Here is a 55040-nt window from a genome sequence, read left to right on the forward strand (position 1 = left end):
AGATCTCCACCGGCGCGACGGCGATCGATGCGGTGCGCGCGTTGCACGCCTTCTCGCCGCGCGCCCACTACGTGCTCGCGTCGCTGGTCGACCTGCGCACCGAGGCCGACCGTGCCGCATTCGACACCGCCGCCGCGGAACTCGGGGCGCGGATCGACACGGTCTGTCTCGCCGCGGGCCGGGCGTCGCTGCCCCCGGAACTGGTCGACGCCGTCGGGGCTCTCCCCGAGCCGCGGTTGAATCCGACCGCGGGACATCTCGGCTCGTTCCGCCGGATGGAACTACCGTGGCCCGCCTCCGTTCCGGAGGGCGGCAGGCACGGCGTACTCGCCTCCGACACCGGCGCGTTCGAGGCCGCGCTGCTGGAGGCGGGGCAGGTGCTGGCCGCCCGGCTCGCCACCGATTTCCCAGGCCGGGCCGTCATCGTGCTCGGGCACGAGGAGTTGATGTATCTGCCGCTGCGGCTGGCGGCGCTGCTCGCCGACACGGGGACGCCGACGCGCTTCCAGACCACCACGCGATCGCCCGCCTACGTGCTGGACGAGCCGGGGTATCCGTTGCGGCGCGGGTTCCGGTTCATCGCGCCCGAACCGGGCGACCCGGCGCCGCGCTACCTGTACAACGCGCACTGGCCGGTGACTCTCGACGTGTTCGAGGCGGACCTCGCCGGGTTGGGCTCGCTGCTCGCCGCTCCGCCGCGCCGCGACGAGGCCGCCGGCACGATCACCGATGACGGTGTCGGCAGTGGTGCCGATGGCGACGGCCCGGCCGCCGATCCGGTGCTCGTCGTCGTGGTCGACTCACCCGCCGACACGGCGGAGTTGATGGCCGAGCACGGGTTGGTGGACGTGCTGACCGCTTCCGGCGCGGACGTGCTGCTCGCGGTGCTGCCGGAGGCGGACCCGCGGCGGCTGCACGCCGAACGCGCGACAGCGACCGGGAGCCGGGCGTGACGAGTACCAGGGTGGGTGCGCTACCCACGCCGCTGCACGGGCCGGAGTTCGGCTCCTACGCCGCCGACGAGGTCTCCTGGCTACTCAAGGACCTATCGGGCGTCGATCTGGAGGCCGACGTCGCCGAGCGGGAACGGCGGATCCAGGCGGGGCAGGCGCACTACGCGGAGTCGCTGCCGATCGAGTACCAGCCGGACGCGACGTATCGGTCGCTGTTCGACGAGGTGCTGGCGGCCAGCGCCGAGCGGCTCGCGCTGGCCGTGGCGACCGTGTCCGAGCTGGTCGTCGCCGAACGCGGTGAGGACATCGTCCTGGCGTCGCTGGCGCGGGCGGGCACGCCGGTCGGGATTCTGATGCGCCGCTGGCTGCGTTCGCGGCGTCCGAGCCTCGAGATTCCGCACTACGCGGTGTCGATCGTGCGGGGTCGCGGCATCGACGCGGTGGCGCTGGACTACCTGGCCGAGCAGCACGATCCGGCCTCGGTCGTGTTCGTGGACGGATGGACCGGCAAAGGGGCGATCACCCGCGAGCTGACCGAGGCCCTGGACGCCTATCACGCGGCCGGTGGCGCGCGGTTCGACGACGAGTTGGCGGTGCTGGCCGATCCCGGCCACTGCGTGCGCACCTACGGCACCCGCGACGACTTCCTGATCGCCTCGGCCTGCTTGAATTCGACCGTTTCCGGCCTGGTCTCGCGCACGGTCCTCAACGACACGCTGATCGGCCCCGGTGATTTCCACGGCGCCAAGTTCTACCGCGAACTGGCCGGTGCGGACGTGTCCGGACGTCTGCTGGACGTCGTGAGCGGCGCCTTCGACGCGATCCGCGACCGGGTGCCCGCGGAGTCGGCTGCGGTCCGCGCGAGTGACCGGACGCCCACCTGGTCCGGCTGGGCGTCGGTGGAGCAGGTGCGCGAGCGGTACGGCATCGCCAGCGTGAACTTCGTGAAGCCCGGCGTCGGCGAGACCACGCGGGTGCTGCTGCGGCGGGTGCCGTGGCGGGTGCTGGTGCGCGAGGCGGACGCGCCGGAGCACGCGCACATCCGGATGCTCGCCGCGGCCCGGGGTGTCCCGGTCGAAGTCGTCGCCGACCTGGCATATTCGTGCATGGGATTGATCAAGGACGTGCAGCAGTGAACCTAGCTCCGAAAGCACACCGAAGACGCGCGCTGATCGCGACCGACCTGGACCGGACGATGATCTACTCGCGTAACGCCTTCAGCACCACCGCCGACGTGCCGACGGTCTGCGTGGAGCATCTGGAAGGGGCGCCGCTGTCGTTCATGACCACCACCGCGGCGCTGCGGATGCAGACCCTGACCGAACCCGCCGCCGTCGTTCCCACCACCACCCGCACCATCAAACAGTTCGACCGCATCCGGCTGCCCGGAGCGCCCTGGCGCTACGCGATCACCAGCAACGGCGGGAACATCCTGGTCGACGGCGTGCCCGATCTGAGCTGGCGCATCGACATCGACGCCAAGGTCCGTGCGGGAGGCGCCACCCTGTCCGAGGTGAGCAAGGAATTGCACGCCCGCATCGATGACTCCTGGGTCACCAAGTTCCGCGTGGCCGACCACCTCTTCTGCTATCTGGTGGTGAAGCCCAAGGAGGTGCCCGAGGGATTCCTGGCCGAGTGGGACGACTGGTGTCGTCCACGCGGCTGGTCGGCGTCCCAGCAGGGCCGCAAGATCTACACCATGCCGCAGGCCGTCTGCAAGAGCCGCGCGGTCGACGAGGTGCGCAAGCGCCTCTGGGAGGGCGGAGAACTAGCCGACGATGCCCGCACGCTCGCCGCGGGCGACGGCGCCCTCGACGCCGACATGCTGCGCGCCGCCGACTCCGCCATCCGCCCCCGCCACGGCGAACTCGAACAACTCAACTGGACCCACCCCAACCTCACCATCACCCGAGCCACCGGCATCCTGGCGGGCGAGGAAATCATCAACTGGTTCATCAAGGCAGCTCCGACGCCCTCCGAGTAGCCAGCACGGCATCCGTGTACTGCTCTGTGGTGAGATCGCTGTCGGCGATGCCGAGCTGATGCAGCGTGGAGCGGACCAACTGGAGCGCTTCCGCCAGCTCCGATTCGGGCACCATGGTCTCCACCTCGATGAACGCGCCGTCCAGCTCCGGCACCGTCACCAGCGTGGCGAGCAGCTCGCGTCCTTTTGACGTGAATCGATAATTGACGCAACGCTTTTCGAAGCACACCAGCTCTTTCAGGCCGAGACCGCGTAGCAGAGAGCCGATCACTGAAGGGTCGCCCACTTCGGTCTCGTACTCCGGCTTCGATCCACTGGCCGTGTCGATCGCGGGTTCCTTGTAGGTCAGCAGGGACCGCCGTCCATTGTCCGTGATGATCGTCCGCAACCGCAGCTCACGGCCTTCCGAAGGCAATCGCTCGTCCGCGAGGTCATAGTAAGTGTCCTGATATTTCGAGCGCTGACCCGTGCTCCGCGCCGCCAGTGCAGCCTGCATGGACTCGACGTCACGGACTCGAGCCTCGAGTTCCGCCTCGATCATGTGACCGATCCTCTCTCCACCGGTGTCGTTGTTATCGCAGTCCTGTTCGGGCTGTGGATTGTTTGGTTTGTGCTGCCGTGGCTTATCGACCGCGAGGGCGACTCCGATGAGTCGGTCGATGCGTACGACATCATCCAGCGCGTCGAGCAGGAGAACGATCGATGACCACCTCGCTCGCCGACACCGAGCAGTGGCGGAGGATTAGCCGTGGGCAGGCTCGGAAGGATGAGCAAGACGGCCCCGCCGCATGGATGGAGCACGCCGATGGGACATGGTCGGTCATCGATGAGTACGGATTCGCCAGCGAACCCTTCGTAGTCATCGACGGGAAGGCATTCCCGATCGACTCGACCAGCGAATGAGCGTGCCCGTCCAGTGGCCGATCGGGAGGGATTGCCGACTCACACCGCGGCGGCGGGTGGGTCGAAGGTGGACTTGAAGTCCGGGCATTCGACCAAGGGGTCGTGGGTGCAGGTGGAGGCGTGGCGGAGGCTGTCGCGCATGCGGATGAGGCGGGTGATGTCGTCGTCCAGTTGACTGGCTTTCTCCGCCATGCGGGTGCGTAGTTCGGCGTCGGTGGGGGAGGCGCGCAGGAAGCGGGCTATCTCGGCGAGGGTGAAACCGGCGCCGCGGGCGCAGGCGATGAGGGCGAGGCGGCCGAGGATGTCGGGGTGGTAGGTGCGGCGCAGGCCGTTGCGGCCGGTGGCGGTGATGAGCCCCCGTTTCTCGTAGAAGCGCAGTGCGGAAGGGGCGAGGCCGGTTCGCTCGCCGACTTCGGCGATATCGAGCAGGTCGTTCATCTCGTCTCCTTGACTTGAACCGCGCTTCAAGTCACAGACTAGCTCGCATGACAGTTCATCACCTCAATTGCGGATCGATACGGCAGATCGAAGCCACCTACGACGGACCCGCGCCCGCCCATGCCGTCAACCACTGCTTGCTGGTCGAGACGGCATCCGACGGCTTGGTCCTGGTCGAGACGGGCATCGGGCTGGACGACGTGCGCGACCCGGCGGGCACCCTCGGGACGGACTGGGTCGCGATGGCCCAGCCCGTTCTCGCCGAAGAAGAGACGGCGATCCGGCAGGTCGAGCGGCTCGGCTACGACCCCGCCGACGTCCGGCACATCATCCTCACCCATCTCGATGTGGACCACTGCGGCGGATTGCCCGATTTTCCGCACGCGCGCGTTCACGTGCTCGCCGCCGAACTGACAGCGGCGCAGGCCGAAGCTCCGAGCTTCCGCTACCGCCCCGCGCACTGGGCGCACGACCCGCACTGGGTGAGCTACCCCGCGGACCCGACCGGCAAGTGGTTCGGTTTCGACGCGATCCAACCGAAGGACCTGCCCGGCGACTTCCAGCTGATTCCGCTGGGCGGGCACACCGCGGGCCACACCGGTGTAGCGGTCCGCGATGGTGGACGTTGGCTGCTGCACTGCGGCGACGCTTACTACTACCATCGCGAACTCGATCCGGCGCCGCAGCCCCACCCGGTGCTCGATATCGTGCAGACCACCGCCGAGGTCCATCACGACCTGCGGCTGGGCACCCAGGCGCGGCTGCGCGAACTACATCGCGATCACGGTGACGAGGTCACCTTGATCAGCGCGCACGACCCGTGGGAGTTCCAGCGCGCGAGCTGAACTCACCGACGCTGCCAGCACTGTGCCCGGTCGCCGAGATTCCACCACGAGACGTAACCGGGGTCCTGGTCGAGCAGAGTCCACCCGGCCTCGAGCGCGTCGAAGAACGCGCTGTCGGCCGTGCGCCCGCCGCGCGGTTCGCCGATGTAGACCAGCAGCGAGCCACCCGCGTCCTGGTAGGCGGTGAGCGTCGTCGAAGCCATGGGGTTCTCCCAGCCGGGCGGCCAGCAGAGGAACAGCGCGTCGTCGGCGTGGGCGGCGGCGAGATCGGCGGTCGACGCGGGTGGCCTCGCGGTGGGGTGCCAGGTCGCGGGCAGTCCCGCGGCGGCGGGGAACGCCGTGTTGGCTGTCCGGTCCGGGGGGTGTGAGTCGAAAGCATTGGTGGGTACACCCATTCGGGTGAGTTGGTAGGCCCAATAGCCGCGCCCGGCGCCGACTTCCAGCACCGGTTGGCCCTGCGCGACGTCCGCTATCCAGCGCAGTGTCGCGGGCGAGGGGATCGCATAGGCGTAGGCGGCTTGCAGCAGGATCTGCGCGTACGCCAGTCGCGCACTGCCTTTCGGGTTCCCACCGTTCACCTCGGAGCGGTTCGCGCGCTCCCACGGCCCTGGTGATACCGCCGCGGCGACGATGTCCCAGTACGGGTTCGTGCTCGCGCCCCCGGTCATGTAGTGCAGCAGGTGTAGGTCGAACGTGGCGTCGGCGATGTCGTCCCCGGTGCCGGGCAACCGGCCCGCGGCGGCCCAGTAGTCGGCGACCCGCGGATACGCTGTCGCGAAGCAGAATTCGTCGTGGGCCGGCCGCGACAGCGCCGTGCGACGCTGCGCCGAAAGCGCCGAGTCAGCCATGACCCGATTCTGCGCCGAACGTGGACCGGCGCCGGTGCACATCGAGACGAGTTCACCGTTCCGTCGCGAATCCTTCGCTGTACGTACGTGATCCGCCTGTGCGCGCGATCTACTCTGACGTGGTTGCCCGCTGTGCCGGTTCACCGGCCGTCGCGCATCGACACCAGTCCGCCGAGCGTGCCGAGGTAGGCCGCTCCGTCGGGGCCGATCGCGATCCCGGCGTAATTGTTGTTGAAGCCCGGGCCCGTGCCGGACAGCTGTTTCCACACCGTCGCGCCGGTGCGGTAGTCGAGGGCGGTCCAGTACCACGGGTCGCTCGGCTCGGTGCCTTTCGTATAGGTGTAGATCAAGCCGGTGGCCAGAGACAGCTTCGGTACCACCGTCGGCGCGGCTTCGACCGAGTTGGTCCAGGTGAGATGGCAGCCGTTGCCGTCGGCGTCGATGTCGACACGGGCGAACCCCGGTGCGGTCGTCTTGCCGGACGCGACCGCGTCGGGATGCGAATACCCGTGGTTGTTCTCGACGACGAGTGAGCGTCCCGCACCGATCAAGGAGTTCTCGGTGGCGCTGCGGCCGGGTTCGAACACCGGTACCGCGCAGACCTGCCGTTCGGCGACCGAGGGCGCCGTGCGGTAGACGACGACGTTCATCGGATCGGCGTTGTCGGTGATGGCGACATAGCCGTCGGTCAGGACGGTGGGCGTGGTGCCGGTTCCGTCGTCCACCTGGCCCGGCTTGCGCTGGTTGCTGTTGGCGTAGGTGGTCTGCCAGGTGATCCGGGGCGCCCGGTCGGGTCCGGCGTCGAAGCGCAGGAGCTGCCGGTTGGTGGCGACGTAGACCTCGCCTGCCGCGCCGACCGCGAACGAGTTCTCGATCTGGTTCTCGGTGCCCGTTCCGAGCCGAACCACCTGTGCCGCGCCGGTGTCCGGATCGAGGGTGCCGACCACGCCGTTCGTCTTGGCCACGAACCAGATCAGGCCGTTCGAGTCCGGCAGCGCGGAGTTCAATGTCTCGCCCGGACGCAGCACGCCGGTCAGGTCGTAGTCGCGTGTCAGCGAAAAGCCGTCGGCGGACGAGGTTTCGGCGAACACTTGGACATGCCCGGTGCTGGTGCCCACTACGGCGCGGTCCTCGTCGTCGAGGTAGAAGTACCCGCCGCCGACGAAGTTGTCGAAAGCGCCGGGTCGCAACGTATCGATCGGGCTCTTGCCGGGCAGCGGATGCTTGCCGAGCACGGTCATCGAGACGGGATCGATGAGATAGAGACCCGGTTGCAACCCGAGGCACGTGGTGACGATGCGTCCGGCACGGTCGAACGCCAGCGAGCCGCACTCGCTGCCGAGCAGCAGGGAATCGGTGCGTGGCGCCCGGCCGAGCGGACCGGGGCGGGTATAGGTGTCGCTCATCCACCCGTCGTTGTGGACACCCGAGTTGCCGTTCGGTGCCAGATGCGGGTTCTGCGGGACCGGGGGAATGCCGGTGACCGGTTCACCGCTCGCGGCAGCACCGGCGAATCGCGGCGGTTCCGGCACGGCTGGAACCGCGGGAATCGGCATCGCGGCGGCGGGCACCGCCGCCGCGGCGAGGATCGCCGCGGGCAGCGCCGCGCGCAGGACCTGGGAGGAGAGGGTGTGAAACACGAATGAACGGTATCCAGGTCCGGCGGGCCGCGAATCCCCCACGCGAGTGATTCCGGGCAAGGTCGCGATTTCGCGCGGCCGCGACCGGGTTCCGCGGGTCAGTACTGCTGCTGCCCCGCCAGTTGCTGCGCGATGAGCCCTTGCAGTCTTTGCAGGCCGCCGACGGTGATGCCGCTCTGGATCTGTCCCTCGATGGTGCGTACCAGCATCGAGTCGCTGAGCACCTTCTCGCTGGATTGGATCAGCACGGTGCCCGCTCCGGTGAACTCGAACTGACGCTCCTCGCCGGAGTTCACGCCGAAGCGCGCCGCACCGGCGGCCAGGAAGTTCGAGATCCAGCGCTCGTCGTAGTGGTGGCTGGGGGAGGGGCAATCCGCCCAGCCGACCAGCGATTCCGGGTCGACGCGCAACGGAGGCTCGGCGAACATGACCGGTCCGTTGGAGGAGGCGAGGAACTTGCCGGTGCCGATGAGGGTGAGGAAGCCGGGCACGATGGATTGGTTGAGCGACAGACCCGGCTCGAAGGCCAGCAGGTTCGCCGCCCGGATGGTCAGGTTCCCGTTGTCCTCGAGGTCATAGGAATTGATGTCGTAGCCGCGGTCGCCGATGATCAGCTTGCCGTGCCCCTCAGCGACGACGTAATCGCCGGTGAACAGCGGCGCCGAGAACTGCTGCGACACCATGTGCAGCAGACCGCCCTGCAACCCGTGGGTGAGCATCTGGAACCGCATGTCGCCGTAATAGGCGATCATCGCGCCCTTGCGCATGAACCAGGGCTTGTTCAGGTCGATGCAGTACGCGTAGCTGTTTCCCGGGATGTTGTCGCTCTCACCGAGATTCATGGGGTTGAGGATCTGGGACATACCCTGCTCACAACTTCTCTTCGGAGGCCTGCACGTAGACGACGCCCTGCCCGGCGCAATGCAACTGCATCGCCTCGCCGGAACCGCGGCCGACGGCATCCCGCCAGCTCAGTGCCGCTTTGAGCTCGGTCTGCACGTTGCCGTAAGCGGCGACGAAGGCTTGCGGGTCGACCACGATCGGATTGGGCCCGCCCACTTGCAATTCCAGGAATCCGCCGTGCGCGAGCAGCACCGCGGCCCCCTGCCCGGACAGCTGGGTGGTGAACATGCCCTGCCCGGTCAACGCGCCCGAGGCGGCGCCGCGCAGCGCGCCCATCAGGCCGCCACCGCCTCCGCCGCCCGAACTCATCACCGACACCACCGAACTCTGCAATCCGGCGGTGTTGGCCAGCAGCCGCGAAGCCTCGACGCGCAGCGTCGCGCCCGGCTGCATGTGCACCACGTGGACTTCCAGGCCCGCGAATCCGTAATGGACCTGGCCGTTGCCCTGCGCGAGCATGGTGCGCTCGTGCTCACCCGCCATCGCGCGGCCCGCCAGCCCCATCAGCCCGCCCATGCCGCCCATACCCTGTGCCCCCGGAATCTGGTGGGGGGCAAACGAAACGTCGCCGGTATAGAACAGCATCGCGCCGTTGCGTGCGACCACGCCGCCCGCCATCCCGACATCGACCTTGACGACTTTGCCGTTGACCTTCTCGAACACCCGCTCGCCCCTACCGTTCCGCCGGTTGGATCAACACCACGCCCTGGCCGTCCCAGCGCAGCGAAAACGCCTCGCCCGCGTCCTGGCCGACGAAACTGCGCCAGGACACGTCGGTGACGAAGGACTGGTTGAGATTCCCGCGCGCCGCGACGAACGCGTCCGGATCCACGATCAGCGGATACTGCGGGGAAACCTCCAGGTGGATGAGCGGACCGCCGGCCGAGAGCAGCGCGACCTGACCCTGGCCGGAGACGGTCGTGGTGAACAGGCCCTGCCCGCTGGACGCACCGCGCAACCCGGCGAAACGCACATCGGTGCGCAGGTTCCCGGCGAACGCGAGCAGTTGCTGCGACTCCACCTGTAGCGTCTCGTTGTTCAGGTCGACCACGGTGACGTGCTGGCCGTTGACGGCGAAGAACACCCGGCCGTGCCCGGCGCACTCCATCAGCGACAGCTTCTCGCCGGTGGCCCGGCGCTTCAGCCCGGCGATCACACCGTCGCCTCCGCCGAAACCGGCCGCTTTGAACTGCACATTTCCCTCGTAGGCAATCATCGAGCCGGAGATCGCGCGGAGGCTGGTTCCGGCCAGATGAGCCTCGATCACCTTCTTCGATTGCTCGAACAGTTGCGCCATGCGGTGTCTGCCTGCTGTCTCGATCGGGAACACGATGTGATCGCCGCATTCCATCTGCGTGCCGTCACCCTAACCGATGTTTCGCGAGTGTCGGGGTAGCTCGGCAGTTGAGTACAAGCGCCGCGCAGCGCGTTTCTCGTAGAGTGTCAGGCGAACGCACCGACAAGCGAAGGGTCGAACTTGTCCGCAACTCTCGCCAAGGGCCAGAACGGTCCGCTGGCCACCAACGACGTGGTGATTTCCGTCCAGCTCACGGCGCCGGCGGATCTGTCGGCACTACTGGTCACCGAGCGGGGCAAGGTCCGTTCCGACGCCGACTTCGTCTTCTTCAACCAGCCCAGCGGCCCCGGCGTCAACTTGCAGCCCGCGCCCGCGGGCCAGCCCGCGTCGCTGGCGGTGTCGTTGAACGCCGTGCCCGCCGACATCGATCAGATTCGCGCGGTGATCACGCTGGACGACGCGAACAGCAATTTCGGCATGTTCCCCGCACCGACCGCGATCGTGTCGGACGCGGCCGGTAATCAGTTGTACGAGTACCGGATCGAAGGGCTGAACACCGAGTCGATCGTGATCGCGCTCGAGCTCTACCGTCGTCAGGGTGCGTGGAAGGTGCGTGCGGTCGGACAGGGCTACGCGGGCGGTTTCGCCGCGCTGGTCACCGATCACGGTGTGACGGTCGATGATGCGCCCGCGCAGGCGCCGCAGGCCCCGCCGCCTCCGCCGCAGCCGGTTCAGCAGCCGCCGACCGCCCCGGCGTACCCGACTCAGCAGCAGGCGCCGCAGTACGCGCCGCCCGCCCCCGGCCCCGGCTATCCGCCCCCGGGTCCCGGTCAGCCACCGCAGGGCGGGCCGGGTTATCCGCCGCCGCCCGGCCAGGGTTACCCCCCGCCCCCCGGCCAGGGTTACCCCCCGCCCCCCGCCCCCGGGCCGGGGTATCCGCCGCCCGGCCAGCCCGTTCCGCAACAACCGCAGCAGCCCGCCGAGGTCAGCCTGAGCAAGGACCGCCCGGTAAGCCTGGTCAAGGGCCAGCGGGTGACCCTGCGTAAGGAAGGCGCCGCGCTGACCTTCGTCAAGATGGGTCTCGGCTGGGATCCGGTGCGCAGCCGCGGCATGTTCGGCAACCGCACGGTCGATATCGACCTGGACGCGTCGGTCATCCTGTTCGCCGACATGAACCCGGTGGACGTCGCCTACTACGGCCAGCTGACCTCGAAGGACGGCTCGATCCGCCACCAGGGCGACAACCTCACCGGCGAGGGCGAGGGCGACGACGAGGTGATCCTGGTCGACCTGACCCGCATCCCCGCGCACATCACCACGCTGGTGTTCATCGTGACCTCCTACAAGGGGCACACCTTCGAGCAGGTGCAGAACGCGTTCTGCCGCTTGGTCGACGGGACCAACAACGGCGAGCTGGCCAGGTACACGCTCGCCGGTGGCATGCCGTTCACCGCCATGGCGATGTCCAAGCTGTACCGGGTGGGCAGCGACTGGAAACTGCAGGCGCTCGGCGAGGGCTTCCAGGCCAAGCATCCGGGTGAGGCGGTGCCGCAGCTCGGCCGGTTCCTCGTCAACAATTGACCGGCGGCGCGACAGCAGGGCAGACACGGTGATTCAACTGCAGGCCGGTCAGAACATCCCGTTGACCGGTGAGGTCGTTCGTTTCAGTGCGCGCGCCGAGGCTGCCCTCGACGTTTCCGCGCTGGTGGTCGCCGAGAACCTGAAGGTGTTCTCCAGCGACGATTTCGTCTTCTACAACCAGCCCGCCACGGCGGGGGTAGCGTTGACGGCCGACGAGATCACGATCACGCTCACCCAGGTGCGCGCCGACGCGAAGGCCGTGCTGCTCGTGGTCAGCGCCGACCCGGCCGCCCCCGCGCGGGCCGACGGGCTCGGGCCGGTCACCGCCACCTTGTCCGAGAACGACAGCGTGACCGCGGAATTCGCGATTACCCCGTCGTCCGGTGAGACGGCGCTGATCTGTCTGGAGGTGTACCGGCGCGGTCCTGCTTGGAAGCTGCGCGCGGTGGGCCAAGGTTACGCGGGCGGTCTCGCCGTGTTGCTCACGGCGCACGGCGTCGAGGTCGACGGCGCGGCCACGGAATCCGAACCCTCCGACGAACCCGGTACGCACACCATGTCCGGTCCGTTGGCGGGTGACGCGCAGATCGCCGCCGCCGGTGCGCCGTTGGAGGTCGGTCACGGCCTGGAACGGCTGTGGATGGTGTTCGAGGACGCCGCGCGATCGGCTGCCGCGCTGATCTCGGCGCGGGAGTACGCGGCCAAGCGGTTGGATCACGAACTGTCGCTCGCCGTCTCCGACCCGGCGACCAGGAATACTCCGGCAGCCGAGCAGGCGCGCCGGGTCGCGCAGCAGCGGCACGACGAGCTGGTCGCCACCGCCGAGCGCAACCATCAGCGCGACGCCGGACAGCTGATGGGCGAACTCGCCGAGGCCGACCGGGTGCTGCCGCCCGCCCTGGCCTCCTGGGACTCGCCCGTTTGGGACAAGCCGCCCACACCGAGCGACGGTATCCGGCTCGGCGAGTTGTACGCGCTCGACCGGGGATCGGTGCGCATTCCGTATTGCGTTCCGGTGCCGCTGAACCGGCCGCTGTGGATCGATGCCGAATCGACCCGTGCGGTCACGCCCGTGGTGGGCGCGCTGCTCGCGCGGTTGCTCGCCACGGCGCCGCAGCGGCGGACGCTGCTCGACATCATCGATCTGACCGATGCGTTCAGCGGGTTCACCGGTTTGCTGGCTCCGGTGCTGAACGGCCCGCCGATCACCGACCACGCCGACATCTCGGCGCGGTTGCAAGCGCTGGTGGACGCGGCCGAACTGGCCGAATTGGCTTATGCGAGTGGCGCCTTCACACCGCCCACCGAGCATCGAGTCCTGCTGGCCGCGGATTTCCCGCATGGCTATCAGAGCTCGGACGCGCAGCGGATCGGCGCGTTGATCACGCGTGGCGAGCTGATCGGACTGTCCATCGTGATCGTCGGCGCCGACGAATCCGACTCGGCCGACACCACCGTCGCGATGCTGTCGCAGTCGTGCCGCCATCTGCCGACCATCGGCGGCACGCCGCTGTTCGACCCGTGGACCGGCAGCGCGTGGGAACTCGATCTGGACATGTTGCCGCAGGAGCCGGAACGGCAGGCGCGCTTCCTGCGCACCCCGTGAGATCGCCTGGTCAGCCGCGTGCGACCGCCGGTCGCGGTCGCAGCGGCGCCGGCAGCCACGCCAGCAGTGGGTCCGGCATACGGTCGACGATCCCGCCGACGGGGTCGTCGACGAAGTCGCGCCGCACCAAGTCCTCCTCGGGGCGGTAGATCTGGCGCACGATCAGGGCGCACAGTCCGAGTACCGCCAGATCACGCAGGGCGACGGTGCCGGTGAACCACTGCTCGGGCAGGCCCTTGCGGTCCAAGCCGAGGTAGTAGAACATGCGCGGCACCCAGACCAGCGCGTCGATGGTCATCCAGGCCAGCAGGATGCGCCGGTGCGGCAACGCCAGGACGCCCAGCGGCACCAGCCACAGCGAATACTGCGGACTCCACACCTTGTTCGTCAGCAGGAACGCCGCGACCACGAGGAAACACAACTGCGCCAGCCGCGGCCGCTGCGGCGCCGTGAGGCCGATGTAGGCGATCACCGCGCAGGCCGCGACGAACGCCAGCAGCGAGACGGCGTTCAGGATGGCGGGTTGCTCCCCGTGGGTCAGCACGCCGTCGAAGCCGGGCCAGCCGGTGAACGAGGAGATCACGTTGTAGATCGAGTCCGGGTCGGCATGCCGGGTGGTGTTGAGCCGGAAGAATTCCCGCCAGCCGTTCGGGAACAGCGCGGCGATCGGCAGGTTCACCGCCAGCCAGGTGCCCAGCGCGGCGCATACGGTGACGGACGCGGCGCCGAGCGGACGGGCGCTGAGAAATTGGACGCGGTAGGGCGTCTCGCGCACCCACGCCAGGAAGGCGGGCCAGCTGTCGATATCGCGGATCCGCAGGCCGAGGTGCGTGCGCGGCGTGCGTTGCATCGTCTCGGTGCGCAGGCACAGCACGACGATCGGACCGAGCAGCAGCAGGGGATACAGCTTGGCGGCGCCGCCCAGACCGAGCAGGATTCCCGCGAGCACGGGTTTGCGCCGGGCCCAGGCGAGCAGGCCGGTCGCGGCGAAGGCCGTCGCGAGCGCGTCGAAATTGGTGAACGCGTGCACGATCACCAACGGTGAACAGGCGATCAGCGCCGCGTCCCAGATCCGGCGGCCGGACAGCAGCGCCGACGCCCAGACCGTGATCAACCAGGCCATCGCCAGACCGAACGCGACGACGTTGAAGTAGATCACCACCTGCAACGCGCCGGGCAGCGGTGCGGCGTCCCAACTCTTCGCGATCCGCATCGAGAAGTACTGGTACAGGCCGGAGAGCACCGGATACTCCATGTATCGCGTCTCCCGCCCACCGTCGGGAGTCTGCTCGGTCCATTGCTTCTTGTACGGGAACGCGCCTTCGTTCAGCCGTTCCGCGCCGTAGAGCGGAACGGTGTCCGAGTAACACATCGCCACGTACTGGCGGCCGTTGTTCCAGTCGAGGGTCGGGCCGTCCGCGCCATCGGTCTGCTGGAGGCACCCCGCCTTGCCGAACCAGCCGAGTGCCAGGAACACCACGGTGAACGCCAGCAGCACTCGCATGGGCGTCCAGAACCGCACCCGCCCGATCAGCGCATGATCACCGACCGGCCCGCCGATCACCGTGGACAGTTGCGCGGCGAGGGAATCGTTGCGGCTCGGCCGGTCGCGCGCGTCCGCCGATCGCAGATCGGAGGCGAGCGGAGCGGGAGCGGCGTAGTACGCCCCACCGGGCACCATCTTCTGGTCCGACAGCGGCGCCCTCCCATTCCTCCGTGGCTCCACCAACTGCTGATCGGTCACGGAACCCGAGGCTACCCGGAGGGCGCCGCGGGGTCCGGATCGACTCGGGCACCGACCGCCTCGGCGCCACAGCGCATGCCGACCACCGGGTTCGGCGAAAGGGAGGCGACGCACAGGCCGGGGCCGACCATAGTGCGGTCGGCCCCGGCTCGCGACGACGATCTATCGACTTCGGGTGGGCGCAGTTCCGCTCGTACCTTCGCCGTTCCCCGAGTTGCCGCTGTTGCCCGGTCTCGGTGAGCCGGTGGCAGTCGGCGAGGAACCGTCGGTCGGTGCGACCGGCTGGCCGGGCAGCGGGCCCGCGTCCGACTCGCGTTGCTGTTGCGGACGCTGTTGCTGCGGTGCGGGCTGGACGCCGGGCACCGGGATGGTGATGCCGGGGAGGATCTCCACCTGGGTCGGCGCGACCACGACCGGCGGCAGCAGGGGGGAGTCGACGGTGGTGGGCGGGGTGTAGGGCGCCGACCATTCGGGGACACCGGCCTGGCCCTTGATCGGGGCCGGCTTCGGGAACGTCTCGTTGCGGGTGCCCGAGAGGGCGCCGTCCATGGTCGACTTCCAGATATCGGAAGGCAGACCCGAACCGTAGATCATGCCGCCGCTGTAGTTGCGCAGTGCCGAGTTGTCGACGCTGCCGACCCACACGGCGGTGGACAGCGAGGGGGTGTAGCCGACCATCCAGGCGTCCTTGTTCTCACCGGTGTCGCCGAGCTGCGCGGTACCGGTCTTGGCGGCCGACTCGCGCCCGTTGGCCAGCCCGTGGTTGCGGGACCAGCCGGCGATCGGCTTCATCGCGGCGGTGACATTGTCGGCCACCGCGGCCGAGACGCGCTGCTCACCGGCCACTTCGCCGCGATCGAGCAGCACCTGGCCGTCGGCGGTCACCACTTTCGTCACGAAGTGCGGCGCGTGGTAGACGCCGGAGGCGGCGAGCGTCGCGTAGGCGGAGGCCATGTCCAGCGGCCGGGCTTGGTACTGACCGAGCACGATGCCGTTGTTCGGCCCTGAACCGTCCGACTCCGTCAGGGTCTTGCCCACACCCGGGATGGTGTCCGGGATGCCCAGCCGGTGACCCATGTCGGCGATCTTCTGCGGACCGTTCTGCATGTCCAGCTGCATCCGGTAGAAGCTGGTGTTCAGCGATCGCTTCAGCGCCTCGGCGATGGTGCACATGCCGCACTGCTCGCCTTCGACGTTCGTGATCTTGATGCCGTTCACCGTGATCGGCGAGCTGTCGTACATCTGCGACAGCGGAATGCCCTGCTCCAGGTTGGCCGCGAGGCCGATGACCTTGAACGACGAACCGGTCTGCAGACCGGCATTGGCGTAGTCGTAGCCCTGGCCGTCGTTGCCGCCGTAGTAGGCGCGCACCGCGCCGGTGTGCGGATCGATCGAGACCACCGCTGTGCGCAGCTGCTCCGGCTCACCTTGCATCTTCGACGTGGCGGCGTCGACCGCCGCCTGCTGCGCCTTCGGGTCGATCGTCGTGGTGATCTGCAGTCCCGAGGTGTTCAGCTGCTGCTCGCTGATGCCCGCCGCCGCGAGTTCCTTGAGCACCTGGGTCTTGATCAGGCCTTCGGGGCCGGAGTCCTGCTCCTTGTCCTGGGTCGAGGCGAGGGACACGACCTGCGGGTACTGCAGGCTCTGCCGCTCGCCCGCGCTCAGGTTGCCCGCGGAGACCATGCCGTCGAGCACGTAGTTCCAGCGTGTCTTCGCGCCCTCCGGATTCTTCTCCGGGTCCAGGCTGGAGGGCAGCTGGATGGTGGCGGCCAGCACCGCGCCCTCGGCGACGGTCAGTTCCTGCACGGGCTTGCCGAAGTACGCCTTGGACGCCGCGTCGATGCCGTACGCGCCGCGGCCGAAGTAGATGGTGTTCAGGTATGCCGCGAGGATCTCGTCCTTGCTCCACTGCCGCGCCATCTTGGCCGAGATGACCAGCTCGTGCATCTTGCGGGTCAGCGAGTGCTCGTCACCGACCAGCGCGTTCTTCACGTACTGCTGGGTGATCGTCGAACCACCGCCCGCGCTCTCCTTGCCGAGGACGTTGTCCCTGGCGGCACGCGCGAAGCCGGAGATCGAGAAGCCTGGGTTGGTGTAGAAGTCCCGGTCCTCGGCGGCCATCACCGCGTTGCGGACGTGCGGCGGGATCTGCTCGATGGTGACGTCGGTCCGGTTGCCTTCCGGCGGCACCACTTTGCTGATCACCGTGTCACCGTCGGAGGCGAGGATGGTCGCCACCTGGTTGGTCTTCAGGTCTCCCGGCTGCGGCACCGACACCGTGGTGTACGCGGCGAGGAAGATGCCGCTGGGCAGCAGGATGGCCAACGCGATCAGGACGTAGAGGGTGCGCCGCACGATGCGCCACGGCGACTTCTTCTTCTGCGCCGGGCGCCTGCCCGGCCCATCGGAGCCGTCACCGTTGCCGCCGCCGCGGCGGGGCGGCGGACCCGACGGCGGGCCGCCCGCGGTCTGCCTGCGTTCGCCGGTGGAGGGTCCACTGCCCGGCACGCGACGTCCCTCACGGTCCACCGCCGGACGCGCACCGGTGGCCGGACGCGGGCCGGTGGAGGGGCCGCGCCGGTCGCGGTCGGCCACCGCCTCGGTCAGCGAGCCCGGCCGCTGGATCCGCTGGGTCTGCTGCGGGGCGGAAGCGCCGCCGGCGGGTACGCCGCGATTGGGCTGCGGCGGCCTGCCCGGCTGCGGCGGACGGCCACCCTGCGGCGGTCGTCCCTGCGGCGGGGGGCCGGGACGGCGCGGCGCCTGTGGGCCGCGTGGCTCACCGGGGATGGGACGGCCCCCGGGCGGCGGAACCGGCCGGGCGCCGGGCGGCGGGCCGGGACGGGGATTCTGGTACGGGTTGGGACTTGGACGTGAACTCTGTGGAGGACGGCCGCCATGTGGCTCATCGCCGTAGGGGGAAGTCTCGTAGGGCGAATTCACTGACAAGATCTCCATAACTCGTAGCGGTCCAAGTGGCTATCAGCGGTAGTCGTCACCGCGGCGGACGCATGCCGGCTCCGCGAGTCACCCGACGGGCGAATGACCTGGCACTTCATTCGGCGGCGGTGCGCCGGTTCGCGCGTGTCCCGGTGCGGCGGCGTGGCGGCGCAGGCGTGGAACCGAGCACATAGGACTGCACCAGATGATTCCAGCTGCAGGTCCTGCATACCTCGACGACATGGACCGAGAACTCCTCGCGCGTCTCGGCGAGGCGCACGAGTTCCTCGGGTGTGCGAGCCGATCCGGCGACCGGCCCGAGGCCGTCGCCGAAGACCCAGGATACGAGGGTCAGTTGTTCCTTCCGGCAGATGGGGCATGTGACCTCACTCCCCCGACCGTGGAACTTCGCCGCACGTAAGAGGTAGGGATTCGCATCACACACCTCGGCGACATCGACTCGGCCCGCATAGACGTCAGCCAGCAGCGACCGGCGCCGGAGGGCGTAGTCGACAACTTGCCGCTGAATTCGCACGAGAACCAGAGTAGCGGTGTTGGTATCGGGCCGCCCCGGGCTGTGCGGATTGACCGGCTCCGGCGGGTGCCGGATCCGGCGCGTCGCGCCGTTATCCGGATTACGATCCGTCTGTGTCCACCGCAGCATCCGGGCGCACGCGAGCGCGTGACCTCGACCGCGCCACCGCGTCCAGCCTGCTGGATGCCGCCTACGCCGAGGGCCAGCTCGGCGCCGACGAATATCACGACCGAATCGCGCAGGCCGCGGCGGCGAAAACGCTCGGCGAACTGGCCGCGCTCACCGCCGATCTGCAAACCCCCGCCGCCGCGCGCGGGTTCACCGCGCAGCGCTCGTCGGCCACGCGAAAAGTATTGCGCCGCTCGGCATCCGGAGGAAGTTATCCCGATCACACCCGGGCGCGCGATGCCGATCGCGCCACTACTCGCGACCTGCTCGACTCCGCCCGCGCCGACGGCCAGCTGTCGGAAGAGGAGCACGACACCCTCACCGAACTCGCCGCGGAGGCGCGCACCCTGGGCGATCTGAAGGATCTGGTCTCGGACTTGCAGCGGGCCCGCGATACCGCCCCCACGCCGCGGCCGCCGCGTTCGCGTCGCCGTCAGTGGTTCGTGGGTGCGGTTACCGTGGCCGCGGTGCTGGCCGCCTGCGCCGGATATCTCGCGGTCACCCGGGAGGCGGAGACGCCGCGACCGGCGGCGCACGCCCTGCCCGTGCTGGACCAAGGGGCGGTGCAGCCTTTGGTGATCCCCACGCCGAGCCCGCACACCACCGAAGGAATCGCCACCTTTCTAGGGAACTACCAGCGGAAATTCGGCGACCTCCGAGTCGACGAGCTGTCTATGTACGGGGATTACGCCACGCTCGTCCGGGCGGTGCCGGGCCAGCCGAACCGGAAAGTCTCCTACGACTACCGCGGTGGTTTCGCCCAGTCCGGGAAGATCGAGACGCGCAAGGCCGACACACCCTCGGTGGATCTGGGCACGTTGAACGCGGACGCGATCGGCCGGGCGCTCGCCGACGCGGCCACGATCACCCGGGTGCCGGGCGGCGCAGTGTCACATTTCATGGTGAGCGCGAACGGCGACAGGGGCTCCGCCGAACCAACCGTCACCGTGCACGTGAACAACCCGGTCAGGGAGAGCGGCTACTTCACGCTGACCCCGGCGGGCGAGATTCGCCTCGTCCGGCCGTTCAAGGGATAGGCGATGGCGACCACCCGATACAGCGGCATCCGCGCCCGCGACACCGACCGCGCCGACGTGTGCGGCCTGCTCGACGCCGCGCTGGCCGATGGCCAGCTCACCGCGAGCGAGCACGCCGCGCGGACCGCCGAGGCGATGCGAGCCAAATCCTTCGGCGAACTCGACGCGCTGATCGGGGATCTACAGATTCCGGGCGAACTCGCGAACGCCCCGGTGGTCCGCGTCGACCGCAGGCGGCCGCGGCGCTGGCTGGCGCCGGTCTACACGATCGCTGCCGCCCTGGTCGCCGGTGCGATGGTGGGCGCGATCAGTCGTTGCGGCATCGATCTGCCCGGGTCGTCGGAGAAGGTTCCCGATATGACCACCGGTGCGGGCCTGGCCTACTTCCTCGCGGAGTACCGGGCCGAGTTCGGCGACCTGATCGCCGACGATGTCACGCTGTACCCGAAGTACGCCATCGTGGACCGGCAGCAGCCCGGCAACGAAGCCCAGACCGGCGACTACCGCTACGACGGCGACTTCGGCACCTCGCGGACCTCCGAGCGCAGGACGGGGACGCGCACCTTCGACCTCGCCGCCATCGACGTGCCCGCCGTCGCCCGGCTGCTGGCCGGCGCGCGGCAGACGGTGCGGTGCCCGGACGGCGAGATCAGCCACGTCGGCCTGGGGTTCGACACACCCGACGCGGCCGATCGCGGTCCCGTGGCGAATATCTACGTGAAGTGCAAAGGCGGCGCGACCGGGTACGCGAAGGTCACCTTCGCGGGCGAGCCGATCGCGGTCTTCCCCGCCTCTCGCTGAAGCAACGCAACGCCCTTACCCGGCCGCCGTCTGTGCACAGATGTATCGCTCCGATATAGTGGAAAGTCGCATCCATCGGTTAGGTCTGTCCAACAGTCAGGGGGTGAAGCCCGGTGCTCGAGCTGGCAATCCTCGGGCTGCTCCTCGAAGCGCCCATGCACGGCTACGAACTGCGCAAGCGGTTGACCGGCCTGCTCGGGGCGTTTCGTGCCTTCTCCTACGGATCCCTCTACCCGACGCTGCGCCGCATGCAGGCGGACGGGTTGATCGCCGAGGAGATCCCCGCGGGCGCGACGACTCGCCGTGCGCGACGGGTTTACCAACTGACTCCGGCCGGGCGGGAGCGGTTCAGCGAGTTGCTCGCCGACACCGGACCGCAGAACTACACCGACGACGGCTTCGGCGTTCATCTGGCCTTCTTCAGCCGCACCCCCGCGGAAGCGCGGATGCGGATCCTGGAGGGCAGGCGGCGTCAGGTCGAGGAGCGCCGAGAGGGGCTCCGGGAGGCGATCAAGAAGGCCAGCGGTTCGCTGGATCGCTACACCCGGCAGCTCCATCAACTCGGACTCGAATCAAGCGAGCGCGAAGTGCGCTGGCTCAACGAGTTGATTGCGGCGGAGCAATCGACGAAGGCGGCACCACAGAAAGAGGGAAATACCGGCCATGAGTGACATCGAGAAGGCTGACAACGCCACAGAGGTTCGCGTCGCCATCGTAGGTGTGGGAAACTGCGCCTCTTCGCTGGTCCAGGGCGTGCAGTACTACCGGGACGCGGACGAGTCCGCGACCGTTCCCGGTCTGATGCACGTGCGGTTCGGGCCCTACCACGTCCGCGACGTCAAATTCGTCGCCGCGTTCGACGTGGACGCGAAGAAGGTCGGCTTCGACCTGGCCGAAGCCATCTTCGCCAGCGAGAACAACACCATCAAGATCTCCGACGTGCCGCCCAGCGACGTCGTCGTGCAGCGCGGCCCGACCCTCGACGGCATCGGCAAGTACTACGCGGAGACCATCGAGCTGTCCGAGGCCGAGCCGGTCGACGTGGTGCGGGTGCTGAAGGACAACAACGTCGACGTGCTGGTGTCCTACCTGCCGGTGGGTTCGGAGGAAGCCGACAAGTTCTACGCGCAGTGCGCGATCGACGCGGGTGTCGCGTTCGTCAACGCGCTGCCGGTGTTCATCGCCTCCGACCCGGTCTGGGCGGAGAAGTTCACGAAGGCCGGCGTCCCGATCGTCGGTGACGACATCAAGAGCCAGGTCGGCGCGACCATCACCCACCGCGTGATGGCCAAGCTGTTCGAGGATCGCGGCGTGCAGCTCGACCGCACCATGCAGCTCAACGTCGGCGGCAACATGGACTTCAAGAACATGCTCGAGCGTGAGCGCCTGGAGTCGAAGAAGATCTCCAAGACCCAGGCCGTCACCAGCAACCTCAAGAAGGAGCTCGGCGCCAACGACGTGCACATCGGCCCGTCCGATCACGTGGGCTGGCTCGACGACCGCAAGTGGGCCTACGTCCGCCTGGAGGGCCGCGCCTTCGGTGACGTGCCGCTGAACCTGGAGTACAAGCTCGAGGTGTGGGACTCGCCGAACTCCGCCGGAATCATCATCGACGCGGTGCGCGCGGCGAAGATCGCCAAGGACCGCGGCATCGGCGGACCGGTCATCCCGGCCTCGGCCTACCTGATGAAGTCCCCGCCGCAGCAGCTGGCCGACGACATCGCGCGCACCCAGCTGGAAGCTTTCATCATCGGCGCGGAGTAATTCGGCGGACCGACGCAAGCCGGCCGGAGGCGATGCCTCCGGCCGGCTGCGTTGGTACGACGTCCGCGCTAGTCCAGGGAGACGTAGACCTCCACCGACGCCGGGCCGGTGTAGCGCTCTACCTCGGCGGTGTGCGAGCGGGTGATGGTTCCCGCGTTCTCGGCCTTCGCCACCTGCGCCCACGCGGTGCGCAGCAGGTCGTAGGGCTTGTCGGCGACGACGAATTTGGCGTAGCGGCCCTGCGGGATGATGGTGAGCACATCGCCCGGGTCCAACTCCTCCATCCCGCCGATCTCGTAGCCGAGCACCGCGACGGCGTGATCGTTCTGGCCGATGTAGGCGGCCACCCGCGGCACGGTCTTCTCCCGCGCCAGATACCGGTCCCACGTGAAGTTCACCAGGTCGAGGTCACGCGCGGTCACCTCACGGCCGGCCAGCGGCACGGTCAAGCCGGCGACCATGCTCTGCGGCAAAGTGACGATCTCGAAGTCCACTGTCTGTTCCTACCCGTTGCCCTGATCGTCTGCCAATGCCACGAAGACCTCCACCGTTCGCGCGTCCGGATAGTGTTCCCAGTCGCCGGTATAGGCGCGCAGGAGCCGCCCCGCGGCCTCCGCGTCCCAGACCGCTCGCCAGATGCTCACGATGGTGTCGCCGAGATTGTCGCCGCTGGCGATGAACCGGGCGAAGCGCCCGGCGGGCACCCGGGCGAGCACGTCGCCGGGCTGCAGGTCGGCCAAGCTGTGGCAGCGGTAGCCGACGATATGGGTCAGGTACGAATTGATCTCCGGCGCGTGGTCGACGTACGCCGTGGTGGGCGGTCCGGGCAGCTTGCGGGCCAGGTTGCGCTTCCACGCCTCTTCGACTTTCGCGCGGCGCGGCCCCTCGACCGCGAGCGCGGGGCTGCGAAGCACTGTTCCCGCCACCAGCGTCTCGGGTTGGTCAACGACATTGAAATCCACCGGCGTAGCCCCTATGTCTCGTCTGTCTTCAATTGGCGTCGCTCCCGGTGCCCTCCATGGTGCGCAGGCTACCGCCTCCGGGCCCGCCGCTCGCGCCGCGCTGTCGTCGCTCGAGCGCATATCCTTCCGCATCGTTTCCGCGGTTTCGGCGTCGGCCCGTTCCGACGCACTCGCTGTTCGCTCTCACTCTGGCAAACGATGCTGCCATGTCATGCGTTCCGCCGGGCCACGGAAGGTCACAGCATCATCGCTATCCAGGAACCGGAATGCTCAGGCCCGGAAAAATCTCCACCTCCCTGGGCGGTTGCGGGCTGGTCGGGATGATCACGACGGGTTCGCGCTGCGGTGACTGCTGCGGCGGATTGAGGATGTCGTAGGGGCCGCCCGAGGGAGGCTTGCTCTGATTCGGCCGGTCCGGGGCCTGCGTCCCCGGGAACTGTTCGATGGGCGTGCCGTCGAGCGCGTCGTCCATCACCTGTTTCCAGATGTCGGCGGGCAGGCCGGAGCCGTAGATGTCGGCGCCGCGTGCGGTGCGGATCGGCTGGGACTGCTCGGTTCCGATCCATACCGCCGTGGACAGCGACGGGGTGAACCCGATCATCCACGCGTCCTTGTTCAGATCGCTCGTACCGAGTTGCGTGGTACCGGTTTTGGCGGCCGAGGGACGGTTGTTCTTCAGCGCGTGCCCATTGGAGTAGGCCGCGATCGGGAGCATCGCCTCGGTGGTGTTCTCCGCGATCTTGCGGGGGAAGCTCTGCCTGCCCTCGGGCAGTTGTTCACCGACCTGCTGGTCCGGGCCGCGATCCAGGAGCACCCGCCCGTCACCGGTCACCACGCGCTGTACGAAATAGGGCCGGTGATAGACGCCCGACGCGCCGATCGTGGCGTAGGCCGAGGCCATGTCGATCGGCCGGACCGAATACTGCCCGAGGACGATCCCGTTCAGCGGTCGCCCGCCGTCCTCGGTGAGGGTCTTGCCCGGTACGCCCGGCAGTTCCTCCGGTATACCCGCCGCGTGCGCCGCGTCCGCGATCGCCTGCGGGCCGTCGAACATCGTCATGGTCAACCGGTAGAAGCTGGTGTTCAGCGAGCGCTTCAGCGCCTCCGCCATGGTGCACTTACCGCACGATTCGCCGTCCACGTTGGTGATCCGGGTACCACGGTCGGTCACGGGGGAGCTGTCCAGCACGCGGGACAGCGGGATGCTCTGCTGCTGCGCGGCGATCGCCGCGAAGACCTTGAACGCCGACCCGGTCTGCAACGGCGCCTGGGCGAAGTCGAAGCCGATACCGTCGTAGCCGCCGAAGTACGCGCGCACCGCGCCGGAGCGCGGGTCGATCGACACCACCGCGGCGCGCAGTTCCGGTGGCTGCGCACCGAGCCGGTCGCGCACCGCGCCCAGCACCGCCTGCTGCGCCCTGGTGTCGATGGTGGTGGTGATCTGCAACGCACCCTTGTTCAAGTCGCGCTCACTGATGCCGGAGTCGCGCAGTTCGCGCACCACCTGGTTGCGGATCAGGCCCTCGGGGCCGCGGGTCACATTGTCGTCCGGGATCTGGGTGAGCGGGATGATCGGCGGAAAGACGGTCGCGTCGCGATCGCCCGGCGCCAGCGCGCCCATCTCCACCATTCCGTCGAGCACGTAGCGCCAGCGCGCTTTGAGGTCCGCGAGGTGGGTTTCCGGGTCGAGGATCGATGGCGTCCGGATCAGCGCCGCGAGCACCGCGCCCTCCGCGAGGGTCAGCTGGTCGACCTGTTTGTCGAAGTAGACCTTGGCCGCCGCGGCGATGCCGTAGGACCCCCGGCCGTAGTAGATGGTGTTGAGGTACGCGGCGAGGATGTCGTCCTTACTCCACTGCCGCGCCATCTTCGCCGCGATGATCAGTTCGCGCATCTTGCGGGTGACGGTGCGCTCGGAGCCGAGGAACGCGTTCTTGACGTACTGCTGGGTGATCGTGGAGCCGCCACCCGCGTTGTCCTTGCCGAGCAGGTTGTCCCGTGCGGCACGCAGGAAGCCGGAAGTCGAATAACCGGGATTGGTGTAGAAATTGCGGTCCTCCGCCGACAGCACCGCGTCGCGTACCGGCCGCGGCACATCGGACAGTGGAACCGGTGTCCGGTTTCCATCCGGCGGAACGATTTTCGCGAGCACGGTGCTGCTGTCGGAGGCGAAGATGGTCGCGATCTGATTCGTCTGCACCGCATTCGGATCCGGGATCTCGGCGCTCCAGTACGCCAGGACGGACAGCAGCGCGGGCACCACGCCGAAGAGGATGAACAAGGCCAGCAGCAGGCGACGGATACGTTCGGCTCTGCTGCGCGGCGGCCGATCCGGCTCCGCCGGACGCGGGGTGGGCGGCCGTGATTTCCGGCGGGCCGCCGCGCGTTCGCGCCGGTCGCGGGCGTCCCGCCTCGCCGCATCCGGCCGCTGCGTCCAGCCCGCGATCGAGGCGTACGGTGCGGTCGGGGGAGTCCCCTTGGCGCCGCGTCCACGTCCTCGCGGTTTGCGGAACGAGCTCACGATCATCTCCTCCCGGAGCGCCGGACGAACTCACCTGCACGAACGAACGGAAAAGAGCGTCGAAAGCCAGAGTTTACCGTGTTCTCTCACAAGCGGCTTTCCACTTTCCCCGTCCGACACGTCGGCCTCGGCCCACACTGCTTCGGCTTCCGCTGGAGTGAGGTCCTTCGCCGGCTCGCTGCGACCCGCCCCGGAAGGATCAGCTCTTCACGCCGCCCGCGGTCAGGCCGGAGATGATGCGGCGCTGGAAGAGCAGGACCATGACGACCAGCGGGATGGTGACGATGGTGCCCGCCGCCATGATCGCCGCGTACGGCTGGACCAGCGGGTTGTTGCCGGAGAAGCGGGCGATCGCGACGGTGACCGGTTCGGTCTTGTCGCTGGAAAGCAAACGCGCGAGCAGGTATTCGTTGACCGCGGCGATGAACGCGAGGATCGCGGTGGTGAACACTGCGGGAGCGGCCAAGGGCAGCATCACCAGGCGGAAGGCCTGCAACTTGGTGGCGCCGTCGATCCGGGCGGCTTCTTCGAGTTCCCACGGCAGTTCGGCGAAGAAGGACGCGAGGATGTAGACCGTCATCGGCAGCACGAACGAGATGTTCGGGATGATCATCGCCTGGTACTCGCCGATCCAGCCGAGGTTGGTGAACAGCTGGAACAGCGGGGTCACCAGCACGACCACCGGGAACATCGAGGCGCTGAGGATCAGGCCGGACACCACGTACTTGCCGTGGAAGGTGAGCCGTGCCAGCGCGTACGCGGCGAGCACGCCGATCACCAGCGCGATCGCCGTCGTGATGGAGCCGATGACGATGCTGTTGACCAGCGCCTTGCCGAAATTGTTGCCGCGGCTGGTGTCGAACGCGTTGCGGAAGTTCTCCAGCGTGACGTGTGTCGGCCACGGAGTGTTGTCGAAGGTGTAGTCGGGGTCGCGGAACGCGGTGACCGCCATCCAGTAGAACGGCGCGAGACCCCAGACCAGCACGATCAGCGCGCCGAGGTACAGGCGTACCGAACCGACTCGTTTGGTCCACGGCACCGGCCGCGCGGCGGACTTGTCGGTCGCCGGTTTTTGCGCCGTCTGCACGGACATCAGTGCGCCTCCCGCTGTTCTTCCTGGGTGCGAACCGCGTTCGCGCCGAGGATCTTCACCAGCACGAACGCCACGGCGAAGATCAAAAGGAAGGTGATCGTGGACAACGCGGCCGCGCTGTTGGGGCCTTGCCGGACCTGATCGACCACCAGGATCGACACCGTGCGGGTGGACGGGTTGCCCAGCGTCATGATCGCGGGCAGGTCGTACATCCGCAGGGCGTCCATGGTCCGGAACAGCACCGCGACCAGCAGGGCGGGCTTCAGCAGCGGCAGGGTGATCTGGGTGAACCGCTGCCAGGCCGACGCGCCGTCGACGCGAGCCGCCTCGTACACGTCGGCCGGAATCACTTGCAGTCCGGCCAGCAGCAGCAGCGCCATGAACGGCGTGGTCTTCCAGACGTCGGCCGCGATCACCGCGAACCGGGCGGGCCACGCGTCGGAGGTCCACAGGATGTGCGTGCCGAGCACGCGGTTCACCACGCCGTCGTACTGGAACATGAACTCCCACAACCGCGCGGTGACGGCGGTCGGGATGGCCCACGGAATCAGCACGGCCGCGCGCAGCAGCGCCCTGCCGCGGAAGGTCTTGCCCATCACCATGGCCATGCCGAGACCGAGCGTCGCTTCGAGCGCGACGGTGACGACCGTGAAGAACAGGGTGACCCCGATGGCCACCCAGAATTGCGAGCCGAGGTTGCCGGTCGGGCAGGCCACTGTCTCGCCGGTGGCGACCTGGCACTGCTGCAGCAGCCAGTGCGTGTAGTTCGCGAACCCGGCGTTGCCGCCTTCGACGAACATGCCGGTCGCCGGGTCGAGGCCGGGGTCCTTCTGGAAGGACATCCACAGCGCCCGGATCACGGGATACCCGATGACGACCGCGAGCGCGATCAGCACGGGCGTGACGAACACCCAGGCTTTCCCGGATCGTCGCAACTCCAGGGCCGTCCTGGCGGCGAAGCCGCGCCCGGCCGGAACGAACTCGTCGTCTTTCGGCACGCTAGTCGCCGTTCCCGAAGGATCCGACACCGTTTCTCTCCTGCGGGTTCGTCGGGTCCGTTGCGCTCAACCGCTCACGATCCGGCGGTTTCGATGCCCTTTTGCATCCCGGTGATCGCGTCGTCGACGGACTTGGTTCCGTTCAACGCAGCATAAGCGTTGTCCTGGATGGCCTTGCTCACCGCGGGATAAAAGGGTGTCACCGGGCGCGGCACCGCGCTGGAGATGGAGTCCTTGAGCGCGGGCAGGTACGGCATCTTCGCGATCAGCGCCGGGTCGTCGTACATGGACGCGCGCACCGAGGGCAGCGCGCCCGCCGCGACGATGTGCTGCGCGTCCTCGCTGATCAGGAAGCGCAGGAAGTCCAGCGCGGTGGCTTTGTTCTTGGAGTACGCGCTGATCGCCGCGTTGTAGCCGCCGAGGGTGGAGGCGCCGACGCCGTTCTCTCCGGGCAGCGGTGCCACCGCGAACTTGTCCTTCACCGCGGAGGCCTCGCCGCCGACGTCACCGAAGGTGGACGGCCACGAGCGCAGGAACATCAGCTTGCCCTGTGCGAAGGCGTTGCTGGACTCGGGCTCCTTGAAGGTGATGGCCTCTTTGGGGATGTCGCCGTTGTTGTACGCGTCGACCAGGACCTTCAGTCCGGCGCGGGACTGCGCGCTGTTCACGGTGGGGGTCTTGCCGTCGGAGCCGACGAAGCTGCCGCCATAGGCGTTGATCACCTCGGCCGCGTTTACGGTCAGGCCCTCGTAGGGCGCGAACTGGCCCGCGTAGCAACCGATGTTCTGCTGGCGCGCGATGGGGCACTGTGCGAGCAGTTCGTTCCAGGTCTTGGGCGGATTCGGCACCAGGTCCTTGCGGTAGAACAGCAGGCCGCCGTTGGTGTTGCGTGGCGCGGCGTAGAGCGTGTTGTTGTAGGTGGCGCTGGCGACCGGCGGGGAGAGCAGCGCGCTGGTGTCGATGGTGAAGGAGTCCTTCAGCGGCTGGATCCAGCCCTTGGCGGCGAACTCGGCGGTCCACGGCACGTCCAAGGCGACCACGTCGTAGTTGGACTGCTTGGACCGCATGTGCTCGACCAGGTCGTCGTACTGCTGAGAGGCGTCGTTCGACTGTTCCTTGAACGTCACCGGCTCGTCCGGGTGCGCGGCGTTCCAGCGCTCGATCAGCTGCTTGACCGCGCCGGTCTCGGTGGTGTCCTTGCCCTCGACATAGGTGATCGGGCCGCGACCGGTGAGGTTCTGGCTGGTCGGGCTGCCGCCGCTGTCGCTGGAGCAGGCGCTGGTGAACGTCGCGGTCAGTAGCCCGACCGAGGCGACCGCCACCGCGGCTCGCGGCACCAGCGACGAACGTAGGGACGACACCTTCTTCACAGCCATCGCAAACACTCCAGGATCATTCGTGAGCGGCAGCACACCCTGCCGGTGCACAAGGCAAGATACATGGTGTCGATCCGGAGTGCGGGACAGTGGCGGTAAGTCTCTCGCTAGGCTGGGGCGCGATGACTTCGCCGAACGCGGTTCCCGATCGGATGCTCACCCGCATCGGTGGGCTGCTGCGCAAGGCCGAGGCCACCGACAACGAGCACGAGGCCGAAGCGTTTCTCGCCGCGGCTCAGCGCCTGGCCACGAAGTCGTCCATCGACCTCGCGGTGGCGCGGGCGCACATCGCGGGACGCGAGCGCAGGCCCACGCCGGTGCAGCGGATCATCCCGATCGGTGAGCCGGGCAAGCGCGGGTTGCGGACCTATGTGCAGTTGTTCGTCGCGATCGCGGCGGCGAACGACGTGCGCTGCGATGTCGCCCGTACTTCGACGCAGGTCTACGCGTATGGATTCGACTCCGACATCGATACCTGCGAGGCGCTCTACGCCAGCCTGCTCGTGCAGATGGTGCGCGCGTCCGACCAGTACATCAAGTCGGGCGCCTATAAATCGGCCACCGTCGAGAAGATCGTGGTGGAGAAGCGATGGGGTCGTCCGGTCCGGCGCCGGATGCAGGCGCCGGTCGCGGGTGTGACGGCACGGCTGAACTTCCAAATGGCGTTCGCCGCGCGGATCGGGCGGCGGCTGACGGAGGTGAAGGCCGAGGTCGAAGCGGAGGTGTTGCCACGGGAAGCCGAGGCCACCGGCACGGCGCTGGCATTGCGCGCCAAAGAGATCGAGCTCACAGACTTCTACGCCAAGACGTCGGAGGCACGGGGCACCTGGCGGGGCCCGCAGGCGTCGGCGGGGCATTCGGCGGCGGCACGGGCGGCGGGGGATCGCGCGGGCCGGGCCGCACGGATCGGTACCTCGCCCGAACTCCCGGCTGCCCGGCGGAAGTTGAGTTCCCCCGAGGGGGGTTGACCAGCGTGCACAACATCGGGCGTGCGGGCGGTCGATCGTCGGAGGCATCGGCGGGGTTCGGCCACCGGCTGGTGCCCGCTGCTGCGAGATCGGCTTCGCAACGATGACGGTGCGCGACAGCCAGCGCGCCAAGGTATACGACGCCGAGCAGTTGGTACGCGGGGTGTTCGATCGCGCCGACGAGCACGGTGCGCGCACTGTCGAACTCTACGGTTCGCAGCTCACCTTGCCGATCGAGCGACGCTTCGCCTCGGTGGAATCCGTGCAGAGCTATGCGGACAAGGTGCTGGCCCTCAATTGGATACGGGCGCGGTGGGATCGGGCCGCCGTGGCGGTGCGCGTCCGCTCGCGAGCCGGGACCGCCGCCGCGCATTACGAGACGGCCGGGAACGTGTTAGCCGTTCCGCTGCACACCGGCGGCACCGCCTGGGCGCTGCGGGAACTGGTGATCCTGCACGAACTGGCGCATCACCTGGAGCCCGCCCCCGGGTCGGTGGCCGCGCACGGTCCGGAGTTCTGCGACCGTTATGTGGAACTGGTCGACGGCGTTATCGGTCCTGAGGCGGCGTTGCTCTTGCGGACGACTTTGCTGGGCTGTGGGGTACGGATCGGATAAGCCTCCGGTGAACGGAAGCCGAGTCGGAGGGGTGTCGCCATGCTACGAAGGCGTAGCGCGATCGCGGTGCGCATGATTCGCGGTTGTATCGAGCGAAGTCGAAACCTTCACTCGCGCTGCGAGATCGGTCAGGTCGTCGGCGAGGTGCTGTGCCGCCGGCCGGGCGTGATCGCGCGGGTACGCGTCGGTGGCCGGCGTCGTGATCGAAGAGGTACGCCCGCCGTCACCGGCTTCCGCGGCGCGGGACAGCGGGGTGGCGCTATTCAGGGCGCCGGGGCCTGTTGGACCAGGGCGCTGACGCGGGCCAGCCGCTCCTGCCACCACGCGGTGCGGTCGGCATCGGGATGGCGATGGCTTTCCATCAGATGCGGGTCCGGCTCGGGTGGGGTGCGCAGGACGGGGAGATAACCGTCCGAGGCACGCAGCGCGCCCTGCGTCACATCGCCGGTGAGCAGGCTCAAAGTGCCGAGACCACAGGCGAAGTCGAGTTCCGGCAGCGCGCCGGCCAGCGCCAGTTGCGCGGCTAGGCCGACGCTGGTCTCGAGCGCGGAGGAGACCACACACGGCAGTCCCGCCGCCTCCGCCACTTGCAGGGCGCGCCGGACGCCGCCGAGCGGCGTGCATTTGAGGACGGCGATGTCGGCAGCCCCGGCGACCGCGACCCGCAGCGGGTCTTCGGCGCGGCGGATGGATTCGTCGGCGGCGATGCGGACGTCGACGCGGCGGCGCACCGCGGCGAGTTCCTCGATCGTCCGGCAGGGCTGTTCGACATATTCCAACCCCCCCGCGGCCTTATCGATCCGCTGGATGTGGCGCACGGCGGTGTCGATATCCCAGACCGCGTTCGCGTCGACCCGGATCGCGCCGTTGCGGCCGAGCGCGTCGCGTACCGCCTCCACCCTGGCCAGATCCTCGGCGAGCGAGTCGGGGTGGTCGGCGACCTTCACCTTGGCGGTGCGGCAGCCGGACCGGCCCACGATCGCGTGCGCCTGCTCCGGGTCCACAGCGGGCACGGTGCAATTGATCGGAATGCGATCGCGCACCGGCTCGGGCCAGCCCGTCGTGACCTGTTCCAGGGCGGTGGCCAGCCAGTTGGCGGCCTCGCGGTCGTCGTATTCGGGGAACGGACAGAACTCGCCCCACCCGAGCGGTCCGTGGATCAGCATTCCCTCGCGCACCGTGATGCCACGGAAACGGGTGCGCATCGGAATGGCGTAGACGATGTTCTGCGCTGCGGAGTCGCTCATCGCCGCCCAGCTTATTCGGCCGCCGACGCGGATCGGGGATTGCGCACGCGGACTCGAGTAGTTTCCCGGAGTCGCCCGGACGACCGACGCGGGATCGTTGGCGTCATGATCCAGACCGGTACCCCGCAGCCCTGGCCGCCGTACGGCATGCCGCAGGGGCCCGCACGTCCGCCCACCGGGCAGCGGGCGGTGCGGACCTGGGACGTCGTGCTCGCCGTCGTGCTGTACTGCGTCGCGGCGGTCATCGGCCTCGCCGCGGCCTACTTCACTGTCTTCTTCGCCTTCGCCACCGACCCGTGCGGGCCGGACAACTGCCGCACCGACTACTTGGGCTGGGCCTTCGTGGTGTCCTGGGGCGGCACCGCGTTCGCGATCGTCGGCGTGACCGGGATGCTCATTCTGGCCGCGGTGAAGCGCTGGTACATGTGGTATTGGCCGGTGCTGGCGATCGTGCTGATCGTCGCCTCGTTCGGCGGCGGACTCGCCCTGGCGTCCCAGGTCTACCCAGGACACTGAGCCGCCGAGATGCCGGGTGGCGGTGCGCCGGTCATGCTGAAGGCATGGCGTGGCATTTCCGGCGGCGAACGACCGATGCGCTGCGCGTCGCGCTGGGTTCGGTGATCGTGCTCGGATTCGGCTGGCTGATGGCGTCTTTCGTCCCGCTCTACGATGTGCTCGCGCGCGACGGCGAGGCTGGGAGTGGAGCGGGGTATCTCCCGTGGGCGCAGGTGATCGCCTGGACCGGCATCGTGGCATCGGTGCTCGCGGCGGTGTTCTCGGCGCTGGAGAGAGTGCGCGACGGCAGGCCGATCGCGTGGACCCCGCTCATCGCGATCCCGTTGATTCTCGAGTCCTGGTTGGTCGGTTTTCTGATCGCGGCCGTACTCGTTTCGTACTGATCGGCCGGGACATCGGCGCGAACGGCGCTGGCCAGGTCGCGCTTCGGTCGAACCGACGGTTGGGTGAGCCGGGCGTTCGACGTCGAAGCTCGGGGCAAGGCGATCCACAGCTTCGGCGCGAGTTCCGCTGGCGAAAGATCAACCCGTGCCCGCTGCCCTGCTCGGTCGGCCGCCGAATCGACCGGCGATCCTGATTCAGCACCCGACTCGGAGGACACCCGTACGTGAGGGCACGCGGTGTCGGCCGGGTGAGCCGGGCGCGGTCGGCGGCCTCGCGTCATCGCGTGTGCGGTTCGGCGCGGCCGACCACCGAACGCCCGCCACCGGCGTGCGTGTTCGCGCGACGAACACGCACCGCCGGCGGCGCGGCTGATCACAACCTTTCGATGATGGTGGCGTTGGCCAAACCGCCCGCCTCACACATGGTTTGCAGGCCGTAGCGGGCGCCACGGTCTTGCATGGCGTGCACCAGCGTGGTCATCAGGCGCGCGCCGGACGCGCCGAGTGGGTGGCCGATGGCGATCGCGCCGCCGTTGACGTTGACCTTCGCCAGGTCCGCGCCGGTGTCGTGCGCCCAGGCCAGCACCACCGGCGAGAACGCCTCGTTGATCTCGACCAGATCGATGTCCGACAGCTGCAAACCGGCGCGCTGCAACACTTCCCGGGTCGCCGGGATCACCGCGGTGAGCATCAGCAGCGGGTCGTCACCGGCCACCGCGAAGCTGTGCAGCCGGGCGAGCGGTTTCAACCCGAGTTCTTTCGCGCGCTCGCTGGTCATGATGAGCACCGCCGCGCTGCCGTCGCTGACCTGGCTCGCGGACGCCGCCGTGATGGCCCAGCCGATCTGCGGGAAGCGGGCGGCCATGGCCGGGTCGTAGTAGGCGGGCCGGAGTGCGCCCAGCGTCTCCAACGTGCTGCCGACCCGGATGCCCTCGTCGGTGGTGAGCCCGTTGATCGGCGCCAGTTCCCGGGCGAACAGGCCGTTCTTCGTGGCGAGCGCGGCCTTGTCGTGACTGGCGAGCGCGAACTCGTCCAGCTGCGTGCGGGTGAGTCCCCACTTCGCCGCGATCAGCTCGGCGCTGATGCCCTGCGACACCAGGCCGTCGGGGTAGCGCTCGGCGAAGCCGATGCCGGAGATATCGTCCGAACCGACCAGATTGGCGCCCATGGGAATTCGCCCCATCGACTCCACGCCCGCGGCGACCACGATGTCGTAGGCGCCCGCGATCACGCCTTGCGCGGCGAAGTGGATCGCCTGCTGGCTGCTGCCGCACTGCCGGTCGACGGTGGTCGCGGGGACGGATTCGGGATATCCGGCGGCCAGCGCGGCGCGCCTGGTCATGTTCGCGCCCTGCTCGCCGAACTGCGTGACGACGCCGCCGATCACGTCGTCGATGAGTGCGGGATCGATGCCGCTGCGGTCCACCACCTCGCGCAGGCTGTGGGCCAGCAGATCCACCGCGTTGACATTGTGCAGTGCGCCGTTCGGCTTGCCTTTGCCGATCGGGGTGCGTACCGCTTCGACAATCACCGCGTCTCTCATGGTGCTTCCTTCCGGACCGAGAGCCGGGCCGCCATGCCTGGCTCTATCAACACATAGTCAGAGTACCTCTGGCAATAGTCGAGGCAAGTCAGCTTCGGTATGATGTTCGTCATGGCAGCAGTGATGGAAGGACCGTTGGCCGATCTCAGCGCGTGGAAGGCCGACGAATGCTCGATCGCGAAAGCGATGGACCTCATCGGCACCCGCTCGGCGGTACTCATCCTGCGCGAGGCGTACTACGGGACGCGGCGGTTCGACGGGTTCGCCAGCCGGGTCGGCATCACCGACGCGGCGGCCGCCGCCCAGTTGCGCAAGCTCACCGATGCGGGCTTGCTGGCGAAACGGCCGTACCGAGAGGAGGGCAAGCGCACCCGGCACGAATACGTGCTCACCCGGATGGGTCGGGATCTGCTGCCCGCCGTGCTGGCGCTCATGCAGTGGGGGGACGCCTACTTACAACCGGGACCGGCCCCGCTGCTCTTGGTCGAGGAGGCCACCGGCGACCCGGTGCGGGTGCAGGTGCGCAGCGAATCCGGCCGCGAGATCGAACTCGAGGAACTGGGCGTGCGGCTCAACGACGAATACGCCCGGCGGCGGCGCGAACGCCGTCGATCGGACGCGACGGACTGACCGCGCCGGCCGGCTCCCGGCGACCATGTTCCGCGCGGTGGTTGGATCGCTGCCCGGCGCGGGTTGCTGGTCCGCCCGCCCTGGTGGGCGAGCGGACGGCTGGGCGCGGTGTCAGTTGAGCCTGCGCCCGTCGATGTCGAAGAAGTAGATGTGCTCCGCATCGGTGGCCAGCCGCAGGCGGGTGCCCTTCGCGGGCGGGTTGCGCCAATCCGCACGCGCCACAATGGTTTCCCCGGCGCCGTCGGTCGCGCCCTCGGCGCTGGTGCGGCCGTAGATGTAGGCGTCGGAGCCGAGTTCCTCCACCACATCCACTTCCATCTCGATGCCGGAGCCGTCGTCGCCCAGCTCGAAGTGCTCCGGCCGGATGCCGACGGTGACGGTGGCCCCGGCGGCGTCCGCCACCGAGCGCGGCAACGCGAGCGCGTGACCGCCCAGTTGGACCCGGCCGTCGGTGATCGGAAGCGTGAACAGGTTCATGGCCGGTGAGCCCATGAATCCCGCGACGAACACGTTGGCCGGATCGCGGTAGAGGTCGCGCGGCGTGGCGCACTGTTGCAGCAGGCCGTCCTTCAGCACGGCGACCCGGTCGCCCATGGTCATCGCCTCGACCTGGTCGTGCGTGACGTACACCGTGGTGGTGGCGAGCCTGCGCTGCAACTGCGCGATCTGGGTGCGGGTCTGCACCCGCAACTTGGCGTCCAGGTTGGACAGCGGCTCGTCCATCAGGAACACCTGCGGCTGGCGCACGATCGCGCGGCCCATCGCGACCCGCTGGCGCTGGCCACCGGACAGCGCCTTCGGCTTGCGATCCAGGAAGGGCTCCAGGTCCAGCAGCTTGGCCGCCTCCAGGACCCGCTTCTGCTTCTCCGCCTTGGCGACCTTGGCCAATTTCAGCGCGAAGCCCATGTTCTCGGCCACGGTCATGTGCGGGTAGAGCGCGTAGTTCTGGAACACCATGGCGATGTCGCGTTCCTTCGGCTCGGCGTGCGTCACATCCCTGTCGCCGATCAGGATGCGGCCACCGTTGACGTCCTCCAGCCCGGCGAGCATGCGCAGCGAGGTCGACTTCCCGCAGCCGGACGGGCCGACCAGGACCAAGAACTCACCGTCCTCGATCTCCAGATTCAGCCGATCCACCGCGGGTGTGGTGGACCCGGGGTAGAGCCGCGTCGCGTTGTCGAAGGTCACCGTGGCCATGACGAATTCACATCCCATCCCGGCAGGAACGTGCCGGACGATCCGAGTAAGGGTGCGGCGATCCTATCGGGCCGGTCGGCGATGAGCCATGTCAGCGTGTGCGCGCCTCGAAGAACGCGCGCGGAACGTCGATGAGCATCGCGCCGATCTGCTCCTTGGTGACGCCGCGATCGAGCACGTAGGGGAAGACGTCCTCGAACAGGTGGGTGTAGTGCCACTGCGGCAGGGCGGCCATGGCGGCCGGCTCGATCCAATCGAGGTAACAGCAGGCGTCCTGGGACAGCACCATCCGGTCGGCGTAGCCGCGGCGCACCATTTCGATCAGCGTGTCCGCGCGGGCTTCGAAGGTGGTTTCGAGGTTGATGCCGAAGCGGTCCATGCCGAGCACGAAGCCGGCGTCGGCCAGGTAGGCGAGGTGATCGCAGTCGGTGGTGTCGCCGCTGTGGCCGAGCACGATGCGGCGGGGGTCGACGCCTTCCTCGTCGCACATCACGCGCTTCACGTCCAGTCCGCTGCGTGACTCGGGATGGGTGTGCACCGTGATCGGGACGCCGGTCGCGAGATGGGCCCGGGCGACCGCGCGCATCACCCGCTCCACGCCCGGGGTGAGACCTTGCCGGTCGATCGCGCACTTGAGCATGCCCGCCTTCACGCCGGTGCCCGCGATGCCGTCGCGGATGTCGCCGATGAACATGTCGACCATCGGGTCGGGGACCTGCGCCCCGACGATGTCGTTCAACGCGGGCCCGCGGTAGTGGAAGAAGAACGGGAGATCGCCGTAGGTGTAGATACCGGTGGCGACCACCAGGTTCAGCGGCACTTGCTCGGCGATTCGCTGAATACGCGGAATGTAGCGGCCCAGCCCGACCACCGTGGGATCGACGATCGTGCGCACACCGGCGTCGTAGGCGACTCGCAGCCTGCGCACCGCGTCGGCGATGCGTTCGTCCTCGGAGCCCCATTCGGCCGGATAGTTCTGCTGCATGTCTCCGGTGAGCACGAAGACGTGCTCGTGCATCAATGTCACTCCGATATCGGCGGTATCGATCGTCCCGCGCACCGTTTCCAGCGTTGACATGGCGGTTTCTCCTCAGCTCAGCTGCGCATCCGGGGGAATGCTACGAACCGGGATGTGAGACGGACCATATTCGCCGACACCGAAACTTCGTACAACTTTCGTGCGGTGCGCACATAGAGCGGCCGGGCTCAGAGCGCCGGGTTCGGTCGCAGTACCGCCGGTCCGAGCCAGCGCGCGGCCTGCAACGCCAGGTGCAGGTGCAGCGTGCGGTCGTGATCGTCGAAGACGTGGCCGATCAGCTCGACGGCCTGCCCCACCCGGTACTGGACGGTGTTGCGATGGACGGCCAACTCCTGCGCGGCCGCGGCGTAACTGCGGTTGTTGGCGAGGAAGACGCGCAGCGTTTCGCGCAACCAGAGATTGCGCTGGTTGTCGGTGGCGAGCTCACCGAGGCAGTCGGCCACGTATCGGCGCAGTTCCTCGATGTCACCACTCAGTAGAGCGATGGCCGCCACCTGCTCGTGCGACACCGCCCGGGGTGCGCCGTCTCCGGCGAGCAGCACGAGTTCGCGTACCCGGTCGGCTCGGCGCAGGCTGCGACGGAATCCCTCGACACCGCCGCCGCGCCCCCCGATCGCCACCCGCGCCGGCAACGACAGGGCCGACAGCGCCCGCTGGATGGCCTCGATATCGATCGTCAGGTCGCGGGAGACGGAGAACCACATCCGGACCTCGCGTTCGTCGGTCGGCACCAGCAACCCCCGGCGCGGGTTGCCCAACAGCGGCACCAGCGCCGCGCGAACGGCATCGAGGACGTCCATCGCGGCCCGCGCCGAGAGCTGCGGCTCGGTCCAGGCGTTCACCGCGACGTGGTGGCCGGTCAGGGGATAACGCAGCACTTGCTCGGCTCGGCCGATGTCGTCGGCCGAGCCGTCCAGTACCCGGGCCACCCACTCCTGGCGCAGGCCGCCGCGGCTGCCCACCCACCGGTCGCGCTCCTGTTCGTAGGCGACGCCGACGTGCTCGCACACCCGGTCGATGTACACGGCGGTGCGATTGACGATCCGGATGATGGCCGCCGCACTGTCCGGACCGCCCAGTTCCACGGCGTAGCGCATCGCGACATCGAGGAACCCGGCATGCCCCACCCGGTAGGCGCGGATCAGCGCGGACAGCGGGACGTCGCGCTGGGCGAGCGTGCGCGCGTACACCAGCGCCCGCGCCGGGGCGTGCACCTCGTGCTCGGCGGCGTCGTTCTGCACGAAGTCCAGGACCGACATCAGGTTGTCGGTGGTGCCCGCTTCGAACAGGCCGCGCAGCCTGGTGTCCGAGTCGAGCGCCGCGACCTGCGCGCGCATGGACGCCGACAGCTCGGCGATCAACCGGTCACGATCACGCAGGATCGTCGAGACGACCGAGCGGACCACATCGTCGTCGCCGTCGGTCACACCCGGCACCTCCCTCCGCCCGCTCGGCATCGCGTCCCCAACCTAGCTCGCACCGGGCGTGTCGGCGCGCGCCGTGGACCGGTGGCTGCCTGCGGGGAGGCGACCGCGCCGGTAGCCTCGGGCGGGGGCGGGCCGAGCGACGAGGAGAGTGCCATGAGTCGTCCAGTTCGTATCGGAGTGCAGCTACAGCCGCAGCACGCGCCGGAGTACCGACTCATCCGCGATGCCGTGTTGCGCTGCGAGGACGCGGGTGTCGACATCGTGTTCAACTGGGACCACTTCTATCCGCTCACCGGCGATCCCGACGGCGCGCACTTCGAGTGCTGGACGATGCTGGGCGCGTTCGCCGAGCAGACCGAGCGGGTGGAGATCGGCGCGCTGGTCACCGGCGGCGGCTACCGCAATCCGGACCTGCTGGCCGATATGGCGCGCACCGTCGATCACATCAGCGGTGGCCGGCTCATTCTCGGCCTCGGCGCGGGCTGGTTCCAGAAGGACTACGACGAGTACGGCTACGAGTTCGGCACCCCGGGCAGCAGGCTGGAGCTGCTGAAGGAGACCCTGGCCCGGATCAGCGCCCGGCTGCCGAAACTGAATCCGCGCCCGACCCGCGACCTGCCGATCCTGATCGGCGGCGGTGGCGAGAAGAAGACCTTGCGGCTGGTCGCGCAGTACGCCGACATGTGGCACACCTTCGCCGACCTGGACGTGCTCGCACACAAGAACAAGGTGCTCGCCGAGCATTGCGCCGCCGTCGGCACCGACCAGGCGCGCATCGAGCGCTCGGTGCAGTGGCCGGGGCTGGAGAAGGCGGCCGCCTTCGTCGACGCGGGCGTGACGACCTTCACCATCGGGGTCAGCGGCCCGGACTACGATCTGGGCGCGGTCGCCGCCGCCGTCCGATGGCGTGACGAGGTCAACCCGGAACCGGTCAGCGGCCTGGCCTGAGGACGGATTGCCTGCCGGCTGTCGTGTCGCCGCGAGGCGTTCCGATCAGCGTGATCGTAATCTCGGCGGCTACCCCGGCATCGGCTTCCCATGTCGGCGACCCTGGGGTAGCTGTGGAATAGCAGATTTTCGCGGCTAGGGTTGTCCGTCATGGCTGTTGTGCCCGCTGTGCGGTCTCGTGCGTTGATCGCCGTGTTATTGCTTGCCGTCGGTCTCAGTGCGACGGCGTGCGGTTCCGGCTCCGACGACGCGGCCACGGAGCGCAATCTCTGTGCGCCGCCCGGCGTGGCCGCGGCCTCCGCCGCGCCGACCAACCTGGCTTCCTCGGCCGCCGCGGGCAGTGACCGCTACACCACCGCGACCACCGTGCCGCTGAATTCCATCGACGTCTCGAAGCTCGGTTTGATCACGCCCGGCAAGCTCAGCGTGGGCACGCTCTCGGACGCACCGCCGAGCATCTGCGTCGACCGGCAGGGCACGTTCACCGGCTTCGACAACGAACTGCTGAAGGCGATCGGCGCCAAGCTCGGCCTCCAGGTGGAGTTCTCCGGCACCGAGTTCGCCGGGTTGCTCGCCCAGGTGTCCGGCGGTCGTTTCGACGTGGGCTCGTCCAACATCACCACCACCGACGCGCGCCGCCAGCTGGTCGGCTTCACCAACGGCTACGACTTCGGCTACTTCTCCCTGGTGGCGCCGAACGGCAGCGCCATCAAAGGGTTTTCCGACCTGAACCGGAGCACTCGGATCGCCGTGGTGCAGGGCACCGTGCAGGACGAGTTCGTGGTGAACCAGCTGCATCTGGACCCGGTGAAGTTCCCCGACTACAACACCGCCTACGCCAACCTGAAATCCGGCCAGGTGGACGCGTGGGTCGCTCCGTCCGCGCAAGCGGAGGGCGCGATCGCGCCGGGTGACGGAATATCGGTCTCGCAGAACACCTTCAGCCTGGACAACTTCGTCGGGTACGCGGTCGCCAAGAACAACCAGCCGCTCATCGACGCGCTCAACAGCGGCTTGGACGCCGTGATCGCGGACGGTACCTACGCCGAGCTCTACACCGACTGGGTGCCCAGGCAATTGCCCCCCGGTTGGAAGCCCGGCTCCAAAGCCGCGCCCGCGCCGCAGCTGCCGGACTTCGCCGCGTTGGCCGCGGGCAAGCAAACGAATGAGACGCAGCAGAACGCGCCGAAATCCACCGTGCAGCAGTTGAAGGACACGTTCTTCGACTGGTCGCTGTACCGCAAGGCCTTCCCCGACCTGTTCAAGACCGGTCTGCCCAATACCCTGATCCTCGCGGTGGTCTCGGGTGCGCTCGGCACCGTCCTCGGCATGCTGCTCGCGGTCGCCGGGATCTCGCGGACCCGCTGGCTGCGCTGGCCCGCCCGGGTGTACACCGACATCTTCCGTGGTCTGCCCGCCGTGGTGATCATCCTGCTGATCGGGCTCGGCGTCGGCCCGGTGGTGCGCAACCTCACCGGCAACAACCCCTACTGGCTCGGCGCCGTCGCGCTGGCGTTGCTCGCCTCGGCCTACATCGGCGAGATCTTCCGCTCCGGTATCCAGTCGGTCGAGGCCGGGCAGCTGGAGGCGGCCCGCGCGATCGGGTTCGGCTACCGCCAAGCGATGACGCTGGTGGTGATCCCGCAAGGCGTCCGCCGGGTGCTGCCCGCGCTGATGAACCAGTTCATCGCCCTGATCAAGGACTCGTCGCTGATCTACTTCCTCGGCCTGCTCGCCACTCAGCGCGAGTTGTTCGCCGTCGGCCGCGACCTCAACGCGCAGACCGGGAACCTCTCGCCGCTGGTGGCCGCGGGCCTGGTCTATCTGATCCTCACCATCCCGCTCACCCACCTGGTCAACTACATCGACCGCCGGATGCGGACCGGCAGGCCCGACCGGCCGATCGACCAAGTCGAGGCGGCCACGATCACGGAAGGGCGCGGATAGATGAGTGCCTCCCTCACCGGTACCGGACTGCATCTGACGCTCGGGCACAACCATGTGCTGCGCGGGATCGACATCCACGTGGACGCGGGCAAGACCGCCACCGTCATCGGGCCGTCCGGGTCGGGCAAGTCGACCCTGCTGCGGGTGCTGAACCGGCTCTACGAGCCGGATCAGGGCGACGTGCTGCTGGACGGCAAGTCCGTGCTCACGGAGAACGCCGATCGCTTGCGCCAGCGCATCGGCATGGTGTTCCAGCAGTTCAACCTCTTCCCGCACAAGACGGTCGCGGAGAACGTCGCGCTCGGGCCGCGCAAGCTGCGCGGCCTGTCCAAGGACCAGGCGCGGGCGCTGGCCATCGAACAGCTGGAGATCGTCGGCCTCGCCGACAAGGCCGATACCCGCCCCGCCAACCTGTCAGGCGGGCAACAGCAGCGGGTCGCCATCGCGCGGGCGCTGGCGATGCGACCGGAACTCATGTTCTTCGACGAGGCCACCTCGGCGCTGGATCCCGAACTGGTGAAGGGCGTGCTCGCCCTGATGGCCGACCTCGCTTCCGGCGGCATGTCGATGGTCGTGGTGACCCACGAGATGGGCTTCGCCCGCAGCGTCTCCGACACCGTCGTGTTCATGGACCAGGGGCAGGTCGTGGAGACCGGCACGCCCGACGCCTTGTTCGACGACGCGCAGACGCCGCGATTGCAGAGATTCCTCGCGCAGGTGCTCTGAGTCGGCACGCCGTGCCAGCACACGCGAGGCAATCTCTATTGATGCGCACCTGCTAATGTATTGGTCATCACGATTCCAGCTATCCGCGCCAGGAAAGAGGGAAATTCGATGACCACAGCACACGCGCAGCACACCGGCCACGACCATGTGCACGGCCCGGACTGCGGGCACACCGCGTTCCAGCACGGCGATCACATCGACTACGCCCACGATGGTCATCTGCATCGCGAACACCAGGGGCACTACGACGAATGCGAGCGGTCGGAGCACACCGAGTGCGCCCAGCATCCGCATCAGCACGGTCCCAACTGCGGCCACGAGGCCGTCCAGCACGGGGACCACGTCGACTACGTGCACGACGGCCACCGCCACGCGGTGCACGACGGTCACTTCGACGAGCACTGACCGCGTCGGTACCCGGTTCTAGAGTCGGGCAGGTGATCGAAGAACTCGAGATTCGCACCGGAGCGGGAACCTTCGACGTACTGGCCGCCGGCTCTTCCGGCGACCGGGAGGTGCTGCTGCTGCACGGATTTCCGCAGGGCGCGCGGGAGTGGGAGTTCCAGCTCGGGGTGCTGGGCGGAGGCGGGTGCCACGCGGTGGCACCCGACCAGCGCGGATATTCGCCGGGTGTGCGGCCGGAGCGAGCCGCCGAATACCGGCTCGCGGAGTTGGTCGGCGACGTGGTGGCCATCGCCGACGCGCTGGGCTGGGAGCGGTTCGACCTGATCGGGCACGACTGCGGCGCGCTGGTCGGGTGGGCGGTGGCGGCGGAGCTGCCGCAGCGGGTTCGCACGTTCAGCGCGGTGTCGCAGCCGCATCCCGCCGCGCTCCAGCAGGCGATGGCCGAAGACGAGGACCAAGCGCAGCGGTCGCATCACCTGACCACGCTGCGACAGCCGCGTACCGCGGAGCGGAGCTTGCTCGCCGACGACTGCGCCGCACTGCGCCGGATCTTCGAGTGGAAGATCCCGGAGGAACGGGTGGAGGACTACGTGCGCAGGCTGGCGCGGCCGGGCGCGCTCACCGGGGCGCTGAACTGGTATCGCGCCATGGATCAGTCGGGTCCGATCGGCCCGGCGAGCGTGCCCACCCTGTACGTGTGGGGCACCGAGGATGCCACCATCGGGTCCACGGCGGCGCTGGCCACCCGGAAATACGTTTCCGGCCCGTACCGATTCGAGATGCTCGAGGATGTCTCGCACTGGATTCCGGAGGAGGCGCCCGAGGCGCTGACCCGGCTGCTGATCCAGCACCTGCTCGCCCATCGCACCTGAATGCGCTGGGGACGCGGTCGATCCCGGCGTTTCCCGGACAGGGCGCGCGACCAGACGGAAAGCTGAGTTCGTCGACCACAATCAAGGGAGGTGAACCGTGGACGTCAAGGAAATCAATCGGCGAACCATCGCCGCGTTCCGAGCGGGCGGCGAGATCGACGGCATGCAGCGCGACCGTCTGATCTTGCTGACCACCACCGGCCGCAGGACCGGCGCCCCGTACACCACCCCGTTGATGTACCACCGCGACGGTGACCGCCTGCTGATCGTCGCGTCCAATGTCGGTGCGCCGAAAAATCCCGACTGGTATTCCAATCTGCGGAAAGACCCGCACGTCACCGTCGAGGTGGGCCAGGAGAGCTATGCGGCGCTGGCCACCCCGCTGACCGGTGACGACCGCGCGCGCACCTGGGCGATGCTGAAGAACACCTATCCGTTCTTCGCCGAACACGAAATGGGCACGTCCCGGGTCATCCCCGTGGTCGCACTCACGCGGATGTGACGACGCGGCGAAGCGCTGTGCTGCTCAGCGATGGGCAGGCGCGTCGGCATGGGAAGACGTCGCATCGGCTCCACGGGCCGCGACCAGGTCGAGCAGAGCGGTCAGGTTGTCCGGGTCGGCGGGATCGATGACGCCCTCCGGTAGGGCCAGTTCGGTGAGCCGTTGTCCCCGATGGAAGGCGGCGGGGCGCAGCGGCGGTGCGTCGTCGGGTTGTCCGAGGATGGTGGCGATGTTCCCGTCGTTGTCGTAGACGGCGTAGTAACGCATTGGTGGGCTCCTCAGAGGCCGGTCGAGGCGGTCATCCGACTGGTGTTGCGACTTCTCCTGATCAGGAATCGTGATGGCTGACGGCGTTGAAGCTTATCCACACGTTCGATGCTGAGTGTCGGTTTGCGCAGGAGTAGCGTTACCCGTTTTCGTTCGAATCTCACGGCATCGCCGCACGTAGACCGGTATATGGAGACCGGTGGGCATGGTTTGCCCGAATCAGGCGCACACGGTGGCGAAGGCTGCCCAGAGCACCGGGGAATGCTCGATCCGGCCGGTGTCGCGCCAAGCGGTCGAGCGGTCGCGCTGCCACGCGGCGAGGGCGGTCACCGGGTCGGATTGTTCGTGCGCCTCGTCGATGGCGCAGACGGCCTCCTGGAGCGGGAGGGCTTGCGCCGGTGCGCCCGCGACGCGCTGGAAGGCGAAATCGGTGGGCAGCGGCCACCGGCTCGCGGTGACCAGTTCCGCGCCGCCGGTGATCATCGCGGCGGTCAAGCCGAGCGCCTCGCTGAACCGCAGGTCGCCGCCGCTCTCACAGGCGATCAGCGCGACCCGGCTCGGCATCGGCCACAGCTGCGGTCCGGCAACGGGATCCGGATGGATGGTGTGCGTGCCGAGCAGCAGGTCCTTGGCCGAGAGCGGCCGGTGCGTGCGCGATGGTTCAGCGAAGCCGACGGCGTCGGCGGTGCAGGCGAGGTGCAATTCGGCGTCCTCGCTGCGGCCGGATTCGGGTGCGGCGGCGGTGACATGCCCGACGTAGATCAAGCGGCTCGCGCCGGCGCGCAGGGCGGCGCCGAGCCAGTCCCGATCGACGTCGGTGCGCCGGAAAGCGTCCATCGGGCCCGGTACCTCGGGCCGCAATCGGTCCTCCGCGAGGTAACGCGCCATCCGCCGCGCGAGCGGAGCTTCGGGGGTCATCCGGCCCAGCACCGAACCGAGCGTCGAATCGGCGCGGAAGCCGGGGATGCGCGGGTCCAGCACCGCGACGATCGGATGCGCGGCGGTCTCGGTCCAGGCGCGCGCGATCCGCCCGGGCGCCTGCACGATGCTCGCCGGAGCGAGCAGGCTGACGTCGGCGATGTCGATCAGCCGGACGTCGCGGTCCGGCGCGATGAGTTCCCACGGCACCTGGGCGACTCGTGGTGAGGGTTGCAGCCGGATATGCGGGCGCACGCCGCGCTGCCACAGCTCGTAGAGCTGCGTGGCCAGGCCGTAGGGCAGCAGTGCTCGCGAGAGCGCCTGTGCCACGGCGTATTCCCGCTCGTAGTCGGCGAACGCGCCGGTGGTGAGGGCCTGCTCGAGACCGCCGGGTTCGGCGGGCCGGGGGAGCGCGTCGGCCAGCAGTCCGACCGCTCGCATCGCCGTGTCCTCCGGAAGCACTCCCGCGCCACGGGGTGCGCTGTCATCGACCCACCGCCACGACACGTAGATGTCTCCCGCGTCCGCCATCCGGACGAGCACCGTCGGTCGCGTCATACCGTGAGCACCCGATCGTCGCGGATCACCCGGCCATAGCGCTGCTCGGCGGCGGCGATGAACGGCGCGAGCGCGATCCTTCCTTCGGCGGCCAGTGCCAGGCGCGGCGGCGGCGCGACCGGCAGGCCCGCTCCGGCCGCGACGTCGGCCAGGGCGGCGCCCAGTTGCAGGGCGGCGCTGCCGGGATGATCGGTGAACTCCTCCGGCGGATCGAGCAATTCGAGCGGAAGCCTGGTGGGAGCTTCCCGCTCGGCCCGATCGAGCGCCAACGTCGTCCCCGCGCACTGTGTTTCGACCAGGTCGGTGACGAGGACGCCATCGCCGGATAGGTAGGCGAAGCGGAACGCCAACCGCATCGCCGGGTCGGCGATCTGCCGGTTCCATTGCTCGCGCTGCGTGCCGTTCGGCAAGGTGTGGCGCACGGCGTCGATGGCCAGTGCGGCGGGAACGGCGATTCCGACGGCACGCGCGAGCATCTCCGCCTGCGGCGATCCGGTCGCGCCGATCGCGCCTTCCAAGAGCGTCGCGTGCCAGAAATCGAGCTGGGCGCAGTGCAGGCCGAGGCCGCGCTCGGCGTAGATCGCGAACGCCGTGGCGAGCAGTTCCTCGCACTCGCCGACCCGCCCGGAGCGGAACGCCACGGTGGCCGAGCGAATACGCACGTCCGCGGCGTCGAGCACGGCTTCTGACGCGACGAAGTACGCCAGGCTCCGCTCGTAGAACTCCCGCGCGCTCGCCAGGTCACCGCGGCCCTCGGCGAGAAATCCCATGGTCTTGAGGCCGACCCCGGCTCGGTGCCCGAGCCCGGCCCGCTCGAAATATTCCTGGCTGGATCGCAGCGGCGCTTCCGCCTCGTCGTACCGCTCGACGCGGACGAGCATGGTGGCGAGGTTCTGTTCGGTCTCGGCGACCGCGTTGCGATCACCCGCCGACTCGAACGCGGCGAGCGCCTGCCGCGCGAAATCGACGGCCAAGTCGCGGCGGCCGGTCTCGAAGTAGGTGGCGGCGAGATTCATCAGCGGGTGACCGGCCAGCTGCGGCGCGAAACGCCGGGCCGCCTCCAGCGATTCGGTGGCCAGTTCGGCGGCGTAGGCCCAGTTCTGCCGGTGCAGAGCGACGGCGGTCAGGGAGAGCAGGCAGGCCACGCGCAGTACACCCAGGTCGGTGTCGGTGTTGTCGGCGAGCAAGGCCCGCGCCTGCTCCAGAGCCACCTGCGCCGCGTCCAGCTCGCCGAGATGCTGGAGCGCCTGCGACATGTTGACCAGGGCATTCGGGCGCAATCGCGGTGCGTGCTCTGGCATCTCGGCCAGCGCCGAGCGGTACAGGGCGAGCGAGGCGGCGTGGTCGCCGAGTTCGTCGGCCATGCTCGCGGCGTTGATGATCGCGCCGAGCCGGATGTCGCCGGTGGTTCGTTCGGCGGCGTCCTCGAAGAGTCGCTTGGCCTCGGCCGGGTCCCCACGGCTGTACGCTGCCGCGCCCGCGGCGAGCAGTTCTCGGCCGTCGTCGGGAGCCTGCTCGGCCATGTCAGAAGTCCGAATCCGATGCGGCGGCCGCGATTTCCGCCAGCAAGAGGGAATCGACGGGATTGCCGGACGCGTCGTCCGCGCGGTGCAGCCGCGCCGTGACCAGGTCGCGAATCCGCGCGCGTCGGGTCGCCGCGTCCGGCTCCTGTTCGTCCACGCCGACGCCGGGAACGTAGACCTGTACGGTCACGCCCGCTTCCGCACCGGCCGGAGCTGTGGTCTCGGCCCGCCACAGGTCGCCCTCGCGCAGCAGCGGCACGTCGGCGGCGTCGATCGCGGTGCGAATCCCGGCGCGGGGATGCAGGTGCGCAGGCACGTTCGTGGGCGAGAGCGGGGCGGCGACCGCGCTCACCCGCACGACCGTGGTCCCGGCCTCGCGCACCACTTCCCAGGACACGGCGCGTTCGGAAGCGTCGAGCAGGCCCGGTGGGCAGCGTTGCCAATCCCACCCAGCGGTGCCCCTGGCCGAGACGAGCGCGCCGGGCGCGACCGTCGCGGCCGGTCCGGCGGCCAGCGCGTAGTCCTCCGCGCGGCCGAGCGCGACGGTGGCCGTGCGCTGTTCGGTGACCGCGCCGGCTTCGTCGACGATCAGGTCGCATTCCTCGCTCAGAGCGGTTATCTCGTCCTCGAGCAGGCCCTCGTCCAGCGGGGCGATGCCGTCCAGGATCGACGCGGGCCACCACCGTGCCGCCCAGCGGGCGTAACCGAGCCGCCAGGCGCGCGCGGCGAGGTCCGGCAGCGCGGGCTCGGCCGGGTATTCCCCTCCGCCGCCGGTTTCCGCGAGGGCGAGGGACACCTCCGGGCCGTACACCGCCCAGATCCACTCCTGCGCGAGGTCGAGGTCGTCGAGGACCGCCGCCGGGGTCACCTGGCCGCTGAGCAGGCTCCAGGTCAGGTGCCCGCCCGCCACCTCGAGCACGAGCACGTCCACCCCGGCCCGGTCGTCCACGACGGTCGGGGCGTCGTCCGGCGCGATGATCCACAGGTCGTCGCGGCGGCGGATGCGTACGGTGGTGCTCATCAGCTCGCCTTCGATTCCGCCGCGTCCGGCTCACCTGCGTTCACCCGCACACTCAGCGCCCGCTTGACCCGCGTGCGATGGTCCAGGATGACCGAACGCGCCACACCGTCGAGCAGATCCCACAGCTCGTCCGGCTCGTGGATCGGGAACTCCCGAACATCCCTGCCGTGCAGGCGGACCCACAATCGCCGCAGGTAAGGCTGCCATGGCGTGACCAGTTCGGCGGCGATGGCGGCCAACGGGCCGGTGGGCGGCTCGGCGGACACCACCAGCCGCCGAGCCTGCAACACATACGCTTCGCGCTGCCAGCGGCTGTTGACCACCTGATGCGCCGTGGATCGCGTTGTCCCCGGCGCTGTTTCGGCCAGACGTAGACGCGGTCGGCCCGTCGACGGTTCGCGGCGGTGCTCGATGGGCGCCAATCCGGTCGCCAGCGCGGTTCCCGCCGTCGCCGCCACGCGCAGCGACTCGTCCAGCAGCGCCCACGGTGCGCAACTCCGGGCGATCTCGGCGTCGACCAGCTCGGGGATCGGCGGCAGCTCCGCGCGTTCGGTGGACGCTTGCAACACGGTGAACACCCGCTCGTACACGGTGCGATCGAACGGACGCCCCAGCGTCGATTTCGAAGCCGAAGCGCCGATCGCGGGGCGCAGCGGCACCGGATGCGCGGTCAGTCCCAGTTCCTGAGCGGACGCGTCCTGCCACAGCCGGATTCCGGTGTGCGTACCGGCATGGGCCGCGACCAGCCGGTCCAGGGTCCGCTGCCCGTCGGCGTCTTCGCCGAGCCGTGCCGCCGCACAGGCTTCCAGCAGCTTGTCCACCTCCGCGTCGTGCTCACCGCCCGCCGGGCCGGTGAGCGGACGCCGCCGCCAGGCCAGCTCGAGCAGCCCCGCCAGCTCCCGTTCCCGGGTGTGGTCGGTGAGGTACTCCTTCAGCGCCTGCGTGGTGCGTCCCGCGGTGTACTCGTGGATCTCGCGCAGTGCGTCCTCGGCGACCGCGCGAGCCCCTGCCGGATCCGGCATGCCCGCGGTGGTCGCCAGCTCGAAACAGCGCTGGAAGTACAGATCCTGCGGGTGCCCCTCGGTGATCCGCAGCGTCCGCCGCACCTGCTTGAGCACCGTGAACCAGGCCGCCGTGGCGCGCAGTACGTCGGCAGCGGCCTGGATGCGCGCCTCCAGCAGCACCGCTCCGTCGGCCGTCAGGATCGGCCCCGCGCACAACGGATGCTGCACGGGCCGGATCACCAACGGGTCGAGCACGAGCTTCACCGTCCGGCGTAGCGGACCCCCGTGCGGACCGCTCAGCGGTTCCACCCCATCGAGCCTGCGCCACACCTCGTCGAGCACCATGGCGCGCGGTCGTCGCATGGGTGCAGTGTATTTGCCGCGAGTTCGTCCGGGGGCGTGCGACAGCGACCTGCTCGAGGACGTGGATCTCCACGATCCAGCGTGGCAGGCCTCACGCCCGGCTGGTCGACGGCGTGGCGTCCGTCCGATACCTCCAGCGCTGGCAGTACATCAGAGTTGATCGTCCGCAAACGCTTTGGTCATATTTGTAGGTACCAGGGAGTCCGGCAGTGGGAGTGGGAACGGTGGGAGATGGGCCAGACGGGGACGGGGCCAAGGGGGACGCGACGGAGAACGGCGCTCCTGGCGGTTCTGCACCGGAATCGTTGACTCGGCTTCCCGGTTCCGGCGACCCGCAGGTCCCGGGGGGAAGCGAGCTCCCCGCGAACGTTGGCCTCTCGCTCGATTCCAGCCAGCTGCTCTCACCCATCGCCACGGTCGACCGGGTAAACGACAATCTCGCGAAAATAAATAGCCGCCTGGCAGGATCTTCCGCCGACGCACTTGTCGGCATGGTGCCATTCATCATGTATTCGGGAATATTCGGCGATGCGACCATCGAATCTGCCTGGTCGGCGTTCCATCGGGCCTGGGTTCGCGAGACGGGCGTGACGAGCTCGGCCACGTCCGAACTCAGGAAGCTGCTGCCCGATTCCGCTGCTGAATACGAAGGTGCAGATATCGACGGACGCCGGAAGGTCGGCGGGGTGGATCCCGGTGTGCCCCGCTCGGAGATGGGCCCGGCAGTTTCTCCGCCCCTCACTTCGATGCCACCGGAGCCGTAGCTACCAAATATGAGAGCCCTGTAACGGTCGAACCCGATGGCACAACTCAGCGCCGATAGGCCGGGAGTGGGATATGAGTACGGTTTCCGCCCTGCAAGCAGCGTTGGACGCGATTGATCACTTGATCTTCTACGGCCGCAGACCGGAACTGTTGTCTATGCTTCTGCCGCGTACGATCGACGTCGCCTTGATGCCGCCCTCGCCGAGTGGCTCTCCGAAAAGCATCACGGAACGGTCGGGCGACTATCGATTCGCAGCGGGCGTATGCGGCAGTTCCAGCGCCGACTTGAACTTCGTGTCCACCAGTTCGCTCCCTACCGCGTGGCGCGGAGCGGCGGCCGAGACCGCTGCGGAAGCCGTCCTGGCTCTTGTGGCCCAATCGCGTGCGGCCGAAGCCGCCTTCGGTGGCGCTGCCGACGCATTGGAAGTCTATGCCGAGAAGCTGGCGCAAGCCCAGAAGACAGACAAGCGGGGGATCGAGCTGCTGCAGGAGGCCAAAGCAAAGGCGTCGTCTGTACCCCCGGGGGGGATCTTGTGGTTCCAAATCCGGCACATGGCGGCGCAAGGCTGCCATCAACGCATCGCGGCCGCCAAGCTGAGGGAGGGTGCCGCAACCGATGTGACGAGCAGGCTGAACCATTTTGCCGCGCAAGCCCGAGCGAGGCAGATCAATTCGCCCGGCATAGATCCGTTGTCGTCGGTTGCCCTGGCATACGCGACCGACTTCGGCTGGAACCACGAGCCTCTCGATGGCCTCCTCACGCCGACAGCGTTGGCGCGGGCCTCGCAACTACTGAACAACATGTCGAAAGCGGATCGTGACAGATTCGAAAAGATGCTGAGTGGAGCCAAATCTCCACAAGAGGCAGCGTATATCTGGAAAGCATTGGCGGCTGGATACTCGCTGGCTGATGTCGGTTTGTTTCGCAAAATAATACATCCCCACGGAAACGACATGGCCTGGCTGGCCACACATCTGGAGCCTAGAATCGATGCGCCCTATTCGCGCCTGGGAGACCGGTCCATGCCCCGCTATAAAGGTCAGGAAGTCTACGGTCAGAACAAGGGGAACTGCGTATCCGCGGCCACCATCGTCGCCCGAGCCGACAACGATCCCGTATTCATGCTGGGGCTGTCGACCGGTCAGGGTCCGGAAGCGATCGGCGGACCAGCTCGTGGCGACGATTCGGCGAAGGCCTTCCGCGACCGATTGGTTCATATCTACAATGCCACCGACGCGAAGCACCCCGGCGGCGCGGACGGGGAAAAGTTGTTCACCAACATGTTTCAGTCTTCCACTGGAGACGCTTATGTGAATACCAATGTTCCCGGTGCTTCCGCTTCCGAGAAGTCAGCAGCGCGGCAAGAAATGTTGCCGGAGATCGAAGCTGCGGTGAATGCGGGCAAACCGGTTCCCATCACAGTGGCTTCATATTCCGGGGAAGGGGCAGGTCACGAAGTGGTGATCCTTGCCGAGAAAGGTAACAGGCTGGAAATCTACAACCCGTGGGGCTTCACACAATGGGTGACCAAGCAGCAGTTCATCGACGGGGAGCTGGGCGCGATCACAGGCAGCGCACCCGAGGATGGCCTGAGCAGCGCCACCGATGTCGGCCTACCACGATGAGCGATCGGATGATTCGCCGCGACGAAGTTTTGCGCGGGATGGACGTCGAAGCGGCAATCGCCGCCGGCATGGCCGAACCCGGCGAGGCGCGCTCGGAGCTTTTCGGTGCGGCGGCCGTGGCGGCAGCATTGCGCGCCGACGAACTCGACATCGCCCCATACCCTCTCGAATTCTTGGCCGGCTGTGTACGTGCGCTCGGCTTGGAGGGCGCTTCAGAACTGCGTGAACCACTGATCGGTGAGCAGCGGACCGCGCTGGTACGCAGCTGGATGTCGGCCGCTCGACCGGTGGGCAGTCCTGACGCCGTACGTGACCAACTATTCGGCAAGTGGCTGAATGCCGTGGCCGTCGTGCTGGCCGTGCGCCGGAACGTCAGGTCGTCTACCGCCGAGACGCCTGTTTCCGAAGATGGCGGCCGCTCGATCTAGTCGGGCCGGAAGGCAAGCCGATGGAGAGCCCTCAGGCCGCGAAGCTTCCTGCGTGGACGCAGGCTCGGTGAGCCGTGCCGCTTCGGTATCGCTGTCCTCCCCGGCCGCCACCTCTGTGTGGCGTACCACACACCATCGAATCCGACGCCTAAGGTTTGACTCGGTCCGCCCATCAGGGGCAGCTGAGTGAAGGGATTCGAAGAATGAAGTTCGAGAGAATCACTGCTGCCGTCTTCATGGCTGTCTCGGCCGTGGGTATCACCGCGGTAACCGCCCAGGCAGAGCCGGCCGTTATGGAGCGGCCGACCGCGGGGGCCACGACTTCCGGTGTGGATCACGGAATCAACTACGAGATCAGTGTCTCTCCAGACGACAGGGTCATTGTGACCACCGTCGAGAACGGCAAGTTCGAGATCGCGCACAACGGCGCGGTGCTGCTCGAGTCCGCCGACGGAACGGCGGTGACCGAAGTGCCGCAACAGTACGCCGTCGCCGGGCGTTCGATCGCGTTCGCGCAGCACATCGGTGCGGACGGCCGCACCCTGACGCTGACCCCGGCGACAGAAGGTATCGCGCAACCGAAGGACATCAGCTCCTACGACCGGCTCGAGGAGCAGATCAACAAGAACCTGCCCGGCGTGGTCACCGGTGCCATCGTGGGCGGCCTCCTCGGGGCGTGTGTGATCCTGATATGGGGCGTAAGCATCCCCGTAGGTGCGCTGATCGGTGCAACTGTCGGCGGCTACGCCATGGGCGGCCCGGAATTCCTCGACGCCGTACAGGCGTTCGTCGCCAACCAGGGCAGGTGAGATAGCGGCCATGTCTCGGTGCGCAGCCTCGGGAAGTACGCCCGCCCACGGAGCCTTCGGAAAAACCTGTTGGCCGACCACGGCGACCACTGCTACCTTTCCGGAAGCCGTGCCAGAGAACGAGGAGGTGGTACCCGTGAACGCAGTATCTACATGGGTGCTCCCCTCTGGGGTCACGGTCGGGCGATAGGTCGTCCGGGAGCGCCGCTCGAGAGCACTCCCGAAAGGCACGACCATGCAATTCACTTCCGAACAGCGCTTCGACGACGGCGTCCTCGAACGCGAATTCACCCTCGGCGAGATCCCCGGCATCCTGTGGACGCCCGGATCCGCTTCCGCACCGGCCCCTCTGATCCTGATCGGCCACCCCGGCGGACTACGCCAGATGTACCCCCGACTGGTGGGCCGGGCTCGGCACTCCGCCGCGGAGGGCTTCGCCGCGGCCACCATCGAACTCCCCGGCAGCGGTGAGCGGCCTCGTTCGGCCGCCGCCGAACAGGCCCGCGCCGACCTGCGCCGGGCGGTGGCGGCCGGCGAGCCGGTCGACGACGAGATAGTCGACCGGCTCGTCCTGCCGCTGGTCGAAAAGGCGGTCCCGGAATGGCGGGCCACCCTGGACGCCCTCCTTTCACTGCCCGAGATCGGCGGACCGGTCGGGTACTCGGGAGGGGTGATCTCCATCGGCGTCCGGCTGGCGGTGGTCGAGCCGCGCATCTCGGCCGCCCTTCTGTTCGCCGGGAGTTACGTGCCCCGCGCCATATTCGAGGAGGCCCGGCGGGTCACCATTCCGCTGCATGTCCTGCTGCAATGGGACGACGAAGGAAACGACCGGCAGATGGCCCTGGACCTGTTCGACGCCTTCGGCTCGAAGGAGAAGACGCTGCACGCCAATATGGGTGGGCACACTGGCGTCCCGCACTTCGCGGGGGAGGAGGGGAACCGGTTCTTCGTCCGGCATCTGAAGTAAAGCCGGGCCGTCGGGCAGGCATCAGACGAGAGCCGCTGCCGGCCAGGACGCCGCTCATCGAGGACGGGCCCCGGCCCTCCTCGGTGGCGGTGATCGGCAGATGCACAACCGCCCCGAACCGGCCATCGGCGATACCGGCCGGTCGGGGCGGCGCTCGGCCATCAGCGCCCACTCGCGTTCGTCGCCGTGCGCCTCGGACAGCGCCCGGAGGAAACCAGCCTTGACCCTCACGCCGCGTGAGGCTGGAGGGTGGAGCGTATGAGTGACTACTACAACGCGTTCGAGATGAGTCCCGTGCCCGCTCCCGGCCCGGATGCGGTTGCGCCGGAGCCGTTCCGTGGCATCTATGGAATGCCCGCGTTCGTGACGATCCCCACGAGCGATCTGGCGGCGTCGGTGGATTTCTGGACTCGTGGGCTCGGGTTCTTCGAGCTGTTCAGCATTCCCGGCAGGGTTGTGCATCTGCGCCGGTGGGCTTTTCAGGACGTACTCCTCGTCCCGGCGGCGATCGTTCCGGAGCAGGCACCGGCGATGAGCTTCAGTTTCGCGTGCGTGCTCAGCCAGGTCGATTCGCTGGTCGATGCCTGCCGCGCGTTGCGCCCGAACTCGGTCGATGGCCCACGGGATACCCCCTGGAACACCCGCGATGTGGAGGTGATCACCCCAGAGAACGCACGGATCGTTTTCACCGCGGCGAAGCCCTTCGATCCGGCCAGTGCGGAGGCGCGGAACCTCGCGGCCGTCGGGATCACCCCGCCGGGCGTCCGTGGCGACAATAATGAGCATGCCTGATGCCCCTGACGCCGATGGCTTGACCGTCGGTCAGGTCTCGAAGCGTCTGGGCGTGACAGTCCGCGCGCTGCACCACTGGGATGAGATCGGTCTGGCGCG

The 55040-nt window shown here is 68.4% G+C and carries 56 protein-coding genes (2 of these 56 running past the window's edge); 30 read left to right on the top strand and 26 right to left on the bottom strand.

All coding sequences use genetic code 11. From position 1 onward, the window contains the following. The 3 genes in view from ACZ6DL_RS09075 to ACZ6DL_RS09085 are tightly spaced (at most 59 nt apart) and all read left to right on the top strand, a layout consistent with a single transcriptional unit that may run on beyond the window. On the top strand, positions 1-953 hold the 3' portion of the coding sequence (locus ACZ6DL_RS09075; RefSeq protein ID WP_466050045.1) for a phosphoribosyltransferase domain-containing protein. The gene continues 433 nt to the left of window position 1, outside the view; the window shows 953 of its 1386 coding nt (coding positions 434-1386); its start codon lies off the left edge, out of view; it ends in the stop codon at positions 951-953. Further along, positions 950-2089: a cysteine protease StiP family protein gene (locus ACZ6DL_RS09080; RefSeq protein WP_466050046.1), complete on the top strand. Its 1140-nt coding sequence runs from the start codon at positions 950-952 to the stop codon at positions 2087-2089. The genes ACZ6DL_RS09075 and ACZ6DL_RS09080 overlap by 4 nt, the downstream gene beginning before the upstream one ends. Positions 2090-2148: 59 nt before the next feature. After that, positions 2149-2937, top strand: a complete 789-nt coding sequence (locus ACZ6DL_RS09085) for an HAD family hydrolase (protein ID WP_051175677.1) — start codon at positions 2149-2151, stop codon at positions 2935-2937. Here the strand turns inward: ACZ6DL_RS09085 and ACZ6DL_RS09090 are convergent. After that, on the bottom strand, positions 2909-3478 hold the full coding sequence (locus ACZ6DL_RS09090; RefSeq protein WP_466050047.1) for a class IV adenylate cyclase: 570 nt from the start codon (positions 3476-3478) through the stop codon (positions 2909-2911). The genes ACZ6DL_RS09085 and ACZ6DL_RS09090 overlap by 29 nt on opposite strands. On the opposite strand from ACZ6DL_RS09090, the gene ACZ6DL_RS09095 reads away from it, so the two are divergent. Then, the gene (locus tag ACZ6DL_RS09095) at positions 3479-3643 is read left to right on the top strand and encodes a hypothetical protein (protein WP_466050048.1); all 165 of its coding nucleotides are present in this window, start codon (positions 3479-3481) and stop codon (positions 3641-3643) included. Further along, entirely contained in the window at positions 3640-3840 is a 201-nt protein-coding gene (locus ACZ6DL_RS09100) for a hypothetical protein (RefSeq protein WP_466050049.1), read from the top strand. The genes ACZ6DL_RS09095 and ACZ6DL_RS09100 overlap by 4 nt, the downstream gene beginning before the upstream one ends. Before the next feature lie 39 nt (positions 3841-3879). Here ACZ6DL_RS09100 and ACZ6DL_RS09105 read toward each other — a convergent pair whose 3' ends face one another. Next, a complete protein-coding gene (locus ACZ6DL_RS09105) occupies positions 3880-4278 on the bottom strand; it encodes a MerR family transcriptional regulator (protein WP_466050050.1) in 399 nt (132 codons plus the stop codon). A gap of 47 nt (positions 4279-4325) precedes the next feature. On the opposite strand from ACZ6DL_RS09105, the gene ACZ6DL_RS09110 reads away from it, so the two are divergent. Further along, positions 4326-5123: an MBL fold metallo-hydrolase gene (locus ACZ6DL_RS09110; RefSeq protein ID WP_466050051.1), complete on the top strand. Its 798-nt coding sequence runs from the start codon at positions 4326-4328 to the stop codon at positions 5121-5123. Positions 5124-5125: 2 nt separating this feature from the next. On the opposite strand, the gene ACZ6DL_RS09115 is transcribed toward ACZ6DL_RS09110, so the two are convergent. The 5 genes from ACZ6DL_RS09115 to ACZ6DL_RS09135 form a co-directional block, all read right to left on the bottom strand. After that, entirely contained in the window at positions 5126-5971 is an 846-nt protein-coding gene (locus tag ACZ6DL_RS09115; protein ID WP_466050052.1) for a hypothetical protein, read from the bottom strand. Positions 5972-6111: 140 nt separating this feature from the next. Beyond that, the gene (locus ACZ6DL_RS09120) at positions 6112-7611 is read right to left on the bottom strand and encodes a hypothetical protein (protein WP_466050053.1); all 1500 of its coding nucleotides are present in this window, start codon (positions 7609-7611) and stop codon (positions 6112-6114) included. A 98-nt stretch (positions 7612-7709) separates the two neighbouring features. Further along, on the bottom strand, positions 7710-8474 hold the full coding sequence (locus tag ACZ6DL_RS09125) for an AIM24 family protein (RefSeq protein ID WP_040871210.1): 765 nt from the start codon (positions 8472-8474) through the stop codon (positions 7710-7712). A 7-nt stretch (positions 8475-8481) separates the two neighbouring features. After that, the gene (locus ACZ6DL_RS09130; protein ID WP_393231869.1) at positions 8482-9177 is read right to left on the bottom strand and encodes an AIM24 family protein; all 696 of its coding nucleotides are present in this window, start codon (positions 9175-9177) and stop codon (positions 8482-8484) included. A gap of 10 nt (positions 9178-9187) precedes the next feature. Beyond that, complete coding sequence (locus ACZ6DL_RS09135; RefSeq protein WP_040871306.1) at positions 9188-9811, bottom strand: AIM24 family protein; 624 nt, start codon at positions 9809-9811, stop codon at positions 9188-9190. A 180-nt stretch (positions 9812-9991) separates the two neighbouring features. Between ACZ6DL_RS09135 and ACZ6DL_RS09140 the strand changes: the two genes are divergently transcribed. After that, entirely contained in the window at positions 9992-11392 is a 1401-nt protein-coding gene (locus tag ACZ6DL_RS09140) for a TerD family protein (RefSeq protein WP_466050054.1), read from the top strand. Between the two features lie 28 nt (positions 11393-11420). Further along, positions 11421-12998 carry a TerD family protein gene (locus tag ACZ6DL_RS09145; RefSeq protein WP_466050055.1) on the top strand — a complete coding sequence of 526 codons (1578 nt, stop codon included), beginning with the start codon at positions 11421-11423 and terminating at the stop codon, positions 12996-12998. Between the two features lie 10 nt (positions 12999-13008). On the opposite strand, the gene ACZ6DL_RS09150 is transcribed toward ACZ6DL_RS09145, so the two are convergent. From ACZ6DL_RS09150 to ACZ6DL_RS09160, 3 genes are all read right to left on the bottom strand, one after another. Continuing rightward, a complete protein-coding gene (locus ACZ6DL_RS09150; RefSeq protein ID WP_466050492.1) occupies positions 13009-14679 on the bottom strand; it encodes a glycosyltransferase family 87 protein in 1671 nt (556 codons plus the stop codon). 225 nt (positions 14680-14904) lie between these two features. Further along, complete coding sequence (locus tag ACZ6DL_RS09155) at positions 14905-17337, bottom strand: transglycosylase domain-containing protein (protein WP_466050056.1); 2433 nt, start codon at positions 17335-17337, stop codon at positions 14905-14907. A gap of 457 nt (positions 17338-17794) precedes the next feature. Further along, positions 17795-18214 (bottom strand): DUF5318 domain-containing protein, encoded by a 420-nt coding sequence (locus tag ACZ6DL_RS09160; RefSeq protein ID WP_040871200.1) that lies wholly within the window; start codon positions 18212-18214, stop codon positions 17795-17797. Between the two features lie 113 nt (positions 18215-18327). Between ACZ6DL_RS09160 and ACZ6DL_RS09165 the strand changes: the two genes are divergently transcribed. The 4 genes from ACZ6DL_RS09165 (at position 18328) to ACZ6DL_RS09180 (ending at position 21984) form a co-directional block, all read left to right on the top strand. Then, on the top strand, positions 18328-19419 hold the full coding sequence (locus tag ACZ6DL_RS09165) for a DUF1707 SHOCT-like domain-containing protein (RefSeq protein WP_466050057.1): 1092 nt from the start codon (positions 18328-18330) through the stop codon (positions 19417-19419). Between the two features lie 3 nt (positions 19420-19422). Further along, complete coding sequence (locus ACZ6DL_RS09170; protein WP_466050058.1) at positions 19423-20220, top strand: DUF1707 SHOCT-like domain-containing protein; 798 nt, start codon at positions 19423-19425, stop codon at positions 20218-20220. Positions 20221-20333: 113 nt separating this feature from the next. Next, on the top strand, positions 20334-20891 hold the full coding sequence (locus ACZ6DL_RS09175) for a PadR family transcriptional regulator (protein WP_040871180.1): 558 nt from the start codon (positions 20334-20336) through the stop codon (positions 20889-20891). After that, entirely contained in the window at positions 20884-21984 is a 1101-nt protein-coding gene (locus tag ACZ6DL_RS09180; protein WP_040871179.1) for an inositol-3-phosphate synthase, read from the top strand. The genes ACZ6DL_RS09175 and ACZ6DL_RS09180 overlap by 8 nt, the downstream gene beginning before the upstream one ends. 68 nt (positions 21985-22052) lie before the next feature. Here the strand turns inward: ACZ6DL_RS09180 and ACZ6DL_RS09185 are convergent, their stop codons facing one another. The 6 genes from ACZ6DL_RS09185 to ACZ6DL_RS09210 all read right to left on the bottom strand — a co-directional run bounded on the left by ACZ6DL_RS09185 (position 22053) and on the right by ACZ6DL_RS09210 (position 28934). Further along, entirely contained in the window at positions 22053-22478 is a 426-nt protein-coding gene (locus tag ACZ6DL_RS09185; protein WP_466050059.1) for a GyrI-like domain-containing protein, read from the bottom strand. Positions 22479-22487: 9 nt separating this feature from the next. Further along, complete coding sequence (locus tag ACZ6DL_RS09190; RefSeq protein WP_040871176.1) at positions 22488-22946, bottom strand: GyrI-like domain-containing protein; 459 nt, start codon at positions 22944-22946, stop codon at positions 22488-22490. A gap of 250 nt (positions 22947-23196) precedes the next feature. Further along, a complete protein-coding gene (locus ACZ6DL_RS09195) occupies positions 23197-25473 on the bottom strand; it encodes a transglycosylase domain-containing protein (RefSeq protein ID WP_466050060.1) in 2277 nt (758 codons plus the stop codon). A gap of 193 nt (positions 25474-25666) precedes the next feature. Continuing rightward, positions 25667-26560 (bottom strand): carbohydrate ABC transporter permease, encoded by an 894-nt coding sequence (locus tag ACZ6DL_RS09200; protein ID WP_466050061.1) that lies wholly within the window; start codon positions 26558-26560, stop codon positions 25667-25669. Next, positions 26560-27588, bottom strand: a complete 1029-nt coding sequence (locus tag ACZ6DL_RS09205) for a carbohydrate ABC transporter permease (protein WP_084466944.1) — start codon at positions 27586-27588, stop codon at positions 26560-26562. Before ACZ6DL_RS09205 ends, ACZ6DL_RS09200 begins: the two co-directional genes overlap by 1 nt. Positions 27589-27632: 44 nt before the next feature. Further along, positions 27633-28934 (bottom strand): ABC transporter substrate-binding protein, encoded by a 1302-nt coding sequence (locus ACZ6DL_RS09210; protein WP_393231895.1) that lies wholly within the window; start codon positions 28932-28934, stop codon positions 27633-27635. A gap of 122 nt (positions 28935-29056) precedes the next feature. Between ACZ6DL_RS09210 and ACZ6DL_RS09215 the strand changes: the two genes are divergently transcribed. Next, positions 29057-29902 carry a DUF2786 domain-containing protein gene (locus ACZ6DL_RS09215; RefSeq protein WP_466050062.1) on the top strand — a complete coding sequence of 282 codons (846 nt, stop codon included), beginning with the start codon at positions 29057-29059 and terminating at the stop codon, positions 29900-29902. 103 nt (positions 29903-30005) lie between these two features. Further along, the gene (locus ACZ6DL_RS09220; RefSeq protein WP_466050063.1) at positions 30006-30518 is read left to right on the top strand and encodes a TIGR04338 family metallohydrolase; all 513 of its coding nucleotides are present in this window, start codon (positions 30006-30008) and stop codon (positions 30516-30518) included. A 263-nt stretch (positions 30519-30781) separates the two neighbouring features. Here ACZ6DL_RS09220 and ACZ6DL_RS09225 read toward each other — a convergent pair whose 3' ends face one another. Beyond that, positions 30782-31765, bottom strand: coding sequence for an o-succinylbenzoate synthase (locus tag ACZ6DL_RS09225; RefSeq protein WP_466050064.1), 984 nt, complete (start codon positions 31763-31765; stop codon positions 30782-30784). Between the two features lie 105 nt (positions 31766-31870). On the opposite strand from ACZ6DL_RS09225, the gene ACZ6DL_RS09230 reads away from it, so the two are divergent. Then, positions 31871-32281, top strand: coding sequence for a hypothetical protein (locus tag ACZ6DL_RS09230; protein ID WP_466050065.1), 411 nt, complete (start codon positions 31871-31873; stop codon positions 32279-32281). A 44-nt stretch (positions 32282-32325) separates the two neighbouring features. Further along, positions 32326-32664 carry a hypothetical protein gene (locus tag ACZ6DL_RS09235; protein WP_396983352.1) on the top strand — a complete coding sequence of 113 codons (339 nt, stop codon included), beginning with the start codon at positions 32326-32328 and terminating at the stop codon, positions 32662-32664. 373 nt (positions 32665-33037) lie between these two features. Here the strand turns inward: ACZ6DL_RS09235 and ACZ6DL_RS09240 are convergent, their stop codons facing one another. Then, entirely contained in the window at positions 33038-34207 is a 1170-nt protein-coding gene (locus tag ACZ6DL_RS09240) for a thiolase family protein (protein ID WP_466050066.1), read from the bottom strand. Positions 34208-34306: 99 nt separating this feature from the next. Between ACZ6DL_RS09240 and ACZ6DL_RS09245 the strand changes: the two genes are divergently transcribed. Beyond that, positions 34307-34837 carry a winged helix-turn-helix transcriptional regulator gene (locus tag ACZ6DL_RS09245; RefSeq protein WP_466050067.1) on the top strand — a complete coding sequence of 177 codons (531 nt, stop codon included), beginning with the start codon at positions 34307-34309 and terminating at the stop codon, positions 34835-34837. 111 nt (positions 34838-34948) lie between these two features. On the opposite strand, the gene ACZ6DL_RS09250 is transcribed toward ACZ6DL_RS09245, so the two are convergent. From ACZ6DL_RS09250 to ACZ6DL_RS09260, 3 genes are all read right to left on the bottom strand, one after another. Then, positions 34949-36034 carry an ABC transporter ATP-binding protein gene (locus ACZ6DL_RS09250; RefSeq protein ID WP_466050068.1) on the bottom strand — a complete coding sequence of 362 codons (1086 nt, stop codon included), beginning with the start codon at positions 36032-36034 and terminating at the stop codon, positions 34949-34951. A 91-nt stretch (positions 36035-36125) separates the two neighbouring features. Continuing rightward, entirely contained in the window at positions 36126-37112 is a 987-nt protein-coding gene (locus ACZ6DL_RS09255; RefSeq protein ID WP_466050069.1) for a phosphotriesterase family protein, read from the bottom strand. 128 nt (positions 37113-37240) lie between these two features. Further along, positions 37241-38500 carry a PucR family transcriptional regulator gene (locus ACZ6DL_RS09260; RefSeq protein ID WP_466050070.1) on the bottom strand — a complete coding sequence of 420 codons (1260 nt, stop codon included), beginning with the start codon at positions 38498-38500 and terminating at the stop codon, positions 37241-37243. A 153-nt stretch (positions 38501-38653) separates the two neighbouring features. Here ACZ6DL_RS09260 and ACZ6DL_RS09265 point away from each other — a divergent pair, with 153 nt between their 5' ends. From ACZ6DL_RS09265 to ACZ6DL_RS09290, 6 genes are all read left to right on the top strand, one after another. Continuing rightward, positions 38654-39448 (top strand): LLM class F420-dependent oxidoreductase, encoded by a 795-nt coding sequence (locus ACZ6DL_RS09265; RefSeq protein WP_391461303.1) that lies wholly within the window; start codon positions 38654-38656, stop codon positions 39446-39448. A 150-nt stretch (positions 39449-39598) separates the two neighbouring features. Then, entirely contained in the window at positions 39599-41395 is a 1797-nt protein-coding gene (locus tag ACZ6DL_RS09270) for an ABC transporter substrate-binding protein/permease (RefSeq protein WP_466050071.1), read from the top strand. Continuing rightward, positions 41396-42121 carry an amino acid ABC transporter ATP-binding protein gene (locus tag ACZ6DL_RS09275; protein ID WP_466050072.1) on the top strand — a complete coding sequence of 242 codons (726 nt, stop codon included), beginning with the start codon at positions 41396-41398 and terminating at the stop codon, positions 42119-42121. 108 nt (positions 42122-42229) lie between these two features. Beyond that, positions 42230-42526, top strand: a complete 297-nt coding sequence (locus ACZ6DL_RS09280; protein ID WP_466050073.1) for a hypothetical protein — start codon at positions 42230-42232, stop codon at positions 42524-42526. A 32-nt stretch (positions 42527-42558) separates the two neighbouring features. Then, complete coding sequence (locus ACZ6DL_RS09285) at positions 42559-43398, top strand: alpha/beta fold hydrolase (protein ID WP_466050074.1); 840 nt, start codon at positions 42559-42561, stop codon at positions 43396-43398. Between the two features lie 97 nt (positions 43399-43495). Beyond that, complete coding sequence (locus tag ACZ6DL_RS09290) at positions 43496-43900, top strand: nitroreductase family deazaflavin-dependent oxidoreductase (RefSeq protein ID WP_466050075.1); 405 nt, start codon at positions 43496-43498, stop codon at positions 43898-43900. Between the two features lie 24 nt (positions 43901-43924). Here ACZ6DL_RS09290 and ACZ6DL_RS09295 read toward each other — a convergent pair whose 3' ends face one another. From ACZ6DL_RS09295 to ACZ6DL_RS09315, 5 genes are all read right to left on the bottom strand, one after another. Then, positions 43925-44167: a hypothetical protein gene (locus ACZ6DL_RS09295; protein WP_466050076.1), complete on the bottom strand. Its 243-nt coding sequence runs from the start codon at positions 44165-44167 to the stop codon at positions 43925-43927. Positions 44168-44386: 219 nt separating this feature from the next. Continuing rightward, the gene (locus tag ACZ6DL_RS09300; RefSeq protein ID WP_466050077.1) at positions 44387-45643 is read right to left on the bottom strand and encodes a CHAT domain-containing protein; all 1257 of its coding nucleotides are present in this window, start codon (positions 45641-45643) and stop codon (positions 44387-44389) included. Beyond that, the gene (locus tag ACZ6DL_RS09305; RefSeq protein WP_466050078.1) at positions 45640-47166 is read right to left on the bottom strand and encodes a tetratricopeptide repeat protein; all 1527 of its coding nucleotides are present in this window, start codon (positions 47164-47166) and stop codon (positions 45640-45642) included. The genes ACZ6DL_RS09300 and ACZ6DL_RS09305 overlap by 4 nt, the downstream gene beginning before the upstream one ends. Position 47167: 1 nt before the next feature. Next, entirely contained in the window at positions 47168-48187 is a 1020-nt protein-coding gene (locus ACZ6DL_RS09310; protein WP_466050079.1) for a hypothetical protein, read from the bottom strand. Then, complete coding sequence (locus ACZ6DL_RS09315; protein ID WP_466050494.1) at positions 48187-49536, bottom strand: hypothetical protein; 1350 nt, start codon at positions 49534-49536, stop codon at positions 48187-48189. Before ACZ6DL_RS09315 ends, ACZ6DL_RS09310 begins: the two co-directional genes overlap by 1 nt. 323 nt (positions 49537-49859) lie before the next feature. On the opposite strand from ACZ6DL_RS09315, the gene ACZ6DL_RS09320 reads away from it, so the two are divergent. The 7 genes from ACZ6DL_RS09320 to ACZ6DL_RS09350 form a co-directional block, all read left to right on the top strand. After that, a complete protein-coding gene (locus tag ACZ6DL_RS09320; protein WP_466050080.1) occupies positions 49860-50318 on the top strand; it encodes a hypothetical protein in 459 nt (152 codons plus the stop codon). A 73-nt stretch (positions 50319-50391) separates the two neighbouring features. After that, positions 50392-51945: a hypothetical protein gene (locus tag ACZ6DL_RS09325; RefSeq protein ID WP_466050081.1), complete on the top strand. Its 1554-nt coding sequence runs from the start codon at positions 50392-50394 to the stop codon at positions 51943-51945. Continuing rightward, positions 51942-52373: a hypothetical protein gene (locus ACZ6DL_RS09330; protein WP_466050082.1), complete on the top strand. Its 432-nt coding sequence runs from the start codon at positions 51942-51944 to the stop codon at positions 52371-52373. Before ACZ6DL_RS09325 ends, ACZ6DL_RS09330 begins: the two co-directional genes overlap by 4 nt. Positions 52374-52576: 203 nt before the next feature. Further along, on the top strand, positions 52577-53182 hold the full coding sequence (locus tag ACZ6DL_RS09335; protein ID WP_466050083.1) for a DUF8020 domain-containing protein: 606 nt from the start codon (positions 52577-52579) through the stop codon (positions 53180-53182). 235 nt (positions 53183-53417) lie between these two features. Then, positions 53418-54149 carry an alpha/beta hydrolase gene (locus ACZ6DL_RS09340; RefSeq protein ID WP_466050084.1) on the top strand — a complete coding sequence of 244 codons (732 nt, stop codon included), beginning with the start codon at positions 53418-53420 and terminating at the stop codon, positions 54147-54149. A gap of 258 nt (positions 54150-54407) precedes the next feature. Then, a complete protein-coding gene (locus tag ACZ6DL_RS09345) occupies positions 54408-54941 on the top strand; it encodes a VOC family protein (protein ID WP_466050085.1) in 534 nt (177 codons plus the stop codon). Continuing rightward, positions 54934-55040: the start of a MerR family transcriptional regulator gene (locus tag ACZ6DL_RS09350; protein WP_466050086.1), read on the top strand. It continues 700 nt past the right edge of the window; 107 of the gene's 807 nt are visible here — the first part of the coding sequence; its start codon is at positions 54934-54936; its stop codon lies off the right edge, out of view. The genes ACZ6DL_RS09345 and ACZ6DL_RS09350 overlap by 8 nt, the downstream gene beginning before the upstream one ends.

Source organism: Nocardia sp. NPDC041819 (assembly GCF_055590505.1).

Excerpts from the sequence above, each read along its gene's own strand:
- ACZ6DL_RS09325 (WP_466050081.1), top strand. The coding sequence starts at position 50,392 with ATGAGTACGGTTTCCGCCCTGCAAGCAGCGTTGGACGCGATTGATCAC.
- ACZ6DL_RS09235 (WP_396983352.1), top strand. The coding sequence starts at position 32,326 with ATGGCGTGGCATTTCCGGCGGCGAACGACCGATGCGCTGCGCGTCGCG.
- ACZ6DL_RS09295 (WP_466050076.1), bottom strand. The coding sequence starts at position 44,167 with ATGCGTTACTACGCCGTCTACGACAACGACGGGAACATCGCCACCATC.
- ACZ6DL_RS09240 (WP_466050066.1), bottom strand. The coding sequence starts at position 34,207 with ATGAGAGACGCGGTGATTGTCGAAGCGGTACGCACCCCGATCGGCAAA.
- ACZ6DL_RS09245 (WP_466050067.1), top strand. The coding sequence starts at position 34,307 with ATGATGTTCGTCATGGCAGCAGTGATGGAAGGACCGTTGGCCGATCTC.
- ACZ6DL_RS09250 (WP_466050068.1), bottom strand. The coding sequence starts at position 36,034 with ATGGCCACGGTGACCTTCGACAACGCGACGCGGCTCTACCCCGGGTCC.
- ACZ6DL_RS09330 (WP_466050082.1), top strand. The coding sequence starts at position 51,942 with ATGAGCGATCGGATGATTCGCCGCGACGAAGTTTTGCGCGGGATGGAC.
- ACZ6DL_RS09180 (WP_040871179.1), top strand. The coding sequence starts at position 20,884 with ATGAGTGACATCGAGAAGGCTGACAACGCCACAGAGGTTCGCGTCGCC.
- ACZ6DL_RS09085 (WP_051175677.1), top strand. The coding sequence starts at position 2,149 with ATGATCTACTCGCGTAACGCCTTCAGCACCACCGCCGACGTGCCGACG.
- ACZ6DL_RS09335 (WP_466050083.1), top strand. The coding sequence starts at position 52,577 with ATGAAGTTCGAGAGAATCACTGCTGCCGTCTTCATGGCTGTCTCGGCC.
- ACZ6DL_RS09310 (WP_466050079.1), bottom strand. The coding sequence starts at position 48,187 with ATGAGCACCACCGTACGCATCCGCCGCCGCGACGACCTGTGGATCATC.
- ACZ6DL_RS09315 (WP_466050494.1), bottom strand. The coding sequence starts at position 49,536 with ATGGTGCTCGACGAGGTGTGGCGCAGGCTCGATGGGGTGGAACCGCTG.
- ACZ6DL_RS09135 (WP_040871306.1), bottom strand. The coding sequence starts at position 9,811 with ATGGCGCAACTGTTCGAGCAATCGAAGAAGGTGATCGAGGCTCATCTG.
- ACZ6DL_RS09270 (WP_466050071.1), top strand. The coding sequence starts at position 39,599 with ATGGCTGTTGTGCCCGCTGTGCGGTCTCGTGCGTTGATCGCCGTGTTA.
- ACZ6DL_RS09105 (WP_466050050.1), bottom strand. The coding sequence starts at position 4,278 with ATGAACGACCTGCTCGATATCGCCGAAGTCGGCGAGCGAACCGGCCTC.
- ACZ6DL_RS09265 (WP_391461303.1), top strand. The coding sequence starts at position 38,654 with ATGAGTCGTCCAGTTCGTATCGGAGTGCAGCTACAGCCGCAGCACGCG.
- ACZ6DL_RS09090 (WP_466050047.1), bottom strand. The coding sequence starts at position 3,478 with ATGATCGAGGCGGAACTCGAGGCTCGAGTCCGTGACGTCGAGTCCATG.
- ACZ6DL_RS09125 (WP_040871210.1), bottom strand. The coding sequence starts at position 8,474 with ATGTCCCAGATCCTCAACCCCATGAATCTCGGTGAGAGCGACAACATC.
- ACZ6DL_RS09150 (WP_466050492.1), bottom strand. The coding sequence starts at position 14,679 with ATGGTGCCCGGTGGGGCGTACTACGCCGCTCCCGCTCCGCTCGCCTCC.
- ACZ6DL_RS09225 (WP_466050064.1), bottom strand. The coding sequence starts at position 31,765 with ATGAGCGACTCCGCAGCGCAGAACATCGTCTACGCCATTCCGATGCGC.
- ACZ6DL_RS09115 (WP_466050052.1), bottom strand. The coding sequence starts at position 5,971 with ATGGCTGACTCGGCGCTTTCGGCGCAGCGTCGCACGGCGCTGTCGCGG.
- ACZ6DL_RS09340 (WP_466050084.1), top strand. The coding sequence starts at position 53,418 with ATGCAATTCACTTCCGAACAGCGCTTCGACGACGGCGTCCTCGAACGC.
- ACZ6DL_RS09200 (WP_466050061.1), bottom strand. The coding sequence starts at position 26,560 with ATGTCCGTGCAGACGGCGCAAAAACCGGCGACCGACAAGTCCGCCGCG.
- ACZ6DL_RS09305 (WP_466050078.1), bottom strand. The coding sequence starts at position 47,166 with ATGGCCGAGCAGGCTCCCGACGACGGCCGAGAACTGCTCGCCGCGGGC.
- ACZ6DL_RS09195 (WP_466050060.1), bottom strand. The coding sequence starts at position 25,473 with ATGATCGTGAGCTCGTTCCGCAAACCGCGAGGACGTGGACGCGGCGCC.
- ACZ6DL_RS09275 (WP_466050072.1), top strand. The coding sequence starts at position 41,396 with ATGAGTGCCTCCCTCACCGGTACCGGACTGCATCTGACGCTCGGGCAC.
- ACZ6DL_RS09345 (WP_466050085.1), top strand. The coding sequence starts at position 54,408 with ATGAGTGACTACTACAACGCGTTCGAGATGAGTCCCGTGCCCGCTCCC.
- ACZ6DL_RS09100 (WP_466050049.1), top strand. The coding sequence starts at position 3,640 with ATGACCACCTCGCTCGCCGACACCGAGCAGTGGCGGAGGATTAGCCGT.
- ACZ6DL_RS09210 (WP_393231895.1), bottom strand. The coding sequence starts at position 28,934 with ATGGCTGTGAAGAAGGTGTCGTCCCTACGTTCGTCGCTGGTGCCGCGA.
- ACZ6DL_RS09110 (WP_466050051.1), top strand. The coding sequence starts at position 4,326 with ATGACAGTTCATCACCTCAATTGCGGATCGATACGGCAGATCGAAGCC.
- ACZ6DL_RS09280 (WP_466050073.1), top strand. The coding sequence starts at position 42,230 with ATGACCACAGCACACGCGCAGCACACCGGCCACGACCATGTGCACGGC.
- ACZ6DL_RS09220 (WP_466050063.1), top strand. The coding sequence starts at position 30,006 with ATGACGGTGCGCGACAGCCAGCGCGCCAAGGTATACGACGCCGAGCAG.
- ACZ6DL_RS09255 (WP_466050069.1), bottom strand. The coding sequence starts at position 37,112 with ATGTCAACGCTGGAAACGGTGCGCGGGACGATCGATACCGCCGATATC.
- ACZ6DL_RS09230 (WP_466050065.1), top strand. The coding sequence starts at position 31,871 with ATGATCCAGACCGGTACCCCGCAGCCCTGGCCGCCGTACGGCATGCCG.
- ACZ6DL_RS09170 (WP_466050058.1), top strand. The coding sequence starts at position 19,423 with ATGGCGACCACCCGATACAGCGGCATCCGCGCCCGCGACACCGACCGC.
- ACZ6DL_RS09215 (WP_466050062.1), top strand. The coding sequence starts at position 29,057 with ATGACTTCGCCGAACGCGGTTCCCGATCGGATGCTCACCCGCATCGGT.
- ACZ6DL_RS09300 (WP_466050077.1), bottom strand. The coding sequence starts at position 45,643 with ATGACGCGACCGACGGTGCTCGTCCGGATGGCGGACGCGGGAGACATC.